Source organism: Clostridium cylindrosporum DSM 605, from assembly GCF_001047375.1.
GTDB lineage: Bacteria > Bacillota > Clostridia > Clostridiales > Caloramatoraceae > Clostridium_AB > Clostridium_AB cylindrosporum.
Genome location: NZ_LFVU01000002.1, coordinates 1 through 57,671 on the forward strand (window position 1 = coordinate 1; position 57,671 = coordinate 57,671).

The window sequence follows — 57,671 nt, forward strand, 5'->3', positions numbered from 1 at the left end:
ACACACAAAATTATTGTACGCTCGCTATAGTTACTGTTTAGTTTTCAATGACCAAGTGCTTTATTATTATAAAATATAATTTTTATTATGTCAACCATATTTTATAATTTATTTTACTAAGCTTGTTTCAACTAACTTCGTCGCTGATTACCTCGGCGACAAAATATATTTTATCATCATATAAAAACACAAGAAGGATATACTCTCTTATTTAAAGGAATTATATTAATATTTCTAGATATTACTTTAAATTTCTATGTTTTTTTATGGTAGATATGCTAGGATGTGTTGTTATGAAAATTATCATAAAATAAAAAATCCTAAGAAGTTACCTACTAATATTATGGTACTTCCTAGGATTTATTTTAGCTAATTACTATTTCACCTTTATCATCTTTCATATTGTTTACTCTTGCATACAGTTTCTTCACCTTAGTGTTAACACTTTTTTCTATTAAATCCATGTGCTTTTGCTCTTTAGGTTCAACTAAAGTAATTGCAATTCCATCTTGGCCTGCTCTTCCTGTTCTGCCAATTCTATGTACATAAAGATCTACTTCTCTAGGTATATCATAGTTAATAATATGAGTCACACCTTCAACATCAAGACCTCTACATGCTATATCACTAGCAACAAGTACTTGTATCTTTAAATCTTTTAAATCCTTCATAACTTTTCTTCTTTTTTGAGGAGTTAAATCCCCATGAAGTTCATCGCAAAGATATCCTTTATTAAATAGATAATTAAATACCTCTTTAACCTTATCCTTACTTTTACAAAATACAATTGACATAAAAGGCTTCTCTTTATTAATAACAGCTTCAAGAACCTCTTCTTTTTTAAGTTCACCTATGGAAACTGATATCTGAGATATATTTTCAACAACTAAACCTTTCTTTTTAATTCTAATTGTAGAAGGACTTTTCATATGCTTTAGTGTAATAGTTCTAATACCTTTAGGAACCGTTGCAGAAAATAACATTGTTCTTCTATTTGGATTTACTTTCTTTATTACTTCATTAAGCTCTTCAATAAACCCCATATTAAGCATTTGGTCCGCTTCATCAATAACTAGGAATCTTACTCTAGATAAATCTAATGTCTTTCTTTGAACATGATAAAGTATTCTACCAGGTGTACCAACTACTATATGACTTTCACTTTTAAGCTTTCTTATTTGTCTTTCAACATCTTGGCCTCCAAATATAGAAAGGACCTTATAATCATCATTTGAAAGCTTTTCTACTTCTTGAGTTATCTGAGCCGCGAGTTCCCTTGTTGGTGTTATTATTAAGGATTGGATTTCATCCTTATTTATATTAATAGATTGTAGTATTGGAAGTAAAAACGCTAATGTTTTACCTGTACCAGTTTGGGACTCAACTACTATGTCCTTTTTATCAAATCCTAGCGGTATTACTTTTTCTTGTACTTCAGTTGGTGTTACTATTCCTGTTTTCTTTAGTCTTTCACACAGAATCTTGTTAACTCCAAGGTCTGAGAAGTTTTTACTCATTTTACATCTCCCTTTTCCTATTCAATTTAAGGATTAATCTCCTTATATTATCTCCTCTTTATGTATATATAATTACTTAGAATATAAAAAAATAAGCAGGCGTAAACCTGCTAAATGAATTATATTATCTAATTCTGGTGACCCCTAGGGGAATCGAACCCCTGTTACCACCGTGAAAGGGTGGTGTCTTAACCGCTTGACCAAGGGGCCAAAATGGTGCGGATGGAGGGACTTGAACCCCCACGTACTTGACACTAGATCCTAAGTCTAGCGCGTCTGCCAATTCCGCCACATCCGCTTAACATATGTCATTATATTTCTTTCTATTTAATTTGTCAACTTAATTTTACAAAAAAATATATTTCCTTATTTTAGTCTTTGAATTGACCTTAATTAATGTTATAATTTTCTGTAGAAGGAGGGTGATAAAACTGAGACTTACGAAAAAGTTAATAGTTGCTACGACCTCTTTACTTCTTATGACAATGGGGACAGCCTTTGCTGCTCCATTAAGTCAAACAAAAAGCCAGCTAAACAAAAGTAAACAACTTTATAACGAAGCCGTTAGAAAAGTTGAATCTTTGGAAATTCAAGTTGAAAAACTTGACTCTCAAATTGAAAATGCTATGGCAAAACTTAATGATACTAATAAAAAAATTAGTGCTTCAAAGTCCGCTATAACTAAAACTGAGGGAGAAATTAAGGTTATCTCAAGAAACATAAACGAAGAGCAAAAGCTGTTCGGAGAGCGTATGGAAGCTCTATACATAAATGGTGTAACAAGCTACGTTGATGTAGTACTTGAAGCTACAAGCTTTAGTGACTTTATTTCAAGAGTAGATACTGTTAAAACACTAATAGAATTTGATAACCAAATTATAAAAGGATTAAATACACAAAAAACTATGCTGGCAAATAAGAAAAAAGGACTTGAAAAGGAACAAGCTAGTCTTGTTGCTCTTCAAACTGAAAGTAAAAAAGAGGTAGCAGCGCTAAGTAACAAGAAAAAAGAACAGAATACTGTTATTGCTGATTTAAGGACGAAAACACAAACATATGCTGCAGATATAAAGGCATATCAAGCTGCAGTAACACAAGCTCTTTTAGTAGAGTCTAACTCAGGCACATCTAACACTTCTAATTCAATCACATCTAATAATTCGTCAAAGCCTAGTACTTCTAATAATTCTAGTAGTTCTAGCACATCTAACACTTCTGACAATAAGCCAAGTAAACCAAGCACAAGCAAAGGTAATGGCGGTGGAACTGTTGATGTTCCAAGCAGAGGTGATGGCGACGCATCAGCACAGGAAGTAATAAACTATGCAAGAAGATTCCTTGGAACACCATATGTATGGGGTGGAACAACTCCATCTGGATTTGACTGTTCAGGATTCACTTCATATGTTTTCAGAAATGCAGCCGGTATAAGTTTACCACGTGTATCTGGTGCCCAAGCTGGAACTGGTACATACATTGGCTCAAAGGGAAGTCTTCAACCAGGTGACCTAGTATTCTTTGGTAGTCCTACACATCACGTTGGGATATACACAGGAAATGGTAATTACATTCATGCACCAAGAACTGGTGATGTTGTAAAGGAAGTACCTATGAATCGTTCAGATTTTACACATGGAAGAAGATTACTTTAAAAAATGATGACTCAAAATAAATGACGTAAGTTCACGCTTACGTTATTTATTTTTTTGTTTAATCTTTCATATTATAGCCTTAAGAATTTATTTTATACATTTATATTATCAACATATAAAAATTAAATATTAACAAAGCAATTACAAATTAATTAAGTCTTTTATTATATATATATATATAATTAGATATAAAAAAAGCTATAAAATACAAAAGTGTATCTTATAGCTTTTTTTATTTATATAACCTTTGATAAAAATTCTCTTGTTCTAACTTCCTTTGGATTATTGAAAATTTCCTCTGGAGTACCCTCTTCAAGTATTTTTCCATCATCCATGAAAATTACTCTGTCTGCAACTTCTCTAGCAAATCCCATTTCATGGGTAACAACGATCATTGTCATACCTTCCTTTGCAAGCTCCTTCATAACCTCAAGAACTTCTCCAACCATTTCAGGATCAAGTGCAGATGTTGGTTCATCAAATAGCATAACTTCTGGTGACATAGCAAGTGCCCTTGCAATAGCTATTCTTTGTTTTTGTCCACCTGACAACTGTGAAGGGTAATAGTTTGCTCTATCTTTAAGCCCTACTCTTGATAAAAGGTTTAATGCAGTATTTTTAGCATCACTTTCTAAACTTTTCTTAACCATTTTAGGGGCAATTGTTAAATTCCCCATTACATCCATGTGCGGAAATAAATTAAAATGTTGAAATACCATACCCATTTTCTGTCTATATTTATCTAAATTCTTTATATCATTTTTTATAGATGTTCCATCAAAAATAACATCGCCTTCTGTTGGCTCTTCTAAAAAATTTAAGCATCTTAAAAAAGTGCTTTTCCCAGAACCCGATGGTCCAATAACAACTACAACTTCACCTTTTTTTATGTGAGCATCTACCCCTTTTAGTACGTGAAGATCTCCAAATTTCTTGTGTAAGTTTTCAACCTTAATCATTACTTTAATCTCCTTTCCAAAACACCAAGTGCCTTTGATAAAGTAAATGTTAATACAAAGTAAATAATTGCCGCTACAATTAATGGTGGGAATGGGCTGAATGTTGCTGATGTTATAGTTTGAGCATTATACATAATTTCTTGAATTCCTATAACTGAAACTATAGAGGATTCTTTAATAACAACTATAAATTCATTCCCAAGTGCAGGAAGTATATTTTTTATAGCCTGTGGAAGAATAATATATCTCATAGCTTGTACCTTATTCATTCCCAAGCTTCTAGCTGCTTCCATTTGACCATTGTCTATAGATTCTATTCCCGCTCTTATAATTTCCGCAACATAAGCAGCACTATTAAGAGAAATAGCTATAATACAAGCCATAAAACCTATAACATCTCCACCGAAAATTGTGTCTCCCCTTGAATTAACCCCTAAAGCTGGAAGTATAGCATAATAAAAGATAGACAACTGAATTAAAAGTGGAGTACCTCTTATAAATTCAATATAAGCTACTGAAATACTCTTTAATATTTTGCTTTTAGAAAGCTTCATTAATGCTAGTCCTGTTCCAATAATTGCACCTATTAAAACTGAAAATATCGCTAATAAAATAGTGTTCTTTGTACCTGATATATATAATGGATAGTACTCTGAAAGAAAACTAAAGTCTAAACTCAACTTAATCCCTCCTTAAAATGAAAATAGTGGATATATCCACTATTTTCCAATTACTTCTTTTCGTTTAAAGCATTCGCATCTTTAATAAACTTTTGCATTAAATTTTCTTTTTCAACTCTTGCAATAGTTTTATTAACAGAATCAACTAAATCCTTGTTACCTTTTTTAATTGCAACTGCAATACCTGAGTAGTTAACTCCTACTTCAAATGGAGCCATTGTAATATCTGTTCCAGTTTTCTTAATCCATTGTTCAGCAACTACTTTTTCAAGAACAAGGGCATCTATATTTTTGTTTTTAAGTTCTTGTATAAGATTTGGTATGTTAGCAACCGCTTTCGGCTTAGAAGCCTTAAATTCGTTTTTAACAATTTCTTCTTGTATTGATCCCTTTTGAGCTCCTACAGTAAGTCCCTTTAGGTCATTTACAGATTTAATCTTTCCTGCATTTTCTTTTCTAATTAATAAAGTTTGTGGTGAATCTTTATAGTATAGTTCTGAGAAGTCTACACTTTGTCTTCTCTTATCTGTAGGAGTCATACCCGCTACAACCATATCTATATTACCAGCATTTAACGCTTCAAGCAGACCATCAAAGTTCATGCTTTTTATTTCAAGCTTTACTCCTAAATCCTTAGCTATTTCCTGTGCAAGAGCTATATCTGCTCCAACAACTTCACTTTTTCCGCTTTTTACAGTTCTGAACTCAAAAGGAGGAAACTCTGGATTTGTTGCAAGAATTATTTTTTTACTTTGTTTTATCTTATCAACTATTCCTGATGGCTTTTGCCCTGCTTCCTTAGAATTTGAGCATGATACTAGTGAAAAAATCATTACTGTACTTAAAATTCCAACTGTTACCTTTTTTAATAAACCTTTTACCATATTTATCTCCTCACTTAATTCATTATCTCATTGCTATTATACATTCAATATTATATTTATTCAAGAAATAAAACATCATTTCTTTATAAAAATTTCAAATCCTTTATATAGACTTCCCTTGCTAAAACATCTTTATTATTTTAGTCATTTAATTAAGGTAATATATTATGGAAATTTTTTATAATAATTCTTTATAATGTATATAACTCACATTTTATAACTTATAACTTTAATCTGTATGTTTATCATAAATTTTGATATAATACTAATGAAAAATATATTTACATAGGAAAGGATGATACATATGTCACAAAATCCAATCGTAACAATAGAAATGGAAAATGGTAATGTAATTAAGGCTGAACTTTACCCTGAAGTTGCTCCTAATACTGTTAAGAACTTTATATCTCTTATTAATAAAGGATTCTATAATGGAGTTATATTCCATAGAGTTATTCCAGGGTTTATGATACAAGGTGGAGACCCTGATGGAACAGGTATGGGTGGACCAGGTTACTCAATTAAAGGTGAATTTAAATCAAATAACTTTAATAATGACCTAAAACACACAAGAGGTGTTCTTTCAATGGCAAGATCATTTGTTAGGGATTCAGGTGGATCACAGTTTTTCGTAATGACTTCAGACTCACCACATCTTGATGGAGACTACGCTTCATTTGGTAAAGTTATAGAAGGTATGGAAGCAGTTGATGCAATTGTAAACTCTAAGAGAGATAGAAGTGATAAGCCTCTTGAAGATCAAAAAATGAAGACAGTAACAGTAGATACTTTCGGCGTAGAATATGCTGAACCTGAAAAAATGTAGTTTTAACTAAGGCATAGATTAATCTATGCCTTTTATTTTGTCATAAAGTGCTTTTAAAGAAGCTTCTACTGCCTTATTTCTAATTTCTTGTCTTTCTCCAGAAAACTTCTTTTCTATAAAACTGCTATCTCCATCAATATAAAATCCTATATATACAAGCCCTAAAGGTTCTCCACTAGGACCTGCAACTCCCGTAGTTGATATACCTATGTTACTTCCAGAAGTTTTTGCTATACCCCTAGCCATTTCGATTGCAGTTTCAGAACTTACATCTGAAAACTCTTCTATCGTTTTAGATTTTACTCCAAGTCTTTTTATTTTAGATTCTATACTATAGCTAACTACACCCTCAAGTAACACCTTTGATATACCAGGAAAATTTACTAATTTACCACATAGTAATCCTCCTGTAAGTGATTCTGCTATAGATATAGTCTTGTTTTTATCACATAGTACTTTTCCGATGTCATTTTCAATACCCATATTTATCTATCCTCCCTAATACAAATTAAATATATTGTAATAAAAATACATCCTTCTTTTATTTATTCCTATTACTCCAAAAATTAATTTTTTTTCCCCTAATAATTAAGAGGTTATTGACAAATAATAATCTATATACCCAAGTAGGAGGTTATCAGATTATGAGATGTTTACTAAGCAAAAAAATTATAGCATCTTTATGTGTAAGTTTACTATTGTTAATATCCTTTATTTCAATTATCCCTAAAAATTCCTACGCTTATTCTCAAAATACTAATGAAAAGATAATATATTTAACATTTGATGACGGTCCTTCGAAGAAAGTTACCGAAGATGTGTTAGACATATTGCAAGCATATAAGGTTAAAGCAACCTTTTTTGTTGTTGGAGAACAATTCAAAGGAAATGAGAGCGTTTTAAAAAGGATTCATAATGAAGGACATTCACTAGGACTTCATAGCTATACACATAATTTTTCTAAACTTTACAATGGAAATATCGTGAATCAGGAGTTTTTTATAGGTGAAATGTTAGAATGCCAAAAAGAACTTAAAGAAATAACTGGTGTAGAATCAACTATTTTGCGTTTTCCAGGTGGAAGCCACAAAAGACTAAGTGATTCACTTTTAGATGAGTTAAATAAACATAATTTAAAAGTATATGATTGGACCCATAGCTCCGAGGATGCAGTTAATCTTAAATCCCCACCTTGCAAATTATTTAAAAACTCTCTAAAAAAGATTCCATCATGTAAGAAAGCTCCTGGAGCTATATTATTAATGCATTGTAATGGTAGCAATAAAAATTCCGTAAAAGCACTTCCCTTAATAATTGAACATTATCAAAAAGAAGGATATAAATTTCTAACAATAACCCCTAATACCCCTGTGTATCACTGTGAATAAATTAATAATAAAAGTAGAGTCTGAATTTAGTATACTAAAAACAGACTCTATTATTTATTGTATATTTTTTTCAAAACATACATATTCTCCTCTTCTTGCTGATAATACTCCAACCTTCTCATATCCTAACTTTTCGTAAAATCTAATTGCTTTTTTATTTTCTACCGCAGTATCAAGTCTTATTGCCTTGTAACCCTTAGAGGCTGCAAAAGTATTTGTAAAATCCATGATTTCCTTTGCAACTCCATTACCCTGATACTTTGGGGACACACATAATCTATGAATGATTAAACTTTTTTCTTTCTCATACTTCCAATCTAAATTTTCATAACCTTTATCATCATGTTCATTTAAAACTATAAATCCTTTAATTGTTTCATCTTCAACCTTTACAAATAACTCTTCTTTTTCCATATCATTTAGTATAATTTCTTCATTTGGATAATTTTCATTCCATTGATACAATCCTTCAGTATTCATGCTAATTATTGTGTCTTTTAGTACGTCCATAATTTTAGGTAAGTTATTTTTATTAGCCTTTGTTATCAATGTTTGTACCTCCATGTTTAATAATTTATTGCTATATATAAATTTTTCATAATGATATATTATATTATTTAAATTCTCCTGTCTAGATAATTAATTTTAATTTTACATTACAAATTTCATACACACTTGTAAAATTTTGAAACAGAAAGGAACACCTTATTTATATACTAAATAAGGTGTTCAAAATTTTTATAAATATAATCTTTAATCGAACACTATTCTTCGAATACTCCCATTGATTTAAACTTATTGTATCTATCACTTAGAAGTTTATTATCGTCTACTGCTAAATACATTAACATAGTAGAAATAAGCTTAGTTTTTACATTTTCAGCAATTACATCGAAATCTATGTGAATACCATCCATAGGCTCTTCGATTATTTTATCTATTATACCGAATTCTTTTAAATTAGATGCAGTGATTTTCATTTTTTCAGCAGCTTCCTCGGCACGAGAAGCATCTTTCCATAGAATACTTGCAAACCCTTCTGGAGATAAAACTGAATATACTGCATTTTCCATCATCCATACTTCATCAGCAAGTGCAAGTGCAAGTGCACCTCCGCTACCACCTTCACCTACAATTAGTGAAATAACAGGTGTTTTAAGACTACTAAGTACTAATAAGCTTTCTGCAATAGCCTCTCCTTGTCCTCTTTCTTCAGCCTCTATTCCACAGTATGCACCTGGAGTATCTACAAAGCATATTACAGGTCTTCTAAATTTTTCTGCTTGCTTCATAAGTCTCATTGCTTTTCTATATCCCTCAGGCTTTGCCATACCAAAGTTTCTTCTTATATTTTCTTCTATATTTTTACCCTTTTGATGTCCTATAATAGTTACTGGAATTCCTCCAAGGAATCCTATCCCACCAATTATTGCCTCATCATCAGAATAATATCTATCTCCATGTAGTTCTAAGAAACTACTACATAACTTATCCGCAAAATCTTTAGTTGTTGGCCTTTGAGGACTTCTAGCTATTTGAACTCTTTCGTATGCAGTTAGGTCTTGTTTCTTGTAGTTTTTCTTACTCTTATTCGGTGCAGCATATTTTATTACTTCATCATCATCCTTAGAATTATAGTTTTTAGAATGAATATTCAATATGTCTATTAAAACATTTCTTATATCACGTCTATGACAAACCATATCTAAAAATCCATGCTTTAAAAGGAACTCTGCACTTTGGAAACCTTCAGGTAGTTTTTGTCTAATAGTATCCTCGATTACTCTTCTACCTGCAAAACCAATTTGCGCTCCTTTTTCTGCTATAATAATATCTCCCTGCATAGCAAAACTTGCAGTTACCCCTCCAGTTGTAGGGTCTGTTAAAACAGCAGTGTATAAAAGACCTTTTTCACTATGTCTTGATACCGCAGCACTTACCTTAGCCATTTGCATTAGTGAGAATATTCCCTCTTGCATTCTAGCTCCGCCTGATACAGTAAAAATAATTACAGGAAGATTTTCATCAGTTGCTATTTCAAAAGCTCTTGAAAGTTTTTCTCCAACTACGCTTCCCATACTACCCATAATGAAGTTACCATCCATAATCCCAATTATACAAGGATTAGAACCTATCGTACAATAACCTGTGATTATAGCATCATTTACATTAAGTTTTTCCTTTAAACTACTAAGCTTGTTATCATACCCTTCAAACTCTAGAGGGTTTTTGCTTTTAAGACCTTCGTTTAATTCCTTAAAACTTCCTTCATCAATAGTTATTTCAAGTCTTTCCTTTGCACCTAATCTAAAATGATTTGAACAATTAGTACACACCATTTGATTTTGCTTTAAATCTTCATTATATATAATTTGATTACATGAATTACATTTTCTCCACATACCATTTGGTATAATTGGTTTTTGATTAACAGTTTCAGTTTCTTTTTCAAGTTCAGGGTTCTTTTCTTCTGCTTTTGTACCTACAGTACCTACAGTAATATATTTTGTCTTTTTAAATAATCCTTTAAACAAATGAATCACCAACCTTTTTAAGAAGGATTAAAGACTATTTATAAATCCGGTATGATATTTTCCATCTAAAAATTCTTTTTCATTAATAAGTCTATATTGGAAGTCAACATTATTCTCTACTCCTTGAATAACGAACTCTCCAAGAGCTCTTCTCATTCTTGAGATAGCTTCTTCTCTATCCTTACCGTATGTTATAAGTTTCCCTATCATTGAATCATAAAATGGAGATATTGTATATCCTTCATAAACTCCACTATCAACTCTTATTCCAGGGCCCCCAGGCATAAATAATTTTTCTATTTTTCCTGGAGATGGTCTAAAGTCATTTTGGGGATCTTCAGCATTAATTCTACATTCAATCGCATGACCTTTTATTTCAACATCTCTTTGCTTAAATTCAAGTGGAAGACCCGCTGCTATTTTAAGCTGCTCTTTTACAATGTCAACTCCAGTTATCATTTCAGTAATACCGTGTTCTACTTGAATTCTAGTGTTCATTTCAATAAAGTAAAAATTATCAAACTTATCTACTAAAAACTCAACAGTACCAGCATTTTTATATCCTACTGCCTTTGCCGCATTAACCGCAGCTTCTCCCATTTTCTTTCTAAGAATCTTTGATAAAGATGGAGATGGCGCTTCTTCAATAACCTTTTGATTTCTTCTTTGAATAGAACAATCTCTCTCCCCTAGATGAACAACATTACCAAATGAATCAGCTAATATTTGAATTTCTATATGTCTTGGTTCTACAACATATTTTTCAAGATATAATTCACCATTTCCGAATGCTGCTTGTGCTTCAGCCTTAGCATTATAAAATTCCTTCTCAAGCTCAATAGGATCCCATACTATTCTTATACCACGTCCACCACCACCATGGGCAGCTTTTATCATTACAGGGTAGCCAATTTCTTTAGCTACAGCTTTGCACTCATCAAAGCATGAAAGACTTCCTTCTGAACCTGGTACTACAGGTACATTATGCTTTTTCATTAAAGCAATAGCATTAGACTTATTCCCCATAGAATCTATGGCATCATAATCTGGACCTATAAACTTTATGTTACATTCTTCACAAATTCTTGCAAACTTACTGTTCTCAGATAAGAAACCGAACCCTGGATGAATAGCTTCTGCACCTGTTAGTATTGTAGCACTTAATATGTTATTTACATTAAGATAGCTTTTTCTAACATCCCCAGGGCCTATACATACTGCTTCATCTGCAAGCTCAACATGTAATGATTCTCTATCTGCCTCTGAGTACACAGCTACAGTTTCTATATTCATTTCTCTACAAGCTCTTATTATTCTAACAGCAATTTCGCCTCTATTAGCGATTAATATCTTTTTAAACACCTATATTCCTCCTTTGGGATATTTAAACCTCTTTCATTATCCCTGGATTTACGTAAACTTAGTGGGGGAATCCTCCCCCACTAATAGTTTCTCCTAGCCAATAGCAAATGAAAACTCAGCTTCACATGCTTTTTGACCTTCAACAGTTATAATTCCTTTTGCAACTCCAAAACTACTTCTAAGCTTTATAAGTTCAACATTTATTTCTAATACATCTCCTGGAACAACTTTTCTTCTAAACTTTGCTTCCTTAACTCCAGTAAAGAATCCAAGCTTTCCTTTAAACTCTTCCTTAGATAAAAGTACTACAAGGCCTGCTTGTGCCATAGCTTCAACCATAAGAACTCCAGGCATTACTGGTTCACCTGGAAAATGCCCATTAAAATAGTCTTCATTTATAGTAACATTCTTAATAGCCTTTACACTAACCCCTGGTGTAATATCAACAACCTTATCTATCAATAGCATAGGATATTTATGAGGTAGGATATTAAGAATTTCTTTTATTCCCATTTCCATTTTTAGCTCTCCTTAACAAGAAATATCTCTTGTCCATATTCTATAAGGTCACCGTCATTTACTAAAACCTTAACTATTTCACCACTAAATTCACTTTTAACTTCGTTCATAAGCTTCATTGCTTCAATTATACAAACAACTTGACCATTTTTCACGCTACTTCCCTCAGTAACATAAGCGTCCTTATCTGGTGCTGGTTTACCATAAAATGTACCAACAATTGGTGACTTTATAGCTTTAATATTTTCATCTCTTTTTTCTACTTTAACTTCTTTAGTTTCAGTAGCAATACTTGTACATACTTCAGCTTGTTCCTTTACAGTTACATCTGAAGAATTTACATATACAACTTTTTCTTTAGCTTCCTTAGCCATATTTATCTGAATACCTTCATATGCGATTTGAAGACTTGTTAAACTACTTTCGTCTAATGCCTTAATAAGCTTTTCTATTTCTCTGTAATCTATCATTAGTTCTCCCACCTTTTAAAAAGTAATACTGAATTATGACCACCAAAACCTAAAGAGTTAGACATTGCATATTTTATATTCTTTTCTCTTCCTGTTTGTGGAACATAGTCAAGGTCACAATCTTCATCAGGAACTATAAGTCCCACTGTTGGAGGTATGAATCCCTCTCTAAGTGCATTAATACAAGCAATTGATTCAACTGCCCCTGCAGCCCCAAGTAAGTGACCAGTCATTGATTTTGTTGAACTTACTAAAAGATTCTTAGCATGTTCACCGAAAACTGTCTTTATAGCTATAGTTTCAAACTTATCATTTAGTTCAGTACTTGTTCCATGTGCGTTAACATAATCAACGTCTTCTTTGTTTATATTTGCTTCATCTATTGCAAGTGCTATCGCCCTAGCGCCACCTTCACCATCTGGTGATGGAGCAGTTATATGGTGAGCATCACATGTTATTCCATATCCAACTACCTCAGCATAGATTTTAGCTCCTCTTTTCTTTGCATGTTCATATTCTTCAAGAAGTAACATCCCTGCACCTTCACCCATAACAAAGCCATTTCTTTCCTTGTCAAATGGTATAGATGCTCTTTTTGGATCTTCACTTTTACTTAGTGCAGTTAATGCAGTAAAACCTGAAATTCCAAGTGGTGTAATAGATGCCTCAGCACCACCAGCTAGCATTAAATCCACATAACCATTTTTTATGTTTCTAAATGCTTCCCCTATACAATCTGTTCCTGTTGCACATGCAGTTATAGTACAAGTACAAGGACCCTTAGCATTAAATCTAATAGCTATATTCCCTGCTGCCATATTAGCAATCATTATAGGAATTGTAAGAGGAGACACCTTTCCAAGACCTCTTTTAGTCATTGAAGTATGTTCTTTTTCCATAGTTTCAAGTCCACCAATTCCTGAACCTACTGAAACTCCAAATCTATAATTATCTATTTCATCAAGGTTAATCCCTGAATCTTTTACTGCTTCATCTGCAGCACAAACTGCAAATTGAGTATATCTTCCCATTCTTTTTGCTTCTTTTTTATCTATACAACCATCAGCTGAAAAGTCCTTAACTTCCGCTGCAAGTTTTACCTTTGAATCTTCTGTATCAAAAGCCTTAATAAAATCTACACCACATACTCCGTTTTTTGCAGATTTCCAGAATTCCTCTACATTATTCCCTATTGGAGTTATGGCTCCCATTCCAGTTACTACAACTCTACGTTTCATCTGTTTTCCTCCTTACATTACCATTCCACCATCACAGTTAATAACCTGACCTGTGATGTAATTTGAAGAAGGTGTGCTTAAAAATGCTACAATTTCAGCTACATCCTCTGGCTTACCAAATTTCTTCATTGGAATTGCACTTTCCATCTTTTCTATTACAGCTTCACTTAACACCTTAGTCATATCAGTTTCTATAAATCCAGGTGCAACTGCATTGATGCAAATTTCCTTACCTCCAAGTTCCTTTGCCATAGATTTTGTCATACCAATTAATCCTGCTTTAGCAGCAGCATAATTAGCTTGACCTACATTACCTATTAATCCAACAACTGAAGATATATTAACTATTTTTCCCTTAATCTTTTTCTTAAGCATTAAAGAAGCAACATGTTTACTACAGTTAAATGCTCCCTTTAGATTAACATCTAAAACAGCTGAAAAATCCTCATCATTCATTCTAAGAATAAGTTTGTCCCTTGTTATTCCAGCATTATTCACAAGAATATCAACTGCACCAAACTCTTCTGCTATATTCTTAACCATATCCTCACAGCTTTTATAGTCAGCAACATTACATTGTAGTGCAAGCCCTTTTACTCCAAAGCTTTCTACTTCTTTAATAACATTATCAGCTGACTCTTGATTTTTCTCATAATTTATAACAATATTTGCACCAAGTGACGCAAGTTTCAGTGCAATTGCCTTACCGATTCCTCTACTTCCTCCAGTAACTAATGCTACTTTATCCTTTAAAATCACTTAAACCACTCCTTAACCTTCAAAATGCTCTAATACATTTTTTAGAGTATCTTCATTTTCAATGTTTAATATCTTAGCTTTTCTGTTCACTCTTTTTATAAAACCACTTAGCGCTTTACCAGGCCCTAATTCTATAAATGTATCTACTTCCATTTCTATCATTTTTCTTATATTATCTTCAAAATGAACTGTACTACACATTTGTCCCGTTAAAGTACTTACAATATCAGCCTCTTCTAGTATACCACCTGTATAATTTGTAAGTACAGGAATACTTAACTTATTAAAGTTAACTTTTTCAAGTTCCTTTTTAAGATTTAAACTAGCTTCCTTTAAAAGTGATGAATGGAATGGCCCACTTACCTCTAGTCTTACCACTTTCATAGCCTTTCTCTCTTTAAAAAGCTCTTCTGCTTTTTCAATTCCTGAAACTTCTCCCGTTACTACAATTTGTCCAGGACAGTTTAAATTTGCAATTTCTACTAGTCCAAATTCCTTTACTTCATCAATACACTCTTTAATTACTTCTTTATCAAGGCCTATTACAGCTGTCATAGCACCCTTGCCTTCTGGATAGGCATTCGCCATTATTTCTCCTCTAATCTTTAATAGCTTTAAGCCATCTTCAAAACTCAAACCTTCAGCATAATAAAGAGCTGAATACTCTCCAAGACTTAGTCCACATGTAACATCTGCCTTTATTCCTTTATTCTTCAATATATTTGCTATTCCTGCACTTAATGTAAATATTGCTGGTTGAGTTACATCAGTTCTATTTAAAACTTCCTTAGGTCCATTGAAACAAACATCCTTTAAAGAATATCCTAGGATACTTTCAGCATTGTCAAAAGCCTCTTTAACTTCTATGTAATTATTATATAGTTCTTGTCCCATACCAACGTATTGTGCACCTTGGCCTGAGAAAAGAAAACCTATTTTACTCATTAAATACACCTGTTCCCTTCTTAAGTAATACTTCAGCCTCATTAAACATTTCTTCAATTATTTCCTTGCAGCTTTGCTTTTTACTTATAAGTCCTGATATTTGTCCTGCCATAACTGAACCATATTCTACATCACCATCAAATATAGCTTTTTTATATGCTCCTGTTCCTATAGCATCATACTCTTCAGCACTAGCTTTTTCCTTCTCAAGCTGTAAAAATTTTCTTGATAGTTTATTTCTAATTACTCTAACTGGATGTCCTGTATCTCTTCCTGTAACATCAGTATCTATATCCTTTGCAGATATTACTTTGTCCTTATAATTTTCATGAACAGTGCATTCATTAGAAACAAGAAATCTAGTTCCTACTTGCACTCCTTGTGCCCCAAGCATAAAGGATGATGCTATTCCTCTTCCGTCACCAATGCCCCCTGCAGCAATTACAGGTATATTAACAGCATCTGCTACCTGTGGCACTAAAGCCATTGTAGTTAATTGTCCAATATGCCCACCTGCTTCACAACCTTCAGCAATAATTGCATCTACTCCAGCTCTTTCAAGTCTTTTAGCAAGAGCCACTGATGGAACAACAGCTAAAACCTTTATTCCATGACTTTTCCACATCTCCATATACTTACCTGGTGTTCCTGCACCAGTTGTAACTACCTTAACTCCTTCTTCACAAACAAGCTCTGCTATCTTATCTACTTCTGGATGCATAAGCATTATATTTACTCCGAAAGGATTATTTGTCGATGCCTTTGTTTTTCTTATTTCATCTCTTATCCAGTCTAGAGAAGCATATCCTGTAATTAGTCCCAGACCTCCTGCATTTGAAACTGCTGATGCAAGTGATGAATCTGCTATCCAGGCCATTCCACCTTGTATAATAGGATACTTTATTCCTAGCATCTGGGTAAACTTATTTTCAAACATTTATACTCCTCCTAAAATTCTAACTTTTATTATTTTAATAGTTTTTTATATTCTAAGATTTTCACATTATATATATCGAGAGAATTCTACCATGTAATAAGTGCAGATCCAAAGGTTAATCCGCCACCAAAACCTAAAAGGATAATATTATCTCCCTTACTAAGTAACCCTTTTGCGTTCATCTCATGTAATGCAATAGGTATACTTGCAGCTGAAGTATTAGCATACTCCTCCATATTAGTATAAAAAACATCACTACTAACCTTAAGTTTTTTTGCTGCATAGTCAATAATTCTAATATTAGCCTGATGTGGAACCACATATTTTATGTCAGATATATCCAAATTATGTTTCTCTAATATATCTTTTACCATAGATACCATTATTGTCGTAGCAAATTTGAATACCTCTCTACCTTCCATGAAGATATCCCTTGTATTATCCGAAACATATGTAAATTCTTTATCTTCAAAATTAGCATCTTTAATGGAACCTAAAGCTGGCATAGTTATTAAACCTGCTCCACTTCCATCTGTCTTTATATATATATCCTTTATTCCATTTTCAAAATCATTCTTAGAAATAACAGCAGCACCTGCCCCATCTCCAAATAAAACCGCTGTATTTCTGTTTTCAAAATTTATAAGCTTAGTCATAACTTCTGATCCTATGACTAAAGCATTTTTATATTCGCTAGATTTAAGTAAGCTCTCTGCTGTTTTAAGTGCAAATATAAATCCTGTACATGCCGCTGATATATCAAATGCAACTGCATTAACAGCAAGTAACTTTTCTTGAACCATGCACGCAACAGAAGGACAATAATTATCAGGAGTACATGTAGCCACGATTAATACATCTATATCTTCTGGCTTAAGCTTTGCATTCTCTAATGCAGATATAGCTGCTTTAGTTGCAAGATCCACACATCCCTCTTCTATTGCCATCCTTCTTTGTCCTATACCCGTTCTTTGACGTATCCACTCATCATTTGTATCCATAATTTTAGATAAGTCGTCGTTTGAAATAGTTTTCTCAGGTAAATAGGATCCTGTCCCTATAAATTTTATCCCCTTCATATTTAAATCCTCCCTAGAAGCTATTTTGATATTTTATATTTGTCTCTAAAGAAATTATTTAGTTTATCTAGGGATCTTACTAATACATCAATTTCATGTTCTGTAAGTCCTTGAATACTTGACATTACCATATCACAATGAAACATTTCATGTAGTCTATGTACTAATTTTCCCTTTTTTGTAAGTGAAATTTTAACCACTCTTCTATCACTTTCTGATTTTTGTCTTTCGACATAGCCCTTCTTTACAAGGTTATTAATGGCAGTTGTTAGTGTACCTACAGTAATGTTAAGCTCTGCAGCTATCTCTGACATAGACTTTAAATTACTTATTCCTATAGCCTCTATTGTATGAATTTCCGTAACAGAAATATCTTTATACTCTCCATAAGATATAGTTTTTTGTTCTATAATAAGTATGTCATTAAAAATATCTACTAATAAATCGTTAATCACTTTTTGTTTATTTTCCATAGCACCACCATAAATTTTCATCATGTAATAATTTGACTATCAAATAATTTGATAACCAAAGTATATAAAAATTTTTTATTTTTGTCAATGGCACGTCCATTTCTTTAGCACATATTTTAGATACTTTACCTTAATTTTACTTATTAAATTTTTTTATTTTTATTCCTTCAAAAACAAAAACAGTCTTTAAAATATTTTAAAGACTGTTTTCGTCATCTTTCTACCTATTCCAATACTTAGCTATACCATTTGCTATACCATTTGCCGCTTTTTGTTGAAAAACAGGATCTTTCAGTTTAGCTTCATCGCTTAAAGTATCAATAAATGCTAACTCAACTAATGATGCTGGCATTTTTGTATTATTCAATACATATAAACTTCCTGGTTTAGCACCTCTATTGTAAAGTCCTATAGAGGCAACAAGTTCCTGCTGTATAGAGGTTGCAAGAGCCTGATCTTTACTTACATAATTCTTACTATAGAATGTCTCTGTTCCTGTACCCCCTCCAGCATTACAATGAATAGATACAAATAAATCTGCTCCATTTGAATTTGCAAAGTTTGTTCTATATGCTAAAGATTCTGATTGAACTAAGCTATTCCAACTGACTACATCATTTTGTGTTCTTGTATAGAGAACTTCGTATCCAGTTGACTGTAAAATTGATCCTAATTTTAGTCCAACACTTAAAGCTATATCTCTTTCCCTTGTCCCACTTGCAGATAGTGCTCCTGGATCTTTTCCTCCATGTCCTGGGTCAACAATTATTTTCTTTTTTAAAGGTGCAGGTCTTATAGCATCTATATTTACTATTTTGTAGTCTTCATATACTTCACCTGAAATCCATGCCCTTTTAGCCCATAGAAGTACTTTATTCGTACCTGATTCTAGTGGAGTACTAAGGCTAATTGTTGTCTTTTCTCCACTTTTAATAGGATCAGTATACTCCGATGAACTTACCCATTGACCTTTGCTATTCGAAAACATAAACGCCTTATAACTTATGTTACTTCCATCACCGGCACTTGCGCTAACTGTTAATTCTGGTATTGTTCCTTCGTTGACTTTAGCAGAATTAACTGTCGCTTCTGATATCTTAGGAGTTTTATCAGCATTAACAGTTACATTTGAAATATCGTGCACATAGGAATCATATCCACCTGGGTCAATAGGAGAATATCCCGCTCTTTTCACCCATATACTAAAGGTATTGCTTCCTGGTTGTAATGGTTTAGTTATTTTTACTGTAGTCGGCGTACTTGGATCTACAGATTCAGTATATCCATTTGAAACATCTTCCCATATTCCTTTACTTTGTGAGTATAAATATATTCTATATTGTACATTTACATCTGCACTTGACTTTAGAGTTACACCTGGATATCCTCCTAGCTTTATTCCTGAACTATCTACATTTACGCTAGTTATCTCTGGTATTGTATTACTTTCACTAGTTACATTAATCCTATAGCTTAAGAAATTATCATAACCTTCTTTGTTAACAGGTGTTTTTCCTGCTCTTTTAACCCAGATACTAAAACTGCTTTCACCTTTTTGCAGTGCTATATTAGACTGAAGATTATATATACTTGATGGATTTACTGCTTCAGTGTATCCATTTGATATATCTTCCCATATCTTTTTAGTTGATGAATATAAAAATACTCTATATTGCACATTTTCACTTCCAGTTGAAGTTAAGCTTATTATTGGCTTTATTCCAACCTTTTGCTGAGTAGCCGATATAGTTGCAGATTTAACTGTTGGTAGAAGAGCTTCACCTTCTGTATTATCAGAAGTGCCTGCATTAATTCTATAACTTAAAAAGTTATCATAACCTGCACTGTTTGCAGGAACTTTACCTGCTCTTTTTACCCATATGCTAAAGCTATTCTCACCTTCATGTAATGCTATATTAGACTGAAGATTATATGTACTTGACGGACTTACCGCCCCAGTATATCCACCTGATACATCTTCCCATATCTTTTTAGTTGGTGAATATAAATATACCCTATATTGTACATTTTCACTTCCAGTTGAAGTTAAGCTTATTATTGGCTTTATTCCAACCTTTTGCTGAGTAGCCGATATAGTTGCAGATTTAACTGTTGGTAGAAGAGCTTCACCTTCTGTATTATCAGAGGTACCTACACTTACTCTATAACTTAAAAAGTTATCATAACCTGCTTTATTTATAGGGTCCCTATCTGCTCTTTTTACCCACACGCTAAAGCTGTTTTCGCCTTCATGTAAGGGTTTGTTTAGCTTTAAACTAGTAGTAGATGCAGAATCAACAGGCGCAGTATATCCTCCTGTAACATCTTCCCATATTTTACTAACTGGAGAGTATAAATACACTCTATACTGAACCTTAGTATCTCCAGTAGATGTCACTCTTAAACTTGGATATATACCAGCCTTTTGCTCTGTAGATAAAATACTAGCTGATTTAATTTCTGGAATAATCTCAGAAGTTGAAGAAGCATTTACCGTTACCCTATAACTTTGAAAATCATCATATCCCCCACTGTTTATAGGGGTACTCCCTGACTTTTTAACCCAAACACTAAAGCTATTTTCTCCACTATGTAAAGGCTTTGTAAGTTTTAAAGTATAGGTTCCATTTCCTGCTACAGAGGTAGTATATCCTCCTGATACATTTTCCCATATCTTTTTAGTTGGTGAGTACAGATAAACACTATACTGTACTGCAGCACATCCTGTTGAACTAAGCCTTAAAGTAGGATATACTCCAGCAGCTGGAGATTTTTCTACCATCTCTACTCCTGTCATTTTAGGACGTGTATCTGTAGTTGCCGCATTAACATTATTAATTGAAGCTAATAATCCTAAAGTATTTAAAACAAGAGTAAATAGCAAAATAAATAGTATTCTGTTTTTTGTTTTATCTTTTATAATGTTCTACACCTCCTCCAAATTAATGTAAAAATTTACAATAGTCTATATATTATTATATAGCTAACTATATAATACCATAAAAACCACTTTATATTGTTAATTTTAACACTTTTTTTAATATTTTTTTTAATCAAATGCCATAAATATACTACATTTCGACTTATATATTTTAAAATAATTTTTTCCTTCCTAATTATATATACAATTCATTTATACTGATTCAAGTTCTTAAAATAATACTTATACTTGACATAGAATTATTATTTGATAGAATTATTACAAAAGATAGATTATAGTCAATGAAAAGGATAAGTACCTTAAGAAATACTTTGTAGCGAGTAAGGGATGGTGTAAGCCTTATAATGTATTCTTTAGGGAATAGAACCTTTGAGATTCTACCGGAATTTAGTATGGTTTGACCTTTGCCTTAGGTTACAAAGGCTAAAGTGAGTACTTTTGTACTAACTAGAGTGGTACCGCGGATATTCTCCGTCTCTTGATATAAGAGATGGGGTTTTTTGTGTTTAATAATGAAATTTACCAAGAACTATCAGGAGGTTTAAATATGGATTACAAAAATATATTAGCAAAAAATCTTAGCGAAAAAACAGGTCTTAATCTTGAAGAAATTGAAGGCTTTATTGAAATTCCACCTAAAAGTGACATGGGTGACTTTGCTTTTCCTTGTTTTAGATTAGCTAAAACTATGAAAAAAGCTCCAAATTTAATAGCTGAAGAACTTAAGTCTACACTTAATATTGATTGTGTTGAAAGAATAGAATCACTTGGTGGATATCTTAACTTTTTTATTGCAAAGGGCAATTTCTCCAAGGAAGTTATAGAGAAGGTTATTTCTGAAAAAGAAAAATATGGTTCATGTAATATAGGTGATAATAAAAATGTTATTGTTGAATATTCATCCCCTAATATTGCAAAACCTTTCCATGTAGGACATCTTTGTTCAACTGCTATTGGAAATTCACTTTACAAAATCCTTTCCTTTGCAGGATACAACACTATAGGTATAAATCACTTAGGGGACTGGGGAACTCAATTTGGTAAACTTATTGTTGCATATGAAAGATGGGTTGATGAAAAGGCTCTAGAAAATGAACCAATTAAGGAGCTTCTTAGAATATACATTAAATTTCATGATGAAGCAGAAAAAGACCCTTCACTTGAGGACCTAGCAAGAGCACACTTTAAAAACCTTGAAGATGGTTGTGAAAAGGAAGTTAAGCTTTGGCAAAGGATAAAAGATGTAAGTCTTGTTGAGTTTAATAGAGTTTACGATTTACTAAACATTAAATTCGATTCACTTGCAGGTGAAAGCTTCTACAGTGATAAGATGGAATCTGTCGTTTCAGAAATAAAAGATAAAGGTATTTTAGTTGAAAGCAAAGGTGCCTTAGTTGTTGAACTCGATGAATTTAATATACCACCATGTATGATAATGAAGTCAGACGGAGCAACTATATATGCAACAAGAGATCTAGCTGCTGCTACATACAGACAAAAAACATATGATTTTTATAAAAATATTTATGTAGTTGGTACACCTCAATCATTACATTTTAATCAAATATTCTCAACTCTTAAAAAAATGGGTAAAGAATGGGCTAACGACTGTGTACATGTTGGTTTTGGTACTGTAAGAATTGGAAATAAGAAGCTTGCAACTAGAAAAGGTGATGTTGTTTTATTAGAAGAACTTTTAAGTGAATCTATATCACGTTCACTTGAACTTATTAATGAAAAAAATCCAGCACTTGATAACAAAGAAGATGTTGCCAAAAAAATCGGAATAGGTTCAGTAATATTTACATACCTAAAAAACAATAGGGAAAGAGATTTATCATTTGACTGGAAAGACATATTAAACTTTGATGGAGAAACTGCACCATATGTACAATATACCTATGCTAGAGGTAAAAGTATTCTTAAAAAAGCTGGTGATTTTTCCTCTACTGCTGATTACACAAAACTAAATACTACAGAGGAGTTTGAACTTACAAAGCTTATTTCAAGGTTTAATGAAACTCTTCTTCTTTCTATCGAAAAGTATGAGCCATCAATTATTACAAGATATATAATAGATGTTGCAAAGGCATTTAATAAATTTTATAATCACTGCTCAATTATGAATCTTGAAGATGATTCACTTAAAATGGCAAGATTAAATCTAGTTGTAGCTACAACTATAGTAATTAAAAATGGTCTTTCTCTTCTAGGAATAGATACTGTAGAAAGAATGTAACTAAAAAAGGTACCTAAAGGTACCTTTTTTATCTAAACACTTCACATATTAGCCATTTTCCTGTTTTCAAATCCCTAATCAGTGCAAACTTTTGTGAGTTTTCTCCTCCAAATTCTTCACTATATCCTTTATTAATATTTATATTAAAACTAATCTTAAATATCTTTATACTGTGTTCATCTACACCATACTCACTTTTAATATAATCAACATAAACTTTTATTTTATCATCATTATAATCAGTTTCCATTATATTGTTAATTGTAATACTTTTTACATAGTCTACGTTAAAATTCTCAGGTAAATTAGATAATTTATTAAAAAATAAGTTTCTCATATTAGGTACATCATGATTCTCCATTGCTCTAAAGTATTCTTTTATAATTTTAAGCGATTGTTCATTAGAATCTTTATTTGTACTATTTACATCAACTTTATTACTTTGACTATTCTTAACCTTATTTGTGCTGCCTAATGAATTTTCTTCTTTAATTGAACATCCTACAAGAAAAAGCATTCCAAATATTATGCTTAAACATACCTTTGCCTTTAAACTCATGTTAGTACCCTCCAAGACTAACTTACTAAACTATTTACTATTCCTGATATATATCGTAGATTATCTCCTTGAATAATAATGTTTATAATACAATGATACCCCTATACAAAGAATCATTCAATAAAGATTTTAAAGAAATAGGTATCCTTAAAGGCAAAACTTTTACCTTTAAGGATACCTCTATATTAGTTTACTTATTAACATATTTTCCAAATCCTTAAATCCATAGATTTCTCCACTTTCATCAGGCTTTAATTGTAAAAATGTATAATCTCCCCATTCTTTACTAATAACTCTATCAATATCTTCTTGTCCTGGATATACAACTATAATCTTTTTAATTGGATAAATAGGTTTTCTATTATTATCAAAGATATATTTAATTGTTGTTTTATAGTTTTTTATTTGAATCATTGTATTAGTATTATAAAGATCACTCCAAAGATAAGAATATCTTCTATACTTAGATTCAATTATTATAGAATCTTTTAGACTATTATTTTCTAAATAATCCACTCTAATATCAGGCAGTCTATTTGGAGCATGAGTATAAAATCCATTTCCTGTTTCTAAACTTTCACTAGGCATTGATAGAACTTCCTTTTCATACCACACCCTAACTTCCTTTTCACCATTTATAAATCTAGCTAAGCATCCCTTTGGAATCTTATCTAAAAAATTACACTCGCTTATATCCTTAAAGTCACAATTTGAAAGACTCATTCCAATATCTTTAAATACCTTAACAACAACAAGAAATACAAAATACTCATATAGAAGCTCAGATGGCTTATAACTAATAGATTTTTTTTCCTTACTTAAATAAATTTTATTATATATTTTTAGTATAGACTTATATCTATTATCTTCCATCCTAACACTTTTATAATTAATATTATGAATAGTAGGTACTTCCTTTATATATGTACTTTTTATAAAAGATGCAAGGGTTGTTTTTGCACCTTTTAATACTCTCATTATATATTTTAGATCATCTCTTCTTTTTTTTACACTTCCTAGGGATAAACAAGTTTGATCATAGGATTTTATTCTTTTCTCTATCTCTTTTGTATCAAAACTTACTCCTTTAACTTTTTCAATATTGCTTTTTTTAAATTCTGATTCTTTTCTTACTGCCACTTCTTCTATTTTATTTTGTTCATATGCATAGGTTAACTTCTCTTCGATATCAGAAATACTAATCAACATTTTCGTAGCAATACTTTTTATAATAATATTTTGCTTATTACGGAAATCCTTAACCTTCTTATAACTATATTCATCATTTTTGTTCCCTTTAGAATTTAAATATTCAACCTTTCTATCTATCCTTTGATGTTTACCACTTTTTATATAATTCCTATCTAAAGTAAAATAAGGATTTTTCATTATACTGCTCAAATTATATTTTAATAAACTATGAAATTCGTTATACTGTTTTAATATACTCATATAGTCATTAACTACAGAAGAATTACTCCTATGTAATTTTGAACCCATATTATAAGATAGATTACTGATCTGTGTATTTACAAAATCCCTTAAGTTCTTAAGCTGAATATCATTTATGTGTCTAGGAACAATTTCAAACATAGAATAATACTTTCCATTATTTAAAGTTAACTTAACAATATAGCTTCCTGGAATAAGCATAGAATAATTATTGTCAAGTTCAAATAACATTTTACTTTGGCCTGGAAAAAGTATAAATGCTTCTCCATCCTCTTGAAATACATTTTCTACAAGTAAAGTTGCCCTTTCATCATTTGCCTCAAATTCTATATAAACCTTTGAACATTCCTTTATCACAACTTCAATATCATCTATGCTCCATAAATCTTTATGAAACTTAGTAACTTCTTGAACATATTCTTTTCCAAAGTTCTGAATTATAAATCGTACTTTAATACTCTTACTATAAAGTGTATCCATTATAATACATCTCCTCGGCTTTTCGCTTTAATTCATCAATTGATATTTTAAAATCTGATATTCCTTTATAATTTTCCTCTATTAATATTTTATAAATCTCTCCATGATTTATATGACCCTTTTCTATATTTCCAATAAGCTTTCCATATTGCTCCTGATGCCCTTTTACTTTTGTTAAAATTCTTTGCTTAATTTGTATATCAAATGATTTTTCTCTCGATAAAAGCAACTCTCCCTTTTCAGTTTCTGGTATGTTAAATATATAGGATGCCATATTATACAAAGTTCTATAGGATATACCCTTTTGCCTATCTATTGCATTAATTGCATTATGTATATCATCTAATAATTTAAGCTCATTTTCCCTAAATATGTCTAAAGGAGATGTACAATCTCTTCTCCAAAATTTAAAGTTTAAATAGTATTTTTCATCTAAATTCTCTAAAGTCTTTCCCCTATAGGATTCTAATATATTTTTCATTTCAATAAATGAAATCTTTTTAGGATTAATAAGATTTGCCCTATCTAAAAGTCTATCTGAAAACTCCTTAGTTGTTTCATCTATATTAACAGTACCAACAAATACAACATTCTTACCTATTTTGATGGATGCTGGATAATCACTGGAATTTTTGCATTTTGAATTTTTGTTATATAGGATTAAATTTCTTTCTTCTTTTTCCATTTCAAGTATTGAAATAAATGGACTAAACCAATACTCTACCTGACTTAAGTTCATTTCATCAAATATAATCATAAAAACTTCATCGGTATTTTCCTGTGCAGTTCTTAATAAATCTACAACCCCTGTTTCTGACGGTATATATTCATCCTTTGATGTATTTAAGTATCCTATTATATCAGATGGCTCTGTATATGAAGGACTAATAGGTACTACTATATAATTTTTATCTTCAAGTCCAAGAGCCTTTGCATATGAAATTGCAAGACTAGTCTTCCCTATTCCAGACATTCCACTAATAATTGTTAAAGGATTTGTCTTAAGCGATATATGAAAATTATAAATATCTTCTTCTTTGTAAAAAAGACCTGTATTTGTAAGATTATATTTAAATCTTTTTAAAAATTCATATTCACTTTTTATTATTTTATAGTCTAATTTTTCCTCTGAATTTTTTAAGACGTGTTCTCCATTTTTGAAGTATTCTTTCAACTCCCCATCAATGTATTCCTTAGTTAAAAAAAGTAAGTTGTCATTTACTTTATATACAATATTTTTTCTGAAGTGATCTGGTATCTCAATTTTTTTAATTTCACCTATTCCTTGAAGCATTCTTTTATCATCTAATGTTCTTCCCCAATTTAAATTATAATAGATATAATCATCACATATTATAAATTCTGGATCATCCATATACTTACTATAGTTTTCAAATCTGATTGGATCTTGTCTCATAATTGCTCTTTCAAACTCTTCGAATCCTCTAACAATAGGTGACGGAATAGGAACAAAGGTGTGTCCCCTATAATTGTTTAAGTCCTCTACATCTCTTACAACTAAATTCCTATAATAAATTTCAACTTTTCCTAGCTTCTCTTCCTTTTTAAGATAAGGTGTAAATAATACAAGCTTATTCTTTAATTTTTCATATATATATTCCTTTTTTTCCTTTATTTCAAGATCCCAATATTCAAGGGGCATTCCAATTCCTTCTATTCCCTTTTCAAATCCTACGAACATGTTATTTTCAAAAGGTCCAGGAATATCATATAAGTTTTTCGGTATACTTGACATTGCTTTAATATAAAATAATATATATTGAGGATTCTTCCTTAAATACGTTATACAACTTTGATCCTCACCTATACTGGGAAATACTTTTTCTTCTATCGCAAGATATCCTAATAAATAACATTCCTCAATTGACCTAATATCCTCTTCTTTGAAAATTCTTTGCATTACTACCCCTCCATAGTAAACTTACTGATAATTATATTTTGAGTAAGCTCTTCTATACTTTTAGAAAATATCGTTATCTTTTTCAATTTTAACGCTATAAGATAATCTTCTAATATTAATAAATTTTTAGTACTATCTATTGATCCTCTATCAATAAACACAACTCCTTTAAAATTTGAAAAATAGTTTGAAAAAGTCTCTATAAAATCAGGTGGGATTATTTTATAATTACCAATAGAATCCATTATCCTATCTGGTACATAATTGGTTATAATTATAATATCTGGATTATATTCATTTAAATTGAAACTTTCATTTTTCATAATTTTATATTCTAAACTCTTAATATTTTCTTCATAGCCTTTTAATATCATTTCAAACCTAGATATTTCCTCCTTTAGACTATTAATATTTTTATTTAATAAGGCTATTTCATTATTTTTATTTAAGCACTCTCCCTCTAAACAATCTATTTTTTCTCCATTAAACATTAATAAATCTTTATTTATACGTTGAAGGATATTAAAAAGTAATTTATTAAAAAATCCTACTTTATTCTGATCTCCTTTTATATAATCTATATTAAGACTTATAAAAGCAAGCCATAAAAGACTTTCATCAAATGACTCTGAAAGATCCCCAAGCTCTCTACAAATATCTACTATGGACTTATCTTTTATAATACTTCTTACTCTTGTATATTCACTAATTCTTCCAAGTTTTAAAAGATGTTCTTCTATAGACTCTACATTATTTTCAAGAAAACTAATCTCATCCTCAATGTTTAGATATTTTTCCACTATAGATAAACAGTTTTCCTCTGTAATATCTCCATCATTTACAAGAAGTCCAGAAAAAATATGTTTACCACTTTCAATGTTTATACTTATTTTCTCACATAACCTCTCTGCATCCTCAGGAAACAAATTCATAAATATTGCAAATGTTTCAAACATACCATATTTATTTTTACATGATGATAAGTAAAGCTCACTTAAAAACTCTTCTAAACTCTTTCCCTTATACTTCTGAGATTTTTCATTAAAAATTTCATAGAGTAATTCTTGAAACTTTTTTTTATTACTAAAATTCATTTTTATTACATTTCTTATTAAACTTTTAGGAGCCTTTTTAATATTCATAAATCCGTTTATTTTAATATTTTTCCTCTGTGCAACTAATATCAAAAATTCATAATCCATTAATTCAAAAAAAAGTTCAATGCTTTTCATCATTTCCCCTCCATTTATAAACTTATATATTCTATAAGATTGTGTCTATTTCCTTTTTATATAAACCCTTACATTATCAATGAATATTTATATAAAAATAACTAAATTTTAAAAACTAATACATCTAAATATATAGTAAAATAATGGATAATAATTATTGTCTTTTTTTTAAATAAGTGATATATTCTTATTGGTACTTATTGTTTTGTCGAAATTCCCTATTACTTTACGAAAGGAGATGAGGGAAGATGTTAGTTAAAGATTGGAAAGAGTTCTTAGTACCATATGAACAAGCTGTGGAAGAACTTAAGATTAAGTTTAAAAGTATACGTAAGCAAACTAGAAGCAAAAACACCTACTCTCCAATAGAATTTGTAACAGGAAGAGTAAAAGAAATATCAAGTATATTAGAAAAGGCGAAAAAATTAAATATTCCTTTTAATAAAATATCAGAGGAAGTAGAAGATATTGCAGGAATAAGGATTATGTGTCAATTCGTTGAGGATATTTATACCATGGTTAACTTAATTAAGCAGCGTGAGGGAAAAGATTTAACCGTTGTTTATGAGAAGGACTATGTGAAAAACTTTAAAGAAAGTGGTTATAGAAGCTATCACGTTATAATAAGATATCCTGTACAAACAACACTTGGAGAAGTTGAGGTACTTGCTGAAATTCAAATTAGAACGCTTGCGATGAATTTTTGGGCAACTATTGAACATTCTCTAAATTATAAGTATAAACAAAGTATACCTTCCCATATAAAGGAAAGACTTAAAAAATCTGCTGAACTTGCATTTCTTTTAGATCAGGAAATGTCTCAAATAAAAGAAGAAATTATGGACGCTCAAACGATGTTTGAAATAAAGTCTAATATTATATCTGATGTTTTAGATAACATTACCAACCTATATTCACTTGGAAAAATTTCAGAATCAACTTCAATTCAAGACAAGTTTAATAAACTAATTGAATATGGAGATATATTTGAACTTAAAGACCTTCTTGATGAATCAAACTTGAAGGTACAAAAAGCAAGACTTGAACTTTACGACTTATAAGACCAGTCATATTGTATTTTTATGCAATATGACTGGTTTAAATATTTTTAAGTTTAAAAAGAAATTAATGATTATATACTTATAATAATAACTTTAAAGGGGGCATAAGGTTGAATCCTAAACATAGTAGGATGGTATATACTACCCTAACTTGTATTATAGTTCTTGTTTTACTTATTTCAAACCTTGGAAATAACTTCAAAACAGATGTTTTTTCCTATAAGGATATAATAGAAAATATAGAAAAGCTAAAATCTAATTGGCTCTCTTCTTTTACTGAGGAAGAATATACAAAGATTACTTCAGATTATATATCCTCAAAACTTAAAAATTTTTCTCTAGAACCAATTGAAATAGATGGAAAGAAGTCCTATATACAAAACTTTTCTAGAGACATACCATTTGAGGAAACAAAATCCTATATCCAAGTAATTTCTAAGCATGATAATGTTATAAGAAGTTACAAACATGGTGATGACTTTATTGAAGATATTAGTGGGCTTTTTTCATCAAAATATGTAAAAGGAAATGCTCAAATACTAAATAGCACAACCTTTAAAGAAGATGTACCAAGTATTTTATTACTTGATAACTACAAATCTATGTCTAGTTATAACGTAGAAAACTTTGATGAAAAGTTAGAAGCACTTGGTGTTTCTGCCATAATATATCCTGATATTAAGGAAAAGATCATTGATAAGTCTACTTTATTTAATATAGAGTATACTCCAACATCTAATGGAATATTAAAATTTTGTGTATCAAACGAAACCTATAATGAGTTAAGCTCATTCATAAAAAAAGGATATAAATTAAGACTAAAATCAGGAATGAAGATCAAAAGCCAAACCCTTACTAATGTTTATGGTAAAGTTCAAGGAACAAGCAAAAAATACAAACCCCTTATTATCGCTTCTTTTTATGATGGTGATCTACCTTCAAGGTTTAGAGATAATAAAGGGAGTTTATTTGAAGCTAATACCTATACGCCTTCAATACTATTAGAGTTTGCTAGAATAATAAAATTACAGGAAACAATAAATCCAGACAGAACTATAATCTTTGCTTTTATATCTGGTAAGGCTATAGATAAAATCGGGTTAGATGTATTTAGAAACCTAAATATTACTGGTGACTTTTTGTTATTAGATGATATTGGAAACTCGAGCAAATTCAATCTTACTGTTCATAAAAACTCAAAGGATTTTTCAAATACTATAAATCACTTTATGATTAAAAATGACTTAAAAATTGTATCAAGTACAACTAATAACTATATTCATGAAGAATCTGCATATCTCTTTGGGATAAATAATATACCAAATGGACTTAACTTTAACAGTTCATATAATACATGTAAGTTTATACTATCTTTAATCGCTGATGAATGCTATAATCTTGATTTCATAACTGCTTATTATCGTGATATTAGAGCTATAAAAAGATTTTTAAAAGATTATACAATTCCAATAGCTACAATATCATTAATATTTATTACCTTTGTTGTATTTAGATACCCTGAAATCAAAAATACTAATTGACAATTTGTATTAACTTATAATACACTATTACTAGATAATAATTACAAATTAGATTGGAATGATTACTATGGAAAATCTTAGCAGCATTTTTAAAGAGAAGAACTTAAAACTAACTCCACAAAGATATGCTATTTATGGCTATCTTAAGTCTACAAAATCTCATCCTTCTGCTGAAACAATATATGAAAATTTAAAAACAACTTATCCTACAATGAGTCTTGCTACTGTATATAAGACATTAAGAACTCTTATTGACTTGAATTTAGTACAAGAAATAAATGTAGGCGAAGATAACTTCCGATTCGATGCATGTACAGATTGTCATCCTCATATTGTTTGTACAAAGTGTAGATGTGTTGATGATATTGATGATGCAGATTTTTCTTTTGTAGATGAAATAGCAAAAAAGCATACTAATTATGAAATTCAAAAACACAAACTATATTTTTATGGGATTTGCCCAAATTGTGTTTAATATGTAACTTAAAATATCTCTTCATAATGGAGAGATATTTTTTTATTTTTTGCTTATATTTTCTTATTTATCTACATATAGATTTAGTGGAGGTGATATTATGAAACTTAAGGTTTATATACTTAAGAAAAAACACATCATTCTTACTCTAAGTATAGCATTTATTTTAATTCTATCTCTAATACTTTTAATTTCTTTTAAAAGTAAGGAAACAATAAAAAATGTTAATCCTGTTCAAACAGTTCATGCAGATGTAGATGGGGACAAGAAACTCGACACTCTATACATATCTACTAACAAAGATAATAACTATACTGTAAATGTTCAAACAAAAAAAGGGGACGGCTTTAATTTAGAGCCGGACCCTTTACTTAAAACCTTAGGATACAATGACAAATCTTGGCCTATGTCTATAGAATGTAAAGATATAAATAATGATAATGCCCAAGAGATAATAATTCAAAGTTCTGATAAAAGTGAATCTATTATTCATGTTTATACATATTCAAAACAAAACAAAGAATTTATAAGGCTCATATCTGGAAAATATAATGTTTTTGCTTCAGCAATACATAATGGCACTCCTATAATTATGCTAGGTAAAAAGCTAAAAACAGATATAGACTTTTCATATTACACCCTCAATAATGATACACTCAGCACCTATAATCTTGACTATATAAGTCTTGGTAAGAATACCTTAAACTCTCTTGCCTCCTTTATAAGTGAAGATAATATTGAAGTTATTTCATCCGACTCTAATTTATTAACTAACTTAGAAAAAGGAGAACTTCTAGATGCACTTTTATTAAATGTAAAATATAAAAATAATATCCCTAGTGAGTGTACTTATCAAATTAGAACTATGCCCTATGGAGAAAACTCAAAAATTAATTTATATGAGGTAAAAATGAACTCTGTATCATACAAAGACAATAATATTCAATATAAAATAAAAAATATAAAATCTCTTAACTAAAGTATTAGTATTATAACTTTTAATACCAACTAATAACTTTCAGAACAATCCTAAACTTCCTATCATATAATTATACAGTTATAATATTTTAGAAAGGTGTGCACATGGAAAAAAGAATTGATAATTTAGAAAATATATCACAAAATAACAAAGTTCCTATTTCTTACATCCGAATTTTACATGCTTCACCTGATGCTCCATCTGTAGATATTGTAGCCAACGGAGGACTTATTGCAAAAAATCTTAATTACAAAGATTTCACATCATACTTAAAAGTCATCCCTGGAAATTATAATATTAAAATCTATCCATCAGGGAATATGTCTGTTACCACTTTAAATACAAATGTAAAAATACCGCCCTACTCTATCTTAACTCTTGTAATAGGAGATAATTTATCTGACTTAAAGTTATTTGTAGTCCCTGATAACACTAGAAAGGTAGTTGAAAATAAAGCTCTTGTTAGATTCTCTAATCTTTCTCCAAGATCTAATTCTATAGATACTTACCTAAAAAACGGTAAGCAACTTTTTAAAGGTGTAAATTTTGGAGAATACACAAACTATATAGAGATTCCTCCAGGTGTATATAGCTTTCAATTTAAACCTGAAGATAGTAATTCTGTTATTCTCTCTGTTCCAAATACTCACTTAAAGGCATCAAATGCATATACAATATACTTTGTTGGTGAATCAAGTAATAACTCTCTCCTACAGATTTTGATACCAATGGACGGAAACTCATATATTAAGTTCTAGATAAATCTCTGTAGAGTTAATATTCTACAGAGATTTTGTATTATAGTCTTTAAATATCTATATGCTAAATATAATTACATTGGGAAAAAATTATTACATATACAAAAGACTTGATTCAGCCTATTTTATATGTTAATATTAATTAACAAGTCTTTAATATGAAAACATATGTATTTGTATTGCGAACATTTAGGGGGGCTAAAATATGGCAGTAAAAGTGGCTAAGTTTGGAGGATCATCTCTTGCAAACTCTGAACAATTTAAGAAGGTTTATAATATTATACAAATGGATAAGGATAGAAAGTATGTGGTACCATCAGCTTTTGGTAAAAGAAGTTCTGATGATACGAAGATAACAGATCTTTTATTACTTTGCGGTACTCATGCTGAAAACAACAAACCATTTGATGATGTTTTCTCTATAATTGAAAATAGATGTCTAGATATTGTAAAAGAACTAGACCTTGACCTTGACATGACACCTTATTTAAAGGAAATTAAGGATACAATATCTACAAATGCTTCAAAGGAATATGCAGCAAGCCGTGGGGAGTATATGAGCGGTATTATATTATCAAAACTTCTTGGCTATGAATTTATTGATGCAGCTGAAGTTATTAGATTTGAAAAAAGCGGACAACTAGACTATGAAACAACTATTGCATTATTAAAGAAAAAACTATCAAAAGCTCCAAATGCAGTAATACCAGGTTTCTATGGAGCAACTGGCAGCGGAAGAATAGTTACTTTCTCAAGAGGAGGATCTGATGTAACTGGAGCACTTGTTGCACAGGCAGTAGATGCATCAGTTTATGAAAACTTTACAGATGTATGTGGTCTACTAATGACTAATCCATGTATAGTAGAAAATCCAAAACCTATAGAAAAAGTAACTTACAGGGAGTTAAGAGAACTTGCATATATGGGTGCAACAGTTATTCATGAAGATGCGATAAGACCTGTTCGTGATGCTGCTATACCATTAAATATAAGAAATACAAATGATCCATCACATCCTGGAACTATGATTGTTGGAGATGTTGAACAAAATGCTTCAGCAGGTACAATAACAGGAATCGCAGGTAAAAAAGATTTCACTGTTATCGCGATAGAACAAAGCTATATGAATTCACACGTTGGATATGCTCAAAAAATACTTTCAATACTTGCTGATTTTGATGTATCATTTGAATGTATGCCATCTGGAATTGACAACATCTCTTTGGTTATAGAAAGTAGCTATTTAGAAGGTAAACTTTATGATATAGTTGAACAAATAAGATTACAGTGTAACCCTGATTCAGTTGAGGTTTATCCTAATATGGCACTTATTGCAACAGTTGGAAGAGGAATGATTTATATGCCTGGAATGTCATCTAAACTATTCTCTTCACTATATAATTCTGGTGTAAATATTAGAATGATTAACCAAGGATCTAGTGAAATCAATATTATTGTTGGTGTAGAAAATGATGATTTCGAAAAAGCTATCAGATCAATTTATGATGCTTTTGTAGAATAATTAAGAGGGGGTTTTTTTGTGGAAAAGGTTAAAATAGGGCTTCTTGGCTTCGGAACTGTAGGAAGCGGTGTTTGGAAAGTTATTGAGGCAAATAATAATGCTATTTCTAAAAGATGTAGAAAAGAACTTGAAATAACTAAAATACTTGTAAAATCACTTGAAAAAGCAAGATCTGCAGAAGCACCTGAGAATTTATTTACAGATAAATTCGAAGATGTTTTATCATCAGATGTTGATATTGTTGTAGAGGTTATGGGTGGTATTGAACCTGCTAAGGAATATATACTTAAGGCTATTTCAGCAAAAAAACATGTTGTAACTGCTAACAAGCAACTTCTTGCAACTAATGGTGAAGAAATATATAAAGCAGCGGTAGAAAATGGTGTTAAGGTATTTTACGAAGCAAGTGTTGCAGGTGGTATTCCAATACTAAATACATTAAAAGATCCACTATCAGCTAACCAAATTGAAGAAATCATAGGAATTGTTAACGGAACTACAAATTATATATTATCTAAAATGACTGAGGATAAAAAAGATTTTGAAACAATGTTAAAGGTTGCTCAAGATCTTGGATATGCTGAAGCTGCACCTGCAGCTGACGTTGAAGGATTTGATGCTGCATATAAGCTTTGTATTTTATCTTCACTTGCATTTAAATCAAGCATTGATGTTGAAAAAGTTCACCGTGAAGGAATTTGTGATATAACTCCACTTGATATTGAATATGCAAGAGAAATGGGCTATACAGTTAAGCTTTTAGCTATAGCAAAGAAAAAGGAAAAAGGTTTAGAACTTCGTGTTCACCCTACTTTCATTCCTTCTAATCATCCACTAGCATCTGTATCAGACTCATACAATGCAGTTTTCCTTAAGGGAAATGCAGTTGAAAATCTTATGTTCTATGGAAGAGGTGCAGGAGACCTTCCTACAGCTAGTGCAGTTGTAGGAGACATTGTATCTGTTATAACATCAGAGAACTCTCCTTCATATGAGGATAGCGTTCTAGGTAATATTGAAAAATGCGATATACTTCCAATAGGAGACCTTGAAACTCAATACTATGTTAGATTAACTGTTGAAGATAAACCAGGCGTTCTTGGTAAGATTACTTCAATTCTTGGAGATAAAAATGTTTCTCTATCAACAGTTATACAAAAGGGAACTAAAGACTCAAGTGTTTCACTTGTATTTATGACTCATAAAACATCAGAATCTAATCTTCAAGCAGCTTTTGAAGAAGTTACTAAGCTTGAAGGAGTTCACAAAATAGAGAATCTAATAAGAATTGAAAGTTAGTTTTTGAATAAATTCTTTGACCTTTAGCCAACCTATTTATAAGGAGGTGATTGTTATGAAATCAAAATCACAAAACTCTTTAGAAAATGGGAAAAATCAATCTCTAATTGATCATTCAAATGATAGTAGAAATGATGAAAATGGCTATAAGCAAGCTGGAAACAGAAACCCTATAAAGGGAACATAATAAAAAGAGGATGGAAAATTCCATCCTCTTTTTATATATCTTTTAAACTGCTTTAGTTAAATCATTTATCCACTTTGAACCTTTTAATCTATATGTTGCAATTATAAGCTTTACTATCTCCTCTAAAGCAACTAATCCTGCTACTCCATATATAGGTAACTTAAATACTAATGCACCTATAAATGCAGCTGGAACACCTATACCCCACATAGTAAGTGATTCTGCAAATAATGCAAATTTTGCATCTCCTCCACCTCTAAGTATTCCAAGAACTAGCACTATATTATAAACTCTAATTACAAATACGGCTCCAAGTACATATAGTATTTTCAGTGAATCATAATAGAGCCCTGGTGATGCTTTATACATAGATAAAATATATGGGGCTAAAATTATTAAAAGTCCACCAACGAGTCCTCCTATAACTATAGATAATATAGCAAACTTCTTAGCATAAATTTTGCTTTTTCTATATTCTCCAGCCCCTATTGTATTACCAATAATAACAGCACACGCGCTTGCCATTCCTATACTAACAACCATAAATATATTTTGTATAGTCGTACAAATTTGTATTGCTGCCATGGCTTGTACGCCAATTTTACCATATGCTATATTATATACAACTGCTCCAAGCCCCCAAAATAAGTCATTAAAAAGTACTGGTAATATTGTATAATAAGATTCTTTTATAAATAATCTATCAACACTTCTCATTTCTTTAACTGTAGCTGCTATTAAATATTTTTTCCTATATATAAATAACAAAAGTACAAAGCACTCTATAATTCTTGCTATTAAAGTTGCAAGTGCAGCACCCTTTACCCCCATAGCCTCTAGTCCTAAGCCTCCAAAAATAAACCATAAACTTAAAATAGTATTAAAAATCAAAGCCACACTACTTACTATCATAGGCAAAACTGTTTTTGATATACATCTTGCTGCAACACTATATAAAAATGTAATCCCAGTAAAAACATAACTAAAACATATTATTATTAAATAGTCGCTCCCAAGTGAAACGACTCTACTATCGTTATTGAATATAGAAACAATACTTTGAGGCATTATAATTGCAAATAGCATAAACACTAATGCAAGGATAATTACAGATATCATTCCTACTCCCATAACTTTTTTAATTTTTTCTTTATTACCACTTCCATAATACTGGGAGATGAAAACTCCACAACCACTACATAATCCAATTATAATTACATCGAACAGAAAAAAATATTGATTAGCTATACCAACAGCAGCAACTTCTGCCTGTCCAAGTCTACCAACTAGGAGAGTACTAATCATATTAATAGATGATGTTATAAAATTCTGAATTATTATAGGAAGTGCTAACTTCCATAGGTTACTGTAAAATACACTATTCTCTTCTCTCGAAAGTTTTAATTTATTCTCCACTTTTAATCCTCCTTTATAAATTTAAACACAAAAAAACCACTTTGAAGTTTTTCAAAGTGGTTTGCTTCTTCACTTGCGAAGTATTCTCTTAATTTTATTATATAAAACAAAGATATTTGTGTCAATTAAAAAATACAGTACTTGTATTTCCTAGAAAGTATATGTAATTTCTTAGCCTTATCCATGTTCCCAGATTTTATTTCTGAATCTCTCCATAAAATAAGATCATTATATACAGGGCTAATATATTTACTCAATTCCTTCACTCCTCTTAATTATATATATTTATATATTATATTCAATAAGAGAAGTATTATACTAATATTTTATTAAATAACCCTTTCCAAATAACTCTTCATATCTTGATATACTCCATTTTCATATATAACAGGTTCAGTTTGATTATTCTTAATAGCCGTTATAAAATCATCTACTGTACAAGTTCCCCTTGGAAAACGAGTAGCATATTTACCTATATTCTCTATAACATGAGAATCGCTTCCACCTAAAAGTGCAACTCCTCTTTGCAGTGCATCATTATATGCTATAAGATTAAGGTCCATTGGGGTACTTCCATTAAAGCACTCTACTCCATGTAATCCTTTAATAGTTCTTATCTTTCCTTCTAGTCCTCTGTTATTTTTTCTATATGGATGAGCAGCTATTGCAGCCCCTCCTACTTTATCTACCATCTCCAAAAGTTCTTCAGCATGTATTTTTTCCTTCGGAAGATTGTTAAGTCCAAAAACTAATATATCCCCTTCAAATGTTAGAAACTCTGCCCCTACAATAATAGGAAAACTTTCTTTAATTGAAAGTTTTCGGGCTTCTTCTTTAATTTCGTTACTTTCATGATCTGTTATACAAATTCCTTCAAGTCCTATTTCTTTAGCTTTTTTCACTATTTCCTTAAGAGAAATAAAACTATCTAAAGAATATTTGCTTTCATGCATATGAATATCAATAATCATGCTATAAAACTCCTTAAGATATATAATTACTATATATAAATTATATATCTTAAGCAAATATGTTTAAAATTCATCTTTTCTATGTTAATTTTATTAATATAGTTTTTTTCTATTTGAAATACTTAGCAATATTTTCAAAGTATTCACTCCATGACCTTTTTTTAACTTCATCATAAATATCATTAAAATCTACTTCTCTTTCAAGCTGTTGTAAAATTGCATATTTTATTCTTTCTTCATACTCTTTAATGTCATCATCATGTGGCACATCTGTATTAATAAGCCTAGGAAGATCTATATATTTTATTGCTCCACTTGAATTTATTTTATCTCCAACCCACTGCTTTACACCATCAATATCAGACATTACAACCTTAGCACCGCATGCTAATGCTTCCATTATAACTAACGGTAATCCCTCATAAAATGAAGGTAGAATAAACACTTGACTTTCTCTTATTACATTGGCTAAGCTTTCCTGAGAAATAGCTCCTAAAAACTTAATTCTATTATCATCTTCTGCCAGCTTTTTCATTTCAATTTCTTCTGAACCTGACCCAGCTATTATAAGTTCTAATCTATTATCTTTAATAGTTTTGAAAGAAGATATTAAACACTTTAATCCTTTAGATGAACTTATTTTCCCTGCATAAACCACTTTTCTTGAACTTTTCACTTCACTATTATGATAAAAAGTATCTGAATTATATCCAACACCCATTACTTTTATCTTTTTACTATCAATATTATAAACTCTAATAATTTCATCTCTTTGATAATTATTAAGTGCACATACAATATCTACATTTTCACACCCTTTAATAACCATATCTTTGTAATAAGGTGCTAACTTAAGTTGTCTAAGTTCTGTTCCCTGTGATAGTACTATTAACTTTATATCTTTTTTTATAGTTCCTATAATTGAGGTTAAAATCCAAAGATGATGAGCTATTATAACATTAGGTTTAAAGTCATCTAATGCTTTTTTAAAAACTTCTAGAAAGTTTTCCTTCCATACTTTAAACATCTCTTCGTTAAGATCTGAATATCTTGTGCTATCATATGGCATTATATCACTCATACCAACTATATCAAAATTAATTCTATCAGTATTAAATTCTACTGGATAAAATTTTATATGATCATTTTTAAATTTAACACTTTCAAGCTTTTTAGAGGTAGCTGCTACTACCCCCTGAGAATAATTTAATTTGCTACCTTCGTTTACTAAAGATTGAAGAAAAATGCCACTTCCTGTTTTTCCAGGATATTGCGCAATAACATGTAGAATCCTTTTCACATTTTTCACTCCTAAAATAGTTAAAATTTATTTTTGTTAATCCAAAAACACCATAATAGAAAGTAAAAAAAGCAAGAAGTCATCTTCTTACTTTTTTTACTTTCTATTAAACTATATCATAAATTCATCAAATTCTTCTACATTTTTACATAATTTTTCTATAGTTTTTATCTTTTTATACTATAGCTTAAATCTACTAACTATTAACTCCATGTTATCAACTACACCTTTTAATGATTCTGCTGTTTTACTAAGACTATTTATTACATTAGACTGGATTATTACATTTGCAGATACCTCTTCAATAGATGCAGCAGATTCCTGTGCAATAGTTGAAATTTCATTTATATGGAATATTACCCCTTCCTTTTCTTCTCCTACACTATTGATTTCTAAAATTAGTGCATCTAGTTTCATCATCATCTCAATTAAAACTCCATGTATAGTCTTAAAATCTACTTCTGCATTTTTTACAGCATCTTCAACTTCGTTTTGTATTTCTTCACCTTTACTTACACTATTTTTTGCCCTTCCTATTTCAGATTGTATTTCATCAACAAATTTACAAATTTCACGAGTAGACTGCTCTGTTTCTTCTGATAACTTCCTAACCTCATCTGCAACAACTGCAAAACCTTTACCAGCCTCTCCTGCTCTAGCAGCTTCTATTGCTGCATTTAACGCTAAAAGATTCGTTTGCTGAGCAATAGACTCTATTGTATTAACTATACTTTCAATTGAAATAGATCTTTGTGATAATTCACTTATGTTATCTTTTATTTCTTTAAAGGAAATACTACTTTCATTAAACTTATCCGAAAGAAAGTTTAACGATTCTATACACTTACAATTTACTTCTTGCGTCTTAACAGAATAATTCTTTATAGTTCTGGTTTCAATAATGGCAACATCAATGTTATCTGAAAAACCAATTAATTTATCATTTCCATCCTCTGCTCTTTTTGCCTGCTCCGTTGATCCCTGTGCTAGCTCTTCTACATTATGTGATATTATATTTATTGCATCTGATGCATTATCTGCCTCATTAACAAGACCATTAGAGTAATCAAGGATCGTCTCAGATCCATTTTTTAATTCATTTATTATACTTCTAAACTCATTTCTAAGATTAAAAACTGCCTTGCTAATTAACCCTAATTCATCCTCATATTCATTTAGTTTATTGTACTTTTTATCTATTGATAAGTCTAATGATGCAGTTTTATTTAACAAATCTGAAATTAATAAGATAGGACTTGTGATTTTTGTTGCTGATATAAAAGCTACAACTAGTGATAATAAAATCATAATAGCACTTATAAGTACTATAATTCTATTTATGCTATTTATACCTGAGTATATCTCACTTTCTTTTAAAAATAAGATATAGTTCCATCCAGTTTCTTTTGATGTGTAATTTACAGCTATATATTTTCCTTCCTTACTTTCAACAGTAATCGCTTCACCTTTTTTAAGCTTTTCGATGTTAATATTTAAATCCTTTGAATTTTTAAAGTTCATACTAGGATTTTTAGGGTTAGATAATATTGTTCCATCTGCCTCTGTAAGTACTATATATCCTGTTTCACCAATTTTTATTGAGTCTACTAGCTTCGTTAGCGAATCAAGTCTTACATCCATGGCCTGTACTCCAACAGTTTTCCCTGATGGGCTTTTTATATTTCTAACAACACTAACATTAATACAATTTGCTCCTTCCCATAAATAAGCCTTTGTTTTAGTAGGAATTTCTCCAGACTCAATTCCCTGTTTATACCATGGCCTTTTTCTAGGGTCATAGTTATCATAGGTATCCCCCTTTGCAGCTTGAACATACCCTCCATCATTTGTCCCTAAAAAAACATCTGTAACATATGGGTGATTATCCATATAATTTCTATATATATTATAAATTTGTGTCTCAACTCCACCTACAAGCCCAGGATTCATAGGAATCTTACCATCGGTACCCTTTTTATCTAAATACTTTGTTATATTGTTGTCTACTGATTTTATTATTGGGTTTTCGGAAAGCATATTGATATCATTATATAAAGAATCAAAAAATAGATTTATACTTTTATTTCCTCCCTTTACCTCTTCTAACTTCCCTTTTATTACATCTTTTTTGATTTGACTTCTTATATTACTGCTAATAACTATTCCTATACTAGTTACAGATACTAAAGTTATAAGAAAAAGTACAATGGATAATTTTAGTTTGATACTTTTGAATTTAAACAGAGATTTTCTTGACATAAGCTGACCTCCCCTTAAATGTACAATCATATAATTGCTTTTATCTTGCCTATGATTGACCAAGTGATTTTAAATCCAAATAATTCACTTCTTGAATTATTTAACATTTATATATTAATATTCCATATATTCACTATACATTCCTTCTCAAAAAAAGACTTAAGGGATGAGCGAATCATCCCTTAGTATAGTACCCCTACTTCTCATTTCCTAAAAGCATATAAAAATCTTATGACTTTAATATATATTGCCGCATTTTACTCTTCACTCTTATTAAGACTTCTATATGCATTATTTAACATTAACTTTATTCTATTTAATTGATTTACAGTACTAGCCCCTGGATCGTAATCTATTGCAATAATATTAGCCTCTTTATAATTTCTCTTAAGCTCCTTTATTACCCCTTTACCAGTTACATGGTTAGGTAAACATGCAAATGGTTGCATACACACTATATTTTTAATCCCTTCCTCTAAAAGTTCTACCATTTCTCCTGTTAAAAACCATCCTTCTCCAGTATTGTGTCCAAGTGATAAGATTTTTGATGCTCCCTTTGCTATTTCATCAATAGGTTTTGGAGGAGTAAATCTTGTACTATTTCTTGTAGCTTCTATATATTCTTTCCTATATAAATTAATAATTTTAATAACAGAATTAGATATTAATTTATTCTTTTTACTCCCTGTTAAGTATCTTTCATCAAAGTTGGAATTATATAGGCAATAAAGAAAAAAGTCCATTAAGTCTGGTACAACAACTTCTACACCCTCATTTTCCAGTAAATCTATAATGCTATTATTTGCAGTAGGATGGTATTTTACAAGTATCTCCCCAACAATCCCAACTCTAGGTTTTTTTCTTTCATCTATTTCAAGAATATCAAATTCCTTAACCATATTCCTTAAATTAATATTAAACTTTTTTATACTTGGAAAATATAGAGATTCTTTAAAAATTTTATTCCATTTATTAAAAAGCTCATTTGATGAACCTTTAATCTTTTCATAGGGTCTAACTCTATATAGTACTTTCATTAATGCATCACCATAAATAAGAGCCATAATTACTTTATTTATAAGTGGAAGTGTTAATTTAAATCCTGGATTTTTCTCTATTCCTATTGTATTAACAGATATAACTGGTATATTTTCATATCCAGCATCTTTAAGTGCCTTTCTTAAGAAACCTATATAGTTAGTTGCCCTACAACCTCCCCCTGTTTGAGTAATAGCCACAGCTGTTTTGTTATTATCATACTCCTCTGACTTTAAAGCCTCAATAATTTGACCAAGGGCTAATATTGCTGGATAACATGCATCATTATTTATATATTTTAATCCCTCTTCAACTGCATTATTATCTATTGATGGAAGCACCTTTAAATTATATCCTGATATCTTGAAGGCTTCTTCTAATATGTCAAAGTGAATAGGTGACATTTGAGGAGATAATATTGTATAATTCTTTTTCATTTCTTTCGTAAATACAACTCTCTTATTATTTACTTCTGCCTTTACTGGCTTAATATAGTATCTATCTCTCTCCTCTATAGCAGCTTTTAAAGATCTAAGTCTTATTTTTACAGCACCAAGGTTTGCACCCTCGTCAATTTTAATCATTGTATATATTTTTTTACTTGATTCTAGTATCTCTTGAACTTGGTCTGTTGTAACTGCATCAAGCCCACACCCAAAGGAATTAAGCTGAACTATTTCTAAGTCATTTCGACAACTTACAAAACTAGATGCAGAGTAAAGTCTTGAATGGTATACCCATTGATCAACTACTCTAAGAGGTCTAGTTGTGTGTCCTAAATGAGCTATGGAATCTTCAGTTAAAACTGCCATATTTAAAGAAGTAATAAGCTCAGGTATTCCATGGTTTATCTCTGGGTCTATATGATATGGCCTTCCAGATAACACCACACCCTTTATTCCTTCTTCCTCTATGAATTGTAATATTTCTTCTCCTTTTTTCCTAATGTCCTCTTTTAGGCGCTTATATTCTTTTACAGCTATTTTAAAAGCCTTTATAATTTCACCTTTATCAATTCCAAGTTCTACAAACTCTTCTACTAATCTTTTCTTAAGACGAGTATAGTCATCTACTGGTAGAAAGGGATTTAAATATTCAATATTATTTTCTCTAATAATATCACAATTACTTTTTATAACCTCAGGATAAGATGCTACAATAGGACAATTAAAATTATTGTTAGCTTCCTCATATTCCTTATTTTCCTTTGGAATTGAGGGATAAAATATCCTATTAACACCCTTTTCAACTAAATCTATTATATGTCCATGAACAAGTTTTCCAGGATAACAAACTGATTCTGATGGAATTGTATCTATACCCTTTTCATATATTTTCTTCGAGGACTTATCAGATAAAACAACTTTAAACTTAAGCTCACTAAAAAATACATGCCATAGTGGATAGTTCTCATAAATGTTAAGAACTCTAGGTATACCAATAGACCCTCTTATAGCATCCTTGTCATCTAATGATTCATATCCAAATATCCTATCATATTTATATTTATACATATTAGGCATGTCATTTGATTTATTATTTTGACTGGGCCTTTCACACCTATTTCCAGATATAAATCTTTCTTTGTTAGTAAATTGAGTTATACTTAACTTACAATTGTTGCTACACATACCACATCTAGATATACTATTTTCAAAACCAAAGTTGCCCAAGTCATCCTTACTTATCAAACTAGATTTATACCCTTTTTTATACTTTTCCTTTGCAATAATAGCTACTCCAAACGCACCCATTATCCCTGATATATTAGGTCGAATAACTTCCTTATTTAAAAGTATCTCTAGACTTCTTAAAACAGCATCATTATAAAATGTTCCACCTTGAACTACAATACTATTCCCTATTTCATTTTCATTTCTTATTTTTATAACTTTATACAAAGCATTTTTAATAACAGAATAGGATAATCCAGCAGATATATCCCCTATATCAGCTCCTTCTTTTTGAGCTTGTTTAACCTTTGAGTTCATAAAGACAGTACATCTCGATCCTAAATCAACTGGATATTTAGAAAAATATGCACTTTTTGCGAATTCATCAATATTTAAACCGAGAGATATGGCAAAACCTTCTATAAATGATCCACATCCTGATGAACATGCTTCGTTTAATAAGATATTTTCTATAACACCATTTTTTATCTTCATACATTTCATATCTTGACCACCAATATCAAGTATAAAATCAACATCTTCTTTAAAAAACTTAGCTGCCCTATAGTGTGCGATTGTCTCAATTTCACCAACATCTATTCCTAGTCCTGCTTTTACTAATGCTTCTCCGTAACCTGTAACTGCTGAATTTACTATTTTCCCCTTATTATCTATTACTTTATATACTTCCTTTAATACATTTAAGCATGATTCTAATGGACTTCCCTCATTACTTCCGTAGTAGCTATAAACAAGGTTATTATTACTGTCAATAAGCGCTGCTTTTGTAGTTGTTGATCCTACATCAAGTCCTAGAAAACATTCACCACTAAAATCATCTACTTTTTCTATATTATTTTTACTATGCCTTTCCTTAAACTCAGCATACTCCCTTTCATCAATAAAAAGTGGCCTTAAAGAATTGTATGGAGAAACTTGTATTTTGCTTACATCATTCATAATATTAAGAAGTTCAGAAATCTTATATGTCTTTTCATTTAATGCATATAATGCTGCTCCTAAAGCCACATATAGCTGAGAATTCTGTGGAAAAATTACTTGATCATTTTCTAGGCTTAAAACATCAATAAATCTTTCTCTTAACTCAGATAAGAAATGTAAAGGTCCACCTAAAAATGCAATTTTCCCATTTAAACTTCTTCCACAAGCAAGTCCACTTATAGTTTGGATTACAACAGCTTGAAATATAGATACCGCTATATCTTCCCTTCTTGCACCTTCATTTAAAAGTGGCTGAATATCCGTCTTTGCAAAAACACCACATCTAGCTGCTATAGGATAGATAGTTCCATAGTTTTTAGCAAGTTCATTAAGACCACTTGCATCTGTTTTTAGTAATACCGCCATTTGATCTATAAATGCCCCTGTTCCTCCAGCACATGTACCATTCATTCTTTGATCTACACCATCTTTTAAAAAAGTAATTTTTGCATCTTCTCCCCCAAGTTCAATTACTACATCTGTTTCGCTATTAAATGTTTCTATACTCTTTGTTGATGCTATAACTTCCTGTACAAATGGTAGATTTAAAGATTCTGAAATTGATATACCTGAAGAACCTGTTAAAACAACACTAATATTCTCGCATTTAGCCTCATTTAAAACATCTTTAAAAACAGATATAAAACATCCTTTTATATCTGAATTATGTCTTTTATATTGACTTAAAACAATGTCTTTATTTTTATTTATAGCAACCACTTTCAAGGTAGTTGATCCTATATCTATACCAATAAATAACTGCCTCACTACACTACCTCCATATGCTATTTATATATTTTTATATACTAGTAAATATATATGTTAATTAAAAACATACTAGAACCTTACCCTGTAGAACAAAAAGGCTAATACAGAGCATTAACACCCTATATTAGCCTTTAATTACATTTTAAATAATGCTAATATCTCATCAGCACGTATTTCTTCTAAATTTTCTAATGTATCAATAAACTTTAAAACATCTTTACTTACTTTTATTTTTTCAGACTTATTTTTAACTACTTCAATAAATTTCATAGCATCCTGAACTTTAACACTATTGCCAAATACGGATAGTATTGAGAATTCTAGCAATCCATAATAAATATCCTCATATTTAACGAAACTTAAATATCCATCTATATTTTTTATAATTAGATCACAAATTTCTTCAATACATTCATTTATCCTAAGTATGTTATCTTCATATAGAAAATCAATTGTATCTATTTTATCAAAACATGATGCAATTTTCTTCATAAGGTCGTTTTTAATATATTTAGAAGCACTCTTAAACTTCTCATCTAATTTCTTAAATCCATAGCTATTAAAATACATATTTCTAATAAACTCAACAAAATTTTCAAAGTCCTCTTCATTTGACTTTGACTCTATAGCAAAAAGCATCCTAAAGAACAAATTCCATTGAAGTTCACTATTAATTGATTTAAGAAGTTTATTTCCGAATATCTTTGAAAATCTATCTTCAAAAACTATTTCTCTATCAAATATAATCTCACTATTGAAAGATATATCCGTCTTTCCAACTTCATTTATTCTAGTTAAAATTTTCAAAAGTACTTCGGTATAATCATCTGCTTCCAGAACACTATTTTTCATAGTAATATATTTTATTATTATATAGGAAGCTTTTCTAAAGTCCACAATGAATCCTAGGCTATTTTTCATCTTTGTTGAAAATACATCATAAAGAATCTTAGCCAAAAGCGATTCAATCTGTTCACGTCTTGTGTCAATATCAGAGGTGTTTTCACCATTAAAATAATTATCTATAACTAAAAGTTGATTATCAATCATAGTAAGATTATTTTTTATAGATCCCATAATTTCCTTGAAAAAATTATCATTTAGTATATAGTTATAATTTTTATATATTATTTTATGTTCAATATCTCCCCAAAACATATTAACAATAGACTTTATTTGAAGTTCAAAATTAAAAATCTTGTTTCTATAAGTGTATTTTCCATCTATTCGATATATTTTAAATCCATTTTTTTGCTCCTCTGGCTGTATAGTTTTAAGTTGGAGCTTAACATTTTCATTATCACTGCTATAAAAATATCCATTTGAATCATTTAACTTTAACTTTTTCCTAAGAAATTTATGGATTGATTTTTCATCTTCAATAAATCTACATTCTATTCGAACACCAATTAAATCAGATAAATTCTCTATAACCTCACAGGGTTTTTCATATCTTTTATAATACTCATTTCTTAATATCTTTTCTCTTAAACTAGTAGCAGATTTTACTCTTGAAACTGAATTTATAAAACCTTTATCTTCATCTATTAATAAATTTTCAAAATAATTTTCTAAATCTAAAGATGCCTCTTGTAGTTCACTTCCTAGGTCATCCAATATTTCTATCACTTCATCAACATAGTTAAATATTTTTAGTCTCATAGCTACCCCCTTATGCTATTAAACTTATAAATAGAGTTATAGCATATACTTATTATTTAAAATAATATTTAAATAATTTTCTTCCTAATTAAGTAAATATTATCAAAATATACTTATACTTATATAAATACTCTTAAATTTAGTTTAAAATACCTAATTTTTAAATTAAATTAATAATTATCTGTTATAATTAATTATTAATGATACCTTTTAACAAAAATTCCATTGACATATAAATAAAATTCTTATATGATGATATTTATTAAAGGGGAGTAGTTCAAAATATAACATCAACAATCTCGATTTTTATAATCTGGTGTTATATACCAATTTTGTTGGTTACGAGACTTTTAATATAATTCTTATAAATGGGGAATTATATTAAGGGTCTCTTTTTTTATTATGTCACGAAGGGAGATAAAAATGGAAAAATATTTTCTTAAATCAAAGGAAACAGTTTTAGAAGAGTTCAATGTATCCCAAGGTACTGGGTTATCTACAAACCAAGTAGAGTCAAGTATAAGTAAACATGGATATAACGAACTATTAGAAACAAAAAAAGATAGCCTAATTAAGGTGTTTTTTGATCAGTTCAAAGACTTATCTGTAATCATTCTAATAATTGCTGCCTTAATATCTATGTTTATGAAAAATGTAGAAAGTACAATTGTTATTTTCGCTGTACTCATATTAAATGCAATACTTGGAACAGTTCAGCATGTCAAGGCAGAAAAGTCCTTAGATGCACTAAAATCCCTTTCCTCTCCTAAGGCTAAGGTTCTTAGAAACGGAGAAAAAATTGAAATAGTATCAAGGGATGTAGCCGTAGGTGATATTCTTTTGCTTGAGGCAGGAGACTTTGTTACTGCAGATGCTAGAATAATTGAAAACTATTCCCTTAGTGTAAATGAAAGTTCTTTAACAGGAGAAGCTGAAAATGTATTAAAAACATCAGATGATATATCTAATGAGAATATACCTTTAGGAGATCAGAAAAATATGGTATTTTCAGGTACACTTGTTACATATGGAAGAGCTACAGCTGTTGTATGTGCAACTGGTATGAATACTGAAATAGGCAAAATAGCTTCTCTGCTAAATACAGCTAAGGAAAAGAAGACTCCTCTTCAAGTTAGTCTTGATGATTTCGGCAAAAAGTTAGCTATAGGTGTTATACTAGTATGTATTCTTGTTTTTTTCCTAACAGTTTATAGAGGATCAACCTTAATTGATTCCTTAATGTTTGCAGTAGCACTTGCAGTTGCTGCTATTCCTGAGGCTTTAAGCTCTATAGTTACTATAGTTCTTGCACTAGGAACACAAAAAATGGCTAAACAAAATGCAATCATAAGAAATCTTAAAGCTGTTGAGGGTCTAGGTTCTGTATCAATTATTTGTTCCGATAAAACAGGAACCCTAACTCAAAATAAGATGACAGTTAAAGGCGCTTATGTAAATGACACTATGCTATCTATCGAAGAAATAAATATAAATAATCATTCTGAAAAATTCTTAATTGACTCTAGTGTACTTTGTAATGATTCAGAATCTGAGGGCGGTAAGGAAATAGGCGATCCTACGGAGGTTGCCCTTGTGAATCTTGCTCAAACATTAAACCTTAAAACTAAGGATATTAGAGATGCATTCCCAAGAATAGCAGAAATACCTTTTGATTCTGATAGAAAACTTATGAGTACCTTGAATAAAATTGATAATAAACACCTACTTTTAACAAAAGGCGCCGTAGATGTTATGCTTCCAAAAATGAAAAGTATACATATTGAAGGCGAAGTACTTGACTTTACATCTGAACACAGAGAAAAAGTTGAAGAAGCTAATAAAAGTTTTTCTGAAAATGGATTACGTGTACTTGCTTTTGGATATAAAGAAATGTCTTCATCTACTGACATTTCAACAAATGATGAAAAAGACTTTATATTCCTTGGATTAGTTTCTATGATAGACCCACCAAGAGTAGAGTCAAAGATGGCGGTTTCTGATTGTAAAACTGCTGGTATTAAAGCAATAATGATTACTGGAGACCATAAAATCACTGCTTCAGCAATAGCTAGGGAAATTGGTATACTCGAAGATGGTGATGAGGCAATAGATGGGATAGAACTTGATTCTATGTCAGATGAAGAGCTTAAAAATAGAATACGAAATATATCTGTTTATGCTAGAGTTTCTCCCGAACATAAAATAAGAATAGTAAAAGCATTCCAAGAACTTGGTGAAATAGTAGCTATGACGGGAGATGGTGTTAATGACGCACCTGCACTAAAACAAGCTGATATTGGTATATCAATGGGTATAACTGGTACTGAAGTTGCTAAGGATGCTTCTTCAATGATATTAACAGATGATAACTTTGCTACAATAATAAAATCAGTTGCTAATGGAAGAAACATATACACAAATATACAAAATGCTATTAAGTTCCTACTTTCAGGTAACACAGCTGGTATATTTGCTGTTCTATATGCTTCACTTGCTATGTTACCTACTCCATTTGCACCTGTACACCTATTATTTATTAATCTGTTAACTGATAGCTTACCTGCAGTAGCAATAGGTCTTGAAAAGCCTAAAAATGATTTACTTAAGCAAAAGCCTAGAAAATCAAATGAATCAATTTTGACTAAACCTATTATTAAGGCAATTGCTGTAGAAGGATTTATAATTGCTGTATGTACTATAATAGCGTACTATATAGGATCAAAAAGTGGAGATAAACATGTTGCTTCAACAATGGCGTTTTCTACACTTTGTCTTGCAAGACTTTTCCATGGATTTAACTGTAGATGGACTAAATCTTTATTTAAAATCGGGTTCTTCTCAAATAAATATACTTGGTATGCATTTATTGTAGGTTCTGCACTTCTTGCTATAGTTTTAAGTGTTCCACCATTTATGAGAATATTTGAAACTGTTGCATTAACAGGAGAACAAGCAGGATATATGTTACTATTAGCATTTATCCCAACAATTATTATTCAAACATATAAAGTAATAGTTAATGATAGAAAATAAGTTAAAAGGCTATGGGTTAATCCCTTAGCCTTTTTATATATCTATAATTTCATATATTACATCACCTTCTGCTTCTTTTAAGGTAAATCCAAGTAGAGCTGAGAATGTTTTAGCATAATTAATAATGTGTCCTTTTTTAAGCTTTACACCTTTTTTAATTCCCTTTCCTGATGCAATAAAGAGTGCATTATAATCCTCTTTTAGTGGACTATATCCATGCTGCCCTATTGGATGTGGAAGAAACTCTAAGTAATCTCCATGAAACTCATCACTAAAATAATATCCCCTTGATGCTTCTATCATAAAACTACAATTAGTATTTGCACCTAAGAATGCTGCCTCCTCTGTTGAGTAAATACTTTCAATTATTCCTTTATTCTTTAAGTCTTCTAGGATAGTTTTAACATTATATAAACTCTTCTTATCTTTAACATAAATATATCCACTTCCATCGCAACTATCGAAATATGCCTTATAATTCCTAAATAATCCCTTTGAGTCTACATCTAAAAGATTATTTTCTGAAAATAGTACATTCGGCTTAATCTTTATATGAGCATCAATTTGACTATGGTCTCCAAAAGCTATAATTGCAGTATCATCATACATATAGGCTTCTTTTAAAGCAGAGATTATATTTTGAATCCTTATATCCAATCTATCAAGTGCTGCTTTAGCTTCAGGTGAATCTACTCCATAATCATGTCTTTGAGTATCTAAATCTATAAAATGTACAAGCATTAGATTAGGTCTTTTAGATTTTATAGTATGTGCAACTGATGCAGATACAAAATCATCTAGAAATGGCTGCTTTATTCCGCGTCTAAGCTTACCGAATCTCAGTTCTAAATCTATCATAAAAGCCTTACTACCTGATAATAAAAGCTTTAATGCATCTTTTTCATATTTTTTAGTTGCCCATATTTCTGGTAAGTTATAGTTGATTTTTGCCCCTGCAGCTACTGGCCATAAAAATGCTGCTGTTTTTAAACCATCTCTTCTTGCGGCATCGTAAATCGTATCTCCACTAATATACTTTCTGTACCAATACCATTCTCTATCTAAGTTACCCTCATCTAAAACCTTATTTGATACTATGCCATGATTCTTAGGATATTTTCCAGTTACTACTGTTGCATGAACAGGATATGTTAAAGATGGATATACTGTTTCTACATTTTCTATGTAAGAACCTCTTTCAAGTAAAGATTTAAACCCTTTGAGATTTTTAATATATTCAAAGTCATTAGAAGATAGTCCATCTAATGATAAAATTATTAAATGCTTTGGATTCTTCATTATATCACCTCTTTACTTATAATGCCCCAAATCATGAAATATCAATAATTAATTATAAAACTTATTTAACAAGTGTCATTTTTATGTGGGGAATTCCTACTTCATCATATACTTCACCAATTTTAACAAACCCAATTGATTCGTATAATCTTGAGACATATTCCTGTGCAGATATTGTAATACTATTCTCATTCATTTCTTCAAATATAAACTTTACTGCCTCTATCATCATTTTCTCAGCAATTCCTTTTTTTCTATGCTCTTTGGCTACAAGTACCCTTCCTATTGATGCATCTTTGTAGGCTGCCCCTGGCTTTAGTATCCTACAATATGCTATTATGTCTTCATCCTTTAAAAACACATGATAAGCATCTAAATCTATACCATCTAAATCCTCTTCATCTAAAATATTTTGCTCTAAAATAAAAACATTTGCTCTAACCCTTGCTATACTGTATACTTCACTACTTGTTAAATCACTAAAATGCTTAATCTCAAACTTCATATTATTATTCCCTTCTATATAAACTAAAATAAACTTTCATCAATATTCTCTATATTTAAGCTCTCTAAAATACTTTTAATTTCATAATTATCTTCTTCTACATTCTTTGACTTTAAAGCAAAATCAATATCTTCAATATATTTCTTAGCATCTTCACTACCTGCTGCTTCTGCAAGCTTATACCACTTTAGTGCTTTTTCAAAATTCTTTTCACATCCTATTCCTATTTCGTAAATCATACCTAAGGAAAGCTGCGACTCTACATCTGAAAGTTTGGCTGCCTTTTCATATAATTCTATAGCCTTTTTTATATCCTTTTCTACACCTAATCCATTTTTATACATAGATGCTAAATACCTAGTTGCAGCTTTATCTTCTTCTACTACACTTGAATATAACTTTATGGCTTTTTTATAATCACTTTTCACACCAATACCTAACCTAAACATGTTTCCTAGAAGAACAACTGGTATATCCTGTCCATTTGATATAAGATTCTTATAATTATCAAAGTAAGGACTTAAATTCTTATCCCTATACATTCCCCTATTATAGTAATTTTGTATCATTGTTAGTGCATCTAAATTCCCAAGTGATACAGCCTTATTATACCATTTTAATGCTAATTGATACTTTTCCTGCATATCATATAAATTTGCTAAATTAAGTATAGCCTCTTCCACTCCATCCCTTGCTCTTGCAAAATCCTCTAATGAAAAAGTAATACCTTCTATATTTATTGCCTCTACTCTATCAATGCTTTCTATATATATAAATGTATCAGCTATTTGAACTTGTCCCTCAAACAAAGCTACCTTACCGTATAAAGGAATAGTACTTTGTTCAATTGATAACTTTTTAATATCTTCTTTTCTTAGTCTTATAAATGATTTTACAATATCGCTTTTTATTTTAAACCACTTATAAAAACCTATCTTTATAGGAAGTATTTCAACATCCTCAATATATTTATCTTCTCTAAGTTTTACCGCACCTATATTTATATATGGTGTGTAATTAACTCTTTTTTCAAATTCTTCAAATGTTTCGTATTCTGCCTTCATAAGTACCAGTGTATTTACTTTCACAAGTCCTTTTTCTTCTTTTATATAGATATTATTAATATCACCATAAATTTTGCCATCAAAAACTTTTAATCTTGCAACCAAAGGATATTTTCCATTTTGTAGTTTACCTTCTATATTATTTTTATCTATATAAACCAATGCTATTCTTGGAATGGAGAATTTGAAGTTTTGATATATAGAAAAATCCAAATATATCATATCAGTATAGTTATCATATCTTTCAATATCAAAATAAACTATACCTATCTCAATTTCTTGATATCCTTCTACTCTTTCTCTAAAACCTTCATAGGTTTCATTATCTCTTTTCAAGTATACATTTTCACTTTTTATATCAAAAAAATCTCTATTCACATCAAAAGGATTATGAATTTTACCAATTCTATTTTTTAATGAAGTATCTATAATCTTATAAAAGGTATTCATATTTACCCCCCTTACCTTTAATTACAGTATAATTCAAAACTTCTTTAGTATGTAAGTAATATTTTGTTAAAAATCTTCGCAAAAAAAGTTATCCTGCATAAGTATACACTTTTCAGAACAACTCATTTTATTCTAATACATTTCTTTCTTATATCTATCATAGACCCTATAAAGGTTATATGCATCATTTAAAGCATTATGCTGATCACCTTCAAATTCCTCTTCATATACTGATAGAGCCTTAATTAACGAAATAACCTGGTTGCTTCCCTCGTGATAATAACTAAACTCCTTTTGGAAATCTACATAATTTTTTCTAATTTGGTATATTAATTGATTATGATTTCCTTCTAGTGTACTATTGCTTTTTAGTGCTTTTATATCTTCTCTACCCCAGCTCATAAATACTATCTTACCATCACCAAGCCATCTTTGCATATTCTTCATAGCATCCTTATAATCTATTCCCATGTCTACCTCTAATTGTGTAAGGCCTGTAATTTGAATACACCTTTCACTTAAAATCCTCTGTACCTTTGGCTTTATTACAGTATAAAACTTATGAACTGATTTAGTTTTAATATGGTACTTTACAACTCCAATAGAAACTACTTCCCAATAGCCTAATGTATTATCTTTTCTATCAATACAATTCATTTCAACGTCGAAAAAAGCTAGGCTTTCACATCCATCGCCTATTGCATCTTGAACTTTCCTAATTCTTTGTTTTTTTCTTGGAAGTTTGTATCCTTTTAGCTTTTTACCATTCTTTCCAAGTAAACTTTGTGAATAGAGTTTTTTAAATATCTCTTTACTTTTTTCATCATATCTTATACTCCAATTAGTACGTGAGTTAAGCATAAATCTTAACTTTTCTATATTACTAATTTTAAATTTACCCTTTGCTAAATTTAAATTTATAAACGCAGGGACTATCTTTTTATCAAAACTAATAATGTCTATAGGAATTTTTGATTCTTCCTTGGAGTTTAATGACCTTTCAAGCTCTGAAAGTGAAGAAAATAACTCTCTAAAGGCTATATATTTTGCCAAAGAAGAATGCTCAATATCTGTAATCTTTTTATTTTTTCTAAATATTATATGTCCTTTATTATCAATTACAAGAATTCTTATACTTATTTCCTTTTTTACGTTTTTATATAGATCACTATAATAACAAATAAACTTGTTTACTCCCATTTATTTCACCTTTAAAATAAGAATTTGTTTTAATCCACAGAAATAAGTATAACACTTTTTATATAGGTATTACAAACTAGGTAATTTGAATTATAAATTCTCCCTAGCTTTATCAGTTAATATATATATGGATAATGCACCACTATGTTCTAAGGTAACACTGTCCATTTTCTTTAAAAGAACACCTGCTTCTTGAAGTTCCTTTCCTAAACTATCTGTCATATCTCTATTTTTTAGAGTTACATATTCTTTATTCATTTTATAGCCAATATCAACAGTTGGAGAAAGAATAGCCTTCCCATTTTCATCATAAATTTTAAATTCTGTATTACCATTTTCATATTTACTAAATATAATATTACAATTTTGACCGTTAAATTTTATTTCCATTTTTAACATCTCCCTTTATCTTAATTATATTATAGATCATCTACTATTGCACCTGCTTTAGCGTATGCCGTAGGCTTTGCTTCAAAAAAATCAGTTTTAACTGAGTTTGAGTCTGCTAATATATCTACCCATGGAGCTGGATTCTCATCATAGCCCTCATAAAGTTTTCCAAGACCTAAAGCAGAAAATCTTAAGTTTCCTAGATACTTAATATAATTTTCAATAAGATTTTTATTTATACCTTGTATATTATCTCCAATTACATAGAAACCCCATTGAATTTCATTTTCCACTCCCTCTTTCATCATTTCTCGAAGCTGCTCTATAACTTCTTCTGTAAACATATCCCCTTCTTCAATAATTAATTCCTTTATTATATTTCTAAAAAGCCAAAGATGTGTATTTTCATCTCTGTTTATATACCTTATCTCCTGCGCTGAACCTGGCATCTTACCATTTCTTTCAAGATTATAAAAGAACATAAATCCAGAGTAGAAATATATTCCCTCTAGTATATAGTTAGCCATAAGAGTTTTTAAGAAATTAAGTTTTGTAGGGTTATTTTGAAAATTATTATAAAGGTCTCCTATAAATTTATTTCTCTCAAGTAAAAGTGAATCATCCTTCCACTGATATAAAATTTCATTTCTTTTATCAGGGGAACAAATAGTATCTAGCATGTAACTATAGCTTTGAGAATGAACAGCCTCTTGAAAAGCCTGAATAGTTAAGCAAAGATTAACTTCTGATGCTGTAATGTAGTTATTAATATT

At 30.3% G+C, this 57,671-nt stretch carries 47 protein-coding genes, 2 tRNA genes and 1 other annotated feature (1 of these 50 running past the window's edge); of the genes, 13 read left to right on the forward strand and 36 right to left on the reverse strand.

Features of this window, described 5'->3' with window-relative positions:
* Nucleotides 1–365: 365 nt before the first annotated feature.
* From CLCY_RS00645 to CLCY_RS00655, 3 genes are all read right to left on the reverse strand, one after another.
* Complete coding sequence (locus CLCY_RS00645; protein WP_048569339.1) at nt 366–1,517, reverse strand: DEAD/DEAH box helicase; 1,152 nt, start codon at nt 1,515–1,517, stop codon at nt 366–368.
* 135 nt (nt 1,518–1,652) lie between these two features.
* Nucleotides 1,653–1,727: transfer RNA gene (locus tag CLCY_RS00650), tRNA-Glu, on the reverse strand.
* A gap of 4 nt (nt 1,728–1,731) precedes the next feature.
* Nucleotides 1,732–1,815, reverse strand: a tRNA-Leu gene (locus tag CLCY_RS00655).
* 124 nt (nt 1,816–1,939) lie between these two features.
* Between CLCY_RS00655 and CLCY_RS00660 the strand changes: the two genes are divergently transcribed.
* Nucleotides 1,940–3,169 carry a C40 family peptidase gene (locus CLCY_RS00660; protein ID WP_048569211.1) on the forward strand — a complete coding sequence of 410 codons (1,230 nt, stop codon included), beginning with the start codon at nt 1,940–1,942 and terminating at the stop codon, nt 3,167–3,169.
* Between the two features lie 236 nt (nt 3,170–3,405).
* On the opposite strand, the gene CLCY_RS00665 is transcribed toward CLCY_RS00660, so the two are convergent.
* Genes CLCY_RS00665 through CLCY_RS00675 form a run of 3 tightly spaced genes read right to left on the reverse strand, consistent with a single transcriptional unit; the run spans nt 3,406 to nt 5,692 of the window.
* Nucleotides 3,406–4,128, reverse strand: coding sequence for an amino acid ABC transporter ATP-binding protein (locus tag CLCY_RS00665; protein ID WP_048569212.1), 723 nt, complete (start codon nt 4,126–4,128; stop codon nt 3,406–3,408).
* Complete coding sequence (locus tag CLCY_RS00670; RefSeq protein ID WP_048569213.1) at nt 4,128–4,808, reverse strand: amino acid ABC transporter permease; 681 nt, start codon at nt 4,806–4,808, stop codon at nt 4,128–4,130. The genes CLCY_RS00665 and CLCY_RS00670 overlap by 1 nt, the downstream gene beginning before the upstream one ends.
* Before the next feature lie 50 nt (nt 4,809–4,858).
* Nucleotides 4,859–5,692, reverse strand: a complete 834-nt coding sequence (locus tag CLCY_RS00675) for a transporter substrate-binding domain-containing protein (protein WP_048569214.1) — start codon at nt 5,690–5,692, stop codon at nt 4,859–4,861.
* A gap of 304 nt (nt 5,693–5,996) precedes the next feature.
* On the opposite strand from CLCY_RS00675, the gene CLCY_RS00680 reads away from it, so the two are divergent.
* Nucleotides 5,997–6,518 carry a peptidylprolyl isomerase gene (locus tag CLCY_RS00680; RefSeq protein ID WP_048569215.1) on the forward strand — a complete coding sequence of 174 codons (522 nt, stop codon included), beginning with the start codon at nt 5,997–5,999 and terminating at the stop codon, nt 6,516–6,518.
* Between the two features lie 18 nt (nt 6,519–6,536).
* Here the strand turns inward: CLCY_RS00680 and CLCY_RS00685 are convergent, their stop codons facing one another.
* Complete coding sequence (locus tag CLCY_RS00685; protein ID WP_048569216.1) at nt 6,537–7,001, reverse strand: CinA family protein; 465 nt, start codon at nt 6,999–7,001, stop codon at nt 6,537–6,539.
* A gap of 161 nt (nt 7,002–7,162) precedes the next feature.
* On the opposite strand from CLCY_RS00685, the gene CLCY_RS00690 reads away from it, so the two are divergent.
* The gene (locus CLCY_RS00690; protein ID WP_082141645.1) at nt 7,163–7,906 is read left to right on the forward strand and encodes a polysaccharide deacetylase family protein; all 744 of its coding nucleotides are present in this window, start codon (nt 7,163–7,165) and stop codon (nt 7,904–7,906) included.
* A gap of 54 nt (nt 7,907–7,960) precedes the next feature.
* Here the strand turns inward: CLCY_RS00690 and CLCY_RS00695 are convergent, their stop codons facing one another.
* From CLCY_RS00695 to CLCY_RS00750, 12 genes are all read right to left on the reverse strand, one after another.
* Nucleotides 7,961–8,455 carry a GNAT family N-acetyltransferase gene (locus CLCY_RS00695; RefSeq protein ID WP_161797083.1) on the reverse strand — a complete coding sequence of 165 codons (495 nt, stop codon included), beginning with the start codon at nt 8,453–8,455 and terminating at the stop codon, nt 7,961–7,963.
* A 215-nt stretch (nt 8,456–8,670) separates the two neighbouring features.
* Nucleotides 8,671–10,440 (reverse strand): acetyl-CoA carboxylase carboxyl transferase subunit, encoded by a 1,770-nt coding sequence (locus CLCY_RS00700; protein ID WP_048569218.1) that lies wholly within the window; start codon nt 10,438–10,440, stop codon nt 8,671–8,673.
* 27 nt (nt 10,441–10,467) lie between these two features.
* Nucleotides 10,468–11,802, reverse strand: coding sequence for an acetyl-CoA carboxylase biotin carboxylase subunit (locus CLCY_RS00705; protein WP_048569219.1), 1,335 nt, complete (start codon nt 11,800–11,802; stop codon nt 10,468–10,470).
* A gap of 93 nt (nt 11,803–11,895) precedes the next feature.
* On the reverse strand, nt 11,896–12,321 hold the full coding sequence (gene fabZ / locus CLCY_RS00710; RefSeq protein WP_048569220.1) for a 3-hydroxyacyl-ACP dehydratase FabZ: 426 nt from the start codon (nt 12,319–12,321) through the stop codon (nt 11,896–11,898).
* Nucleotides 12,322–12,323: 2 nt separating this feature from the next.
* Entirely contained in the window at nt 12,324–12,791 is a 468-nt protein-coding gene (gene accB, locus CLCY_RS00715; RefSeq protein WP_048569221.1) for an acetyl-CoA carboxylase biotin carboxyl carrier protein, read from the reverse strand.
* A complete protein-coding gene (gene fabF, locus CLCY_RS00720) occupies nt 12,791–14,029 on the reverse strand; it encodes a beta-ketoacyl-ACP synthase II (RefSeq protein ID WP_048569222.1) in 1,239 nt (412 codons plus the stop codon). Before fabF ends, accB begins: the two co-directional genes overlap by 1 nt.
* 12 nt (nt 14,030–14,041) lie before the next feature.
* Complete coding sequence (fabG, locus tag CLCY_RS00725) at nt 14,042–14,785, reverse strand: 3-oxoacyl-[acyl-carrier-protein] reductase (RefSeq protein WP_048569341.1); 744 nt, start codon at nt 14,783–14,785, stop codon at nt 14,042–14,044.
* 15 nt (nt 14,786–14,800) lie between these two features.
* Entirely contained in the window at nt 14,801–15,733 is a 933-nt protein-coding gene (fabD, locus tag CLCY_RS00730; RefSeq protein WP_048569223.1) for an ACP S-malonyltransferase, read from the reverse strand.
* A complete protein-coding gene (fabK, locus tag CLCY_RS00735; RefSeq protein WP_048569224.1) occupies nt 15,726–16,670 on the reverse strand; it encodes an enoyl-[acyl-carrier-protein] reductase FabK in 945 nt (314 codons plus the stop codon). Before fabK ends, fabD begins: the two co-directional genes overlap by 8 nt.
* Before the next feature lie 86 nt (nt 16,671–16,756).
* On the reverse strand, nt 16,757–17,749 hold the full coding sequence (locus tag CLCY_RS00740) for a beta-ketoacyl-ACP synthase III (RefSeq protein ID WP_048569225.1): 993 nt from the start codon (nt 17,747–17,749) through the stop codon (nt 16,757–16,759).
* Between the two features lie 20 nt (nt 17,750–17,769).
* The gene (locus tag CLCY_RS00745) at nt 17,770–18,222 is read right to left on the reverse strand and encodes a MarR family winged helix-turn-helix transcriptional regulator (protein ID WP_048569226.1); all 453 of its coding nucleotides are present in this window, start codon (nt 18,220–18,222) and stop codon (nt 17,770–17,772) included.
* A 220-nt stretch (nt 18,223–18,442) separates the two neighbouring features.
* Nucleotides 18,443–21,106, reverse strand: coding sequence for an N-acetylmuramoyl-L-alanine amidase family protein (locus CLCY_RS00750; protein ID WP_082141646.1), 2,664 nt, complete (start codon nt 21,104–21,106; stop codon nt 18,443–18,445).
* A gap of 329 nt (nt 21,107–21,435) precedes the next feature.
* Nucleotides 21,436–21,645, forward strand: a binding site (T-box leader).
* 65 nt (nt 21,646–21,710) lie between these two features.
* Between CLCY_RS00750 and argS the strand changes: the two genes are divergently transcribed.
* The gene (gene argS / locus CLCY_RS00755; protein ID WP_048569228.1) at nt 21,711–23,402 is read left to right on the forward strand and encodes an arginine--tRNA ligase; all 1,692 of its coding nucleotides are present in this window, start codon (nt 21,711–21,713) and stop codon (nt 23,400–23,402) included.
* A 28-nt stretch (nt 23,403–23,430) separates the two neighbouring features.
* Here argS and CLCY_RS00760 read toward each other — a convergent pair whose 3' ends face one another.
* From CLCY_RS00760 to CLCY_RS00775, 4 genes are all read right to left on the reverse strand, one after another.
* Nucleotides 23,431–23,961 carry a DUF4829 domain-containing protein gene (locus tag CLCY_RS00760; protein ID WP_048569229.1) on the reverse strand — a complete coding sequence of 177 codons (531 nt, stop codon included), beginning with the start codon at nt 23,959–23,961 and terminating at the stop codon, nt 23,431–23,433.
* 180 nt (nt 23,962–24,141) lie between these two features.
* Nucleotides 24,142–25,893, reverse strand: coding sequence for a hypothetical protein (locus CLCY_RS00765; protein WP_048569230.1), 1,752 nt, complete (start codon nt 25,891–25,893; stop codon nt 24,142–24,144).
* Complete coding sequence (locus CLCY_RS00770; protein WP_048569231.1) at nt 25,877–27,814, reverse strand: McrB family protein; 1,938 nt, start codon at nt 27,812–27,814, stop codon at nt 25,877–25,879. The genes CLCY_RS00765 and CLCY_RS00770 overlap by 17 nt, the downstream gene beginning before the upstream one ends.
* 2 nt (nt 27,815–27,816) lie before the next feature.
* Nucleotides 27,817–29,046 (reverse strand): hypothetical protein, encoded by a 1,230-nt coding sequence (locus CLCY_RS00775; protein WP_048569232.1) that lies wholly within the window; start codon nt 29,044–29,046, stop codon nt 27,817–27,819.
* 248 nt (nt 29,047–29,294) lie between these two features.
* On the opposite strand from CLCY_RS00775, the gene yjbM reads away from it, so the two are divergent.
* The 8 genes from yjbM (at nt 29,295) to CLCY_RS14025 (ending at nt 36,868) form a co-directional block, all read left to right on the forward strand.
* The gene (gene yjbM, locus CLCY_RS00780; protein WP_048569233.1) at nt 29,295–30,107 is read left to right on the forward strand and encodes a GTP diphosphokinase; all 813 of its coding nucleotides are present in this window, start codon (nt 29,295–29,297) and stop codon (nt 30,105–30,107) included.
* 110 nt (nt 30,108–30,217) lie between these two features.
* Nucleotides 30,218–31,648, forward strand: coding sequence for a beta/alpha barrel domain-containing protein (locus tag CLCY_RS00785; protein ID WP_048569234.1), 1,431 nt, complete (start codon nt 30,218–30,220; stop codon nt 31,646–31,648).
* A gap of 67 nt (nt 31,649–31,715) precedes the next feature.
* On the forward strand, nt 31,716–32,123 hold the full coding sequence (gene perR, locus CLCY_RS00790) for a transcriptional regulator PerR (protein ID WP_048569235.1): 408 nt from the start codon (nt 31,716–31,718) through the stop codon (nt 32,121–32,123).
* A 100-nt stretch (nt 32,124–32,223) separates the two neighbouring features.
* On the forward strand, nt 32,224–33,102 hold the full coding sequence (locus tag CLCY_RS00795; protein WP_048569236.1) for a hypothetical protein: 879 nt from the start codon (nt 32,224–32,226) through the stop codon (nt 33,100–33,102).
* 104 nt (nt 33,103–33,206) lie between these two features.
* Nucleotides 33,207–33,860, forward strand: coding sequence for a DUF4397 domain-containing protein (locus CLCY_RS00800; protein ID WP_048569237.1), 654 nt, complete (start codon nt 33,207–33,209; stop codon nt 33,858–33,860).
* Between the two features lie 205 nt (nt 33,861–34,065).
* Nucleotides 34,066–35,382: an aspartate kinase gene (locus CLCY_RS00805; RefSeq protein ID WP_048569238.1), complete on the forward strand. Its 1,317-nt coding sequence runs from the start codon at nt 34,066–34,068 to the stop codon at nt 35,380–35,382.
* Nucleotides 35,383–35,400: 18 nt separating this feature from the next.
* On the forward strand, nt 35,401–36,681 hold the full coding sequence (locus CLCY_RS00810; RefSeq protein ID WP_048569239.1) for a homoserine dehydrogenase: 1,281 nt from the start codon (nt 35,401–35,403) through the stop codon (nt 36,679–36,681).
* A 55-nt stretch (nt 36,682–36,736) separates the two neighbouring features.
* The gene (locus tag CLCY_RS14025; RefSeq protein WP_278336137.1) at nt 36,737–36,868 is read left to right on the forward strand and encodes a hypothetical protein; all 132 of its coding nucleotides are present in this window, start codon (nt 36,737–36,739) and stop codon (nt 36,866–36,868) included.
* A gap of 42 nt (nt 36,869–36,910) precedes the next feature.
* Here the strand turns inward: CLCY_RS14025 and CLCY_RS00815 are convergent, their stop codons facing one another.
* From CLCY_RS00815 to CLCY_RS00840, 7 genes are all read right to left on the reverse strand, one after another.
* The gene (locus CLCY_RS00815; protein ID WP_048569240.1) at nt 36,911–38,284 is read right to left on the reverse strand and encodes an MATE family efflux transporter; all 1,374 of its coding nucleotides are present in this window, start codon (nt 38,282–38,284) and stop codon (nt 36,911–36,913) included.
* A 125-nt stretch (nt 38,285–38,409) separates the two neighbouring features.
* The gene (locus tag CLCY_RS14030) at nt 38,410–38,541 is read right to left on the reverse strand and encodes a hypothetical protein (RefSeq protein WP_278336138.1); all 132 of its coding nucleotides are present in this window, start codon (nt 38,539–38,541) and stop codon (nt 38,410–38,412) included.
* 72 nt (nt 38,542–38,613) lie between these two features.
* The gene (locus CLCY_RS00820) at nt 38,614–39,255 is read right to left on the reverse strand and encodes a PHP domain-containing protein (RefSeq protein ID WP_048569241.1); all 642 of its coding nucleotides are present in this window, start codon (nt 39,253–39,255) and stop codon (nt 38,614–38,616) included.
* Nucleotides 39,256–39,364: 109 nt separating this feature from the next.
* Nucleotides 39,365–40,555, reverse strand: coding sequence for a glycosyltransferase family 4 protein (locus CLCY_RS00825; RefSeq protein ID WP_048569242.1), 1,191 nt, complete (start codon nt 40,553–40,555; stop codon nt 39,365–39,367).
* Nucleotides 40,556–40,735: 180 nt separating this feature from the next.
* On the reverse strand, nt 40,736–42,814 hold the full coding sequence (locus CLCY_RS00830) for a methyl-accepting chemotaxis protein (protein ID WP_048569243.1): 2,079 nt from the start codon (nt 42,812–42,814) through the stop codon (nt 40,736–40,738).
* 257 nt (nt 42,815–43,071) lie between these two features.
* Nucleotides 43,072–47,295: a 2-hydroxyacyl-CoA dehydratase gene (locus CLCY_RS00835; protein ID WP_048569244.1), complete on the reverse strand. Its 4,224-nt coding sequence runs from the start codon at nt 47,293–47,295 to the stop codon at nt 43,072–43,074.
* A 135-nt stretch (nt 47,296–47,430) separates the two neighbouring features.
* Nucleotides 47,431–48,957, reverse strand: coding sequence for a GTP pyrophosphokinase (locus tag CLCY_RS00840; protein ID WP_048569245.1), 1,527 nt, complete (start codon nt 48,955–48,957; stop codon nt 47,431–47,433).
* A gap of 423 nt (nt 48,958–49,380) precedes the next feature.
* Between CLCY_RS00840 and CLCY_RS00845 the strand changes: the two genes are divergently transcribed.
* Entirely contained in the window at nt 49,381–51,990 is a 2,610-nt protein-coding gene (locus CLCY_RS00845; RefSeq protein WP_048569246.1) for a cation-translocating P-type ATPase, read from the forward strand.
* Between the two features lie 33 nt (nt 51,991–52,023).
* Here CLCY_RS00845 and CLCY_RS00850 read toward each other — a convergent pair whose 3' ends face one another.
* From CLCY_RS00850 to CLCY_RS00875, 6 genes are all read right to left on the reverse strand, one after another.
* A complete protein-coding gene (locus tag CLCY_RS00850; protein WP_048569247.1) occupies nt 52,024–53,289 on the reverse strand; it encodes an alkaline phosphatase family protein in 1,266 nt (421 codons plus the stop codon).
* A 61-nt stretch (nt 53,290–53,350) separates the two neighbouring features.
* Nucleotides 53,351–53,794 (reverse strand): GNAT family N-acetyltransferase, encoded by a 444-nt coding sequence (locus CLCY_RS00855; RefSeq protein ID WP_048569248.1) that lies wholly within the window; start codon nt 53,792–53,794, stop codon nt 53,351–53,353.
* 23 nt (nt 53,795–53,817) lie between these two features.
* Entirely contained in the window at nt 53,818–55,308 is a 1,491-nt protein-coding gene (locus CLCY_RS00860) for a tetratricopeptide repeat protein (RefSeq protein WP_048569249.1), read from the reverse strand.
* Nucleotides 55,309–55,440: 132 nt separating this feature from the next.
* Complete coding sequence (locus tag CLCY_RS00865) at nt 55,441–56,508, reverse strand: 3'-5' exonuclease (RefSeq protein WP_048569250.1); 1,068 nt, start codon at nt 56,506–56,508, stop codon at nt 55,441–55,443.
* 90 nt (nt 56,509–56,598) lie between these two features.
* A complete protein-coding gene (locus CLCY_RS00870) occupies nt 56,599–56,898 on the reverse strand; it encodes a hypothetical protein (protein WP_048569251.1) in 300 nt (99 codons plus the stop codon).
* A gap of 29 nt (nt 56,899–56,927) precedes the next feature.
* On the reverse strand, nt 56,928–57,671 hold the 3' portion of the coding sequence (locus CLCY_RS00875; RefSeq protein ID WP_048569252.1) for a ribonucleotide-diphosphate reductase subunit beta. 291 nt of this gene lie beyond the right edge of the window; the window shows 744 of its 1,035 coding nt (coding positions 292–1,035); its start codon lies off the right edge, out of view — the gene reads right to left on this strand; its stop codon occupies nt 56,928–56,930.

What these genes read in the sequence shown, in the direction of transcription:
- CLCY_RS00760 (WP_048569229.1), bottom strand. Translation starts at nt 23,961, where the DNA reads ATGAGTTTAAAGGCAAAGGTATGTTTAAGCATAATATTTGGAATGCTT.
- CLCY_RS00685 (WP_048569216.1), bottom strand. Translation starts at nt 7,001, where the DNA reads ATGGGTATTGAAAATGACATCGGAAAAGTACTATGTGATAAAAACAAG.
- CLCY_RS00775 (WP_048569232.1), bottom strand. Translation starts at nt 29,046, where the DNA reads ATGAAAAGCATTGAACTTTTTTTTGAATTAATGGATTATGAATTTTTG.
- CLCY_RS00870 (WP_048569251.1), bottom strand. Translation starts at nt 56,898, where the DNA reads ATGGAAATAAAATTTAACGGTCAAAATTGTAATATTATATTTAGTAAA.
- CLCY_RS00800 (WP_048569237.1), top strand. Translation starts at nt 33,207, where the DNA reads ATGGAAAAAAGAATTGATAATTTAGAAAATATATCACAAAATAACAAA.
- CLCY_RS00795 (WP_048569236.1), top strand. Translation starts at nt 32,224, where the DNA reads ATGAAACTTAAGGTTTATATACTTAAGAAAAAACACATCATTCTTACT.
- CLCY_RS00665 (WP_048569212.1), bottom strand. Translation starts at nt 4,128, where the DNA reads ATGATTAAGGTTGAAAACTTACACAAGAAATTTGGAGATCTTCACGTA.
- fabK (WP_048569224.1), bottom strand. Translation starts at nt 16,670, where the DNA reads ATGTTTGAAAATAAGTTTACCCAGATGCTAGGAATAAAGTATCCTATT.
- CLCY_RS00855 (WP_048569248.1), bottom strand. Translation starts at nt 53,794, where the DNA reads ATGAAGTTTGAGATTAAGCATTTTAGTGATTTAACAAGTAGTGAAGTA.
- CLCY_RS00690 (WP_082141645.1), top strand. Translation starts at nt 7,163, where the DNA reads ATGAGATGTTTACTAAGCAAAAAAATTATAGCATCTTTATGTGTAAGT.
- CLCY_RS00765 (WP_048569230.1), bottom strand. Translation starts at nt 25,893, where the DNA reads ATGGATACACTTTATAGTAAGAGTATTAAAGTACGATTTATAATTCAG.
- CLCY_RS00830 (WP_048569243.1), bottom strand. Translation starts at nt 42,814, where the DNA reads ATGTCAAGAAAATCTCTGTTTAAATTCAAAAGTATCAAACTAAAATTA.
- CLCY_RS00865 (WP_048569250.1), bottom strand. Translation starts at nt 56,508, where the DNA reads ATGGGAGTAAACAAGTTTATTTGTTATTATAGTGATCTATATAAAAAC.
- CLCY_RS00680 (WP_048569215.1), top strand. Translation starts at nt 5,997, where the DNA reads ATGTCACAAAATCCAATCGTAACAATAGAAATGGAAAATGGTAATGTA.
- fabZ (WP_048569220.1), bottom strand. Translation starts at nt 12,321, where the DNA reads ATGGAAATGGGAATAAAAGAAATTCTTAATATCCTACCTCATAAATAT.
- CLCY_RS14025 (WP_278336137.1), top strand. Translation starts at nt 36,737, where the DNA reads ATGAAATCAAAATCACAAAACTCTTTAGAAAATGGGAAAAATCAATCT.
- CLCY_RS00850 (WP_048569247.1), bottom strand. Translation starts at nt 53,289, where the DNA reads ATGAAGAATCCAAAGCATTTAATAATTTTATCATTAGATGGACTATCT.
- CLCY_RS00675 (WP_048569214.1), bottom strand. Translation starts at nt 5,692, where the DNA reads ATGGTAAAAGGTTTATTAAAAAAGGTAACAGTTGGAATTTTAAGTACA.
- argS (WP_048569228.1), top strand. Translation starts at nt 21,711, where the DNA reads ATGGATTACAAAAATATATTAGCAAAAAATCTTAGCGAAAAAACAGGT.
- CLCY_RS00645 (WP_048569339.1), bottom strand. Translation starts at nt 1,517, where the DNA reads ATGAGTAAAAACTTCTCAGACCTTGGAGTTAACAAGATTCTGTGTGAA.
- CLCY_RS00805 (WP_048569238.1), top strand. Translation starts at nt 34,066, where the DNA reads ATGGCAGTAAAAGTGGCTAAGTTTGGAGGATCATCTCTTGCAAACTCT.
- fabF (WP_048569222.1), bottom strand. Translation starts at nt 14,029, where the DNA reads ATGAAACGTAGAGTTGTAGTAACTGGAATGGGAGCCATAACTCCAATA.
- CLCY_RS00860 (WP_048569249.1), bottom strand. Translation starts at nt 55,308, where the DNA reads ATGAATACCTTTTATAAGATTATAGATACTTCATTAAAAAATAGAATT.
- yjbM (WP_048569233.1), top strand. Translation starts at nt 29,295, where the DNA reads ATGTTAGTTAAAGATTGGAAAGAGTTCTTAGTACCATATGAACAAGCT.
- CLCY_RS00845 (WP_048569246.1), top strand. Translation starts at nt 49,381, where the DNA reads ATGGAAAAATATTTTCTTAAATCAAAGGAAACAGTTTTAGAAGAGTTC.
- fabD (WP_048569223.1), bottom strand. Translation starts at nt 15,733, where the DNA reads ATGAGTAAAATAGGTTTTCTTTTCTCAGGCCAAGGTGCACAATACGTT.
- CLCY_RS00820 (WP_048569241.1), bottom strand. Translation starts at nt 39,255, where the DNA reads ATGATTATTGATATTCATATGCATGAAAGCAAATATTCTTTAGATAGT.
- CLCY_RS00740 (WP_048569225.1), bottom strand. Translation starts at nt 17,749, where the DNA reads ATGAAGGGGATAAAATTTATAGGGACAGGATCCTATTTACCTGAGAAA.
- accB (WP_048569221.1), bottom strand. Translation starts at nt 12,791, where the DNA reads ATGATAGATTACAGAGAAATAGAAAAGCTTATTAAGGCATTAGACGAA.
- CLCY_RS00770 (WP_048569231.1), bottom strand. Translation starts at nt 27,814, where the DNA reads ATGCAAAGAATTTTCAAAGAAGAGGATATTAGGTCAATTGAGGAATGT.
- CLCY_RS00840 (WP_048569245.1), bottom strand. Translation starts at nt 48,957, where the DNA reads ATGAGACTAAAAATATTTAACTATGTTGATGAAGTGATAGAAATATTG.
- perR (WP_048569235.1), top strand. Translation starts at nt 31,716, where the DNA reads ATGGAAAATCTTAGCAGCATTTTTAAAGAGAAGAACTTAAAACTAACT.
- CLCY_RS00745 (WP_048569226.1), bottom strand. Translation starts at nt 18,222, where the DNA reads ATGGAAAATAAACAAAAAGTGATTAACGATTTATTAGTAGATATTTTT.